This is a genomic window from Flavobacterium sp. (assembly GCF_044341185.1).
Classification (GTDB): domain Bacteria; phylum Bacteroidota; class Bacteroidia; order Flavobacteriales; family Flavobacteriaceae; genus Flavobacterium.
Window position 1 is genome coordinate 1 of the sequence record NZ_JBIISE010000019.1, and the last position, 43,403, is coordinate 43,403.

Below are 43,403 nucleotides of genomic sequence, written 5' to 3' on the forward strand. Positions count from 1 at the left end.
ATAAAGGTACGAGCTATAATTTTAGTAGTATACCAAACACTTATAAATTAATAGATGAAAACAATAATATTAATCAACAATATTTAAATAAGAAATTCAAAATTAAGTGGAAAGCTATAGCTGGTACAGACGAAGAGTTTGGGTACCCTTATAATGAAATTATTAGTATTGAATTAATAAATTAGCTATATTGTGGGACCACAACAAAACCCTTGTAAGTATTTGTATTTACAAGGGTTTTTTTTAATAAAAGATTACCCTCTTAATTCATACATCCTAGCAATATACTTACCCACCACATCAAATTCTAAATTTACTTTTGTGCCAATTTCAAAAGTATGAAAAATAGTATGTTCATACGTATATGGAATAATTGCTACGCTAAAACTATTTTTAGCTGAATTTACAACTGTTAAACTGGTTCCATTTACTGTTATAGAGCCTTTTTCAATAGTAATATTGTTTAAAGCCGTGTCGTATTCAAAAGTAAATTCCCAACTACCACTTTTTTCTTGAATAGATGTACAAACTGCGGTTTGGTCTACATGGCCTTGTACAATATGTCCGTCCAGTCTATCGCCTAATTTCATAGCTCTTTCGATATTTACTTTGTCGCCAATTTGCCACAAACCTAAAGTGGTTTTATTAATTGTTTCTTGAATAGCTGTAACCACATGTTTGTTGTCAAAAATTTCTACAACGGTTAAACAAACACCATTATGTGCCACACTTTGGTCAATTTTTAACTCATTCGTAATATTTGTTTGAATTGTTAGGTGTACATTTCCCTGATCTTTTTTGATATCTGAAATTATTCCGATAGTTTCTATGATTCCTGTAAACATATGACGGTTTATTTTTATAAATTTGCATCAAAATTAAGAAATAAAAATGGTAAAACATTCGGAAAATATAATTGTTGGTGTTTCTATTGGAGACATGAACGGCATTGGACCAGAAGTAATTTTGAAAACATTCGAAGACACAAGAATGTTAGACATCTGTACACCTGTTATTTTTGCCAATGCTAAAATTGTTTCGTTTTTAAAAAGAAACTACAATTTAACAGCATTCATACAAGGAATTGACAAACTGGATCAGATTGTTTTAGGAAAAATAAATGTTTTAAATGTTTGGCGCGAAGGTGTTAATTTAGAAAATGGCAAATTAGATGAAGAAATTGGTAAATACGCCATAAAATCATTTCAAGCAGCTACTACAGCGTTAAAAAATAATCAAATTGATGTATTGGTAACAGCACCTATAAACAAATACAACATTCAAGCAGAGGATTATAAATTTGCAGGACATACAGATTATTTAAACGAACAATTAGAAGGTGAAGCCCTAATGTTTATGATTCATGAAGATGTAAAAGTAGGCTTAATTACAGACCATGTGCCTATTGCAGACTTATCAAAACATATCAATTCAAAATTAATTGAGAAAAAAATCAACACCATACATCAAAGTTTAATTGCCGATTTCAAAATAAACAAACCAAAAATTGCTGTGTTAGGACTAAACCCACATAGCGGCGATAATGGCGTAATTGGCAAAGAAGATGATGAAATTGTGAAACCAAGTTTAGAGAAAATTTTTAAAAGTGGTATTCAAGTCTTCGGCCCGTTTTCGGCAGATAGTTTTTTTGGTTCCAACCAATATAAAAATTACGATGCGGTAGTTGCGATGTATCACGACCAAGGCTTAATTCCTTTCAAAACCCTATCCTTTGGAGAAGGTGTAAATTTTACAGCAGGATTAAACAAAGTAAGAACCTCGCCAGATCACGGAACGGGTTTTGATATTGCAGGAAAAAATATAGCCAACGAAAGCTCTTTTAGAGAAGCCGTTTACAGTGCTATAGATATATATAAAAACCGAATGGAATATGTTGAATTAACCAACAACCCGTTGAAAAAAGGAACAGGAAAAGTTTAATTTAAAAAAAAGCAAAGAAAATTATTGTAATTCCAATATTTTTGTATCTTTGCACACCCTTATAAAAAGGGAAAAACTGATGTTATGGATATATTAAAAGAATTTTTAATCCCATTTTCAGGATTAAAACTGGGTAAACACCAGTTTGAATTTCAAGTAAACAATACGTTCTTTACTCATTTTGGCTATGACGAATTTAACGATTCTAACATCAAAATGAATGTAGTATTAGAGAAAAAAAGCAACATGCTTGAACTCAATTTTTCGCACAAAGGAATTATAAATGTTCCTTGCGATTTAACAAATGAGGATTTTGATTTACCTATTAAAGGAAAAATGAAACTTATAGTTAGATTTGGTGATGAATTTAATGATGACAATGATGAATTTATCATTTTGCCTCATGATGAATTTCAAGTAAACGTAGCACAATATTGTTATGAAATGATGGTTTTATCGGTTCCAACCAAAAGAATACACACCGGAATAAAAGATGGAACTTTACAATCAGAAGCATTACAAAATTTAGAAAAATTTTCTCCAAAAGAAACAAAAGCACAAGAGATTAAAGAAATAGACCCAAGATGGGAAGGTTTAAAAAAACTATTAACGGATAAAAAATAGAATAAAATGGCACATCCTAAACGTAGACAGTCATCGACTAGAAGAGACAAAAGAAGAACACACTACAAAGCATCTGCACAACAAATTGCAACTTGCGTAGTAACTGGTGAAGCTCACTTATATCACAGAGCTTACTGGCATGAAGGTAAAATGTATTACAGAGGTCAAGTTGTTATCGACAAGACTGAAGCAATGATATAATTTCACTAAAATTATTGAGAAACTCTCACCTGCGTGAGAGTTTTTTTATTTTAATGAAAATTATCTAATTGTATTTTTAGAAAATTCCGAAATAATTCGTAATTTTCGCCTCTTTACGCACACAAAGTTGCTAAGAAAATTATTTATTTATGAAATCGCTATAAATACTGCGTGATTCGAAAGAAAAACCAAAAAAATAGCGATACATATGTTACCAAAAAAAATAACATTAAAACATATGAATAAAATTACTGCCGCAATTACTGCAATTGGCTCGTATGTACCAGAATATGTATTATCAAATCAGGTTCTAGAAACTTTGGTTGATACCAATGATGAATGGATTACATCAAGAACCGGAATAAAAGAGAGAAGGCTTTTAAAAGAAGATGGCGAAGGAACTTCTTACCTTGCTATAAAAGCGGCTCAAAATCTTATAGAAAAATCAAAAATAGACCCAAAAGAAATTGACTTGGTAATTATGGCAACTACCACGCCAGATATGCCTGTAGCAGCAACTGGAGTATATGTAGCCTCGCAAATCGGTGCCACAAATGCTTTTGCTTACGACTTGCAAGCCGCTTGTTCAAGTTTTCTTTTTGGTATGTCAACCGCTTCTGCTTACATTCAATCTGGAAAATATAAAAAAGTATTACTTATTGGTGCCGATAAAATGTCGTCTATAATTGATTATACTGACCGTGCCACATGTATTATTTTTGGTGATGGTGCCGGTGCTGCCTTGTTTGAGCCTAATTATGAAGGTTTAGGATTACAAGACGAGATACTTAAATCTGATGGAATTGGAAGAGAGTTTTTAAAAATTGAAGCCGGCGGTTCTATTTTGCCTCCATCTGAAGATACTATTAAAAACAAACAACATTTTGTATTCCAAGATGGAAAAACCGTTTTCAAACATGCCGTTTCAGGAATGGCTGATGTAAGTGAAAAAATTATGGAACGCAATAACTTATCGCACGATGATGTGAATTGGTTAATTGCGCATCAAGCAAATAAAAGAATTATTGACGCCACTGCAAGCAGAATGAATGTGGATGAGTCTAAAGTGTTAGTCAATATTCACCGATACGGAAATACTACTTCTGCTACATTGCCTTTGCTTTTAGCAGATTTTGAAGATAAATTTAAAAAAGGAGATAATTTAATTTTTGCAGCATTTGGAGGGGGATTCACATGGGGATCTATCTATTTAAAATGGGCATATTAATAAAAACAAACTATAACTAAAACAACTTAATTATGGATTTAAAAGAAATTCAAAACCTAATCAAATTTGTATCTAATTCTGGAGTAGCAGAAGTAAAATTAGAAACGGGCGATGTAAAAATTACTATTAGAACTACTTTAGAAGGAAATTCTCAAGATATTACTTATGTGCAACAAGCACCGATGCAACAAGCAATTCAGCAAGCAGCGCCAGTTGCTCCTGCAGCAATCGCTCCTGCAGCTGCGGCACCTGTTGAGACTGCTGTAGAAGATAATTCTAAATACATTACAATTAAATCACCAATGATTGGTACATTGTACAGAAAACCAGCTCCAGACAAACCAATGTTTGTTGAAGTAGGAAGTACTATTAGCAAAGGTGATGTAGTATGTGTAGTTGAAGCCATGAAATTATTCAACGAAATTGAATCTGAAATTTCAGGTAAAATTGTAAAAGTATTAGTTGATGATTCTTCACCAGTTGAATTTGACCAACCTTTATTTTTAGTTGATCCATCATAGTTATTTTAAATTTTGAATTTTGAATAATGAATTTTTTTCATCATTCAATTAATCATTTAAAATTTATAATTTATAATTTAAAATAATAAAAAGATGTTTAAAAAAATATTAATTGCCAATAGAGGTGAAATTGCTCTACGCGTTATTCGTACTTGTAGAGAAATGGGAATTAAAACAGTAGCCGTTTATTCTACTGCTGATGCCGAAAGTTTGCACGTTAAATTTGCAGATGAGGCGGTTTGTATAGGACCTGCACCAAGTAATTTGTCTTACTTAAAAATGTCAAACATTATTGCAGCTGCAGAAATTACAAATGCAGATGCTATTCATCCTGGTTATGGTTTCCTTTCTGAAAATGCAAAATTTTCAAAAATCTGTCAAGAACACAACATCAAATTTATTGGTGCTTCACCTGAAATGATCGACAGAATGGGAGATAAAGCTTCGGCTAAAGCTACCATGATTGAAGCTGGCGTACCATGTGTTCCGGGTTCAGTAGGGATTTTAGACTCTTACGAACAAGCAGAGAAATTAGCCGCTGAATTTGGCTATCCAGTTATGTTAAAAGCAACTGCTGGTGGTGGTGGAAAAGGAATGCGTGCTGTATGGAAACAAGAAGATTTATTAAAAGCTTGGGAAGGGGCTCGTCAAGAATCTGCTGCCGCTTTTGGAAATGACGGTATGTATCTTGAAAAACTTATTGAAGAACCAAGACATATTGAAATTCAGGTTGTGGGTGACTCATACGGTAAAGCATGTCACTTATCTGAAAGAGATTGTTCTGTACAACGTCGTCATCAAAAATTAACCGAAGAAACTCCTTCTCCGTTTATGACAGATGAATTACGTGAAGCTATGGGAACAGCAGCTGTAAAAGCAGCTGAATATATAAAATACGAAGGTGCTGGAACAGTAGAGTTCTTAGTAGACAAGCATAGAAACTTCTACTTTATGGAAATGAATACCCGTATTCAAGTTGAACACCCAATTACAGAACAAGTTGTAGACTATGATTTAATTCGTGAACAAATTATGGTAGCTGCTGGAATTCCAATTTCTGGTAAAAACTATTTTCCACAATTACATGCGATTGAATGTAGAATTAATGCTGAAGATCCGTATAACGACTTCCGCCCTTCACCAGGAAAAATTACGGTATTACATTCGCCAGGCGGACACGGTGTTCGTTTAGACACACATGTTTATGCTGGTTATACGATTCCACCAAATTATGACTCGATGATTGCAAAGTTAATTACAACGGCGCAAACCAGACAAGAAGCAATAAACAAAATGAAACGCGCTTTAGACGAATTTCATATTGAAGGCATAAAAACCACCATTCCATTCCACAGACAATTAATGGATCACCCAGATTATGTGGCTGGAAATTACACCACGGCCTTTATGGACACCTGGGTAATGGATGCTAAAAAAGAAGAATAAAAAATAGGCTAGTCGTTGACTAGCCTATTTTTTTTAAATCTTTTATTACACTAAATGCTAAATCAATTTGATTTTCATTTACTACTATAGTAAATTCATTTGATGTAGAAATTACTTCATCAATAATAATACCTTCCCAAGCTAACGATTGAAAAATATAATAATATACACCTGGAACAGAAACATTTTCATGAGGTAATTTTACAGTTATAGAAGATAAATTTTCGTTTTTACTAATTAATCTTTCAGATTTTAAGCAAGATTCTACAATGGCGTTAATTTCTGAGCTTACCACAATATTTGTTTCATTAACACCTCGAGATGACGTATAGAATAAATTTTTATTCGTTTTTAACTCAAACATTAATTTGGTTTGATTTTCTAACAAAGTATCAGAAATTTCATAAGTATAATCTGTTAGTGAAGAACGAACCGTAATTTCTCCAATATTTTGTAACACTTTAGTTACCTTATGATTAATTTTAAAATCAAGTTCTTCAGAAATTCTTTTTAGAGCCATAACTACGGCACCTTGTTTAATATCTTTGCCTAAATACAATTCAATTTCAGGCATAATAATTCGGGCTAAAGATGTTAAATTGATAATTCCTTCAGATAAAGAACTCAATAAAAAAGGTTTAGTTTTTAAGTGTTTTTCAACAACTGAGGCTACTGTTTTCATAAAATTTGGGATTTATTTACATACAAATATATAAATCCAAATTTTAATATTATAACTAATTGTTGAAATAATAGAAAGCCGCCTCTAAATGTTCTATGTCAAATGATGTACCAGTTGCATGAATTGCAATAATATCAAAACGGACTTCAACGTCTAAATCATTAGCAATCACGTATTCATTAATGGCTTTTACTAAAAGTTGAATTTTTTTGGGCTTTACAAAATCTTGCGGTAAACCATAATCTAATGAAGAACGTGTTTTCACTTCTATTACTGCCAAAATAGCATCTTTCTTAGCAATAATATCTACTTCTGCTTTTTGAAACGTCCAGTTGGTTTCTAAGATTTCATAGCCGTTTTTCTCTAAAAAATCAACTGCGATTTCTTCTCCAAGTTTTCCTAAATCATTATGATCTGCCATTTTTTAATGTGTCAATTTCAATGTTTCGAATTGCTATTTTTAAATAAATTGAAGTTTTATTTCTTTTTCATTTACTTCAAAATGTACTTGTTTTCCTAAAATCAAAGTGCGATTGTCTTTTTGATGTCCTGCTGGAAATTGAAAAGCTATTGGAATACAATTTTCTTTTGCAATTTCTGTAATAATTTGCACTTCATTTTGCCCAAACGGAATTTCGTTATCGTGCATATCCGTCATACTTCCTACTATAATTCCTTTTACATTTTCGAAATAACCATTACGCTTTAAATTGTACATCATTCGGTCAATATGATACAAATATTCATCCAAATCTTCAATAAAAAGAATTTTATCTTTCGTATCAATTGCTGATTTTGATCCTAATAAACTGTACAAAATAGAAATATTTCCGCCTACCAATTCGCCCGAAGCAGTTCCATTTACATCATAACTTTTCGAAGGAATTAAATATGAAATCGTTTCTCCAAAAAGTGCTTGTCGCAAGGTTTCTTTCACTTCTTCAGGTGCAGTTGGAACTGTAAAAGGCATTATGGAATGTAAAGACGCTACGCGTTCCACATTTAATTGACTATGTAAAACGGTTACATCAGAAAATCCCATTATCCATTTAGGATGTTGTTTGAAATTTGTAAAATCTAATGAATCTATAATTCTAACCGTACCATATCCCCCTCGAGCACACCAAATGGCTTTTACGTTTTCATCATCTAATTGTGCCTGAAAATCAGCAGCTCTTTCGGAATCAGTACCTCCTAATTGAAAATTATCTAAGCCTATTGTAGTTCCTAATTTAACGTTTAGTCCCCAAGATTCTAATAAATCAATAGCTGGTTTGGCGTCTTCGGGGAAAAATTTACGTGCTGTACAAACAAGAGCAACGGTATCTCCGGCCTTTAAAAATGGTGGTATAATCATATAAAATTCAATAAGAATTCAAAAATAAGGAATTTGAACAGAAAAATTCGTCTATTCCTCTTAAATGAATTATTTTTGTATCAAATTTAATGACATTATGTTAAAAAATCCGAAAAGATATACCATTACAGCGGCACTTCCTTACACCAATGGCCCCATTCATATTGGGCATTTAGCAGGAGTTTATGTGCCTTCTGATATATATTCAAGATATTTACGATTACAAGGAAAAGACGTGGCTTTCATTTGCGGAAGCGACGAGCACGGTGTAGCAATTTCAATGAAAGCTAAGAAAGAAGGCATCACACCTCAACAAGTAATTGATAAATATGACGGAATTATTCGTCAATCGTTCATAGATTTTGGAATTTCTTTTGATAATTATTCCAGAACTTCATCGGAAATACATCATAAAACAGCTTCCGAATTTTTTAAAAAATTATACGATAACGGTGATTTCATCGAAGAAACAACCGACCAATTATACGATGCAAAAGCAGACCAATTCTTAGCAGACCGTTTTGTAACTGGAACTTGTCCAAAATGTGACAATCCAGAAGCGTATGGCGACCAATGTGAAAAATGTGGTTCGACTTTAAATGCAACCGATTTAATCAATCCGAAATCAACTATTACAGGCGAAACTCCTATCTTAAAATCGACAAAACACTGGTTTTTACCTTTAAATCGTTACGAATCGTTCTTAAGAGAATGGATTTTAGAAGGTCATAAAAACGACTGGAAACCCAATGTATACGGACAAGTAAAATCGTGGGTTGATGGTGGTTTAGAACCAAGAGCCGTAACACGTGATTTAGATTGGGGTATCGATGTGCCTGTTCCAGGTGCCGAAGGAAAAAAATTATACGTTTGGTTTGATGCGCCTATTGGTTACATTTCTGCAACCAAAGAATGGGCAGCTCGCGAAGGAAAAGATTGGGAACCGTATTGGAAAGATGCCGATACAAAATTGGTTCATTTCATAGGGAAAGACAATATCGTATTCCATTGTATCATTTTCCCAGCGATGTTAAAAGCGGAAGGAAGTTATATATTACCTGATAATGTTCCGGCAAATGAATTCTTGAATTTAGAAGGAAATAAATTATCGACTTCAAAAAACTGGGCGGTTTGGTTACACGAATATTTGCAAGATTTCCCAGATAAACAAGATTCGTTGCGTTATGCGTTAACAGCTAATGCTCCAGAAACAAAAGACAACGATTTCACTTGGAAAGATTTTCAAGCCAGAAATAATAATGAATTAGCTGCGATTTTTGGTAATTTCATCAATCGTGTTGTGGTGTTGACTAATAAGTATTACGACGGAATTGTTCCAACGCCAAATGAATTTTCTGAAGTTGACAAACAAACTTTAGCAGAGTTAAAAGCATATCCAGCCGTAATTTCAAGTTCGATCGAACGTTACCGTTTCAGAGAAGCATTAGGCGAATTAATGAACGTAGCCCGTTTAGGAAACAAATATTTAGCCGACGAGGAACCTTGGAAAATGGTGAAAGAAAATCCGGCAAGAGTACAAACTCAAATGTATGTAGCGTTGCAAATTGCTTCTGCATTAGCGATACTTTCTGAACCGTTTTTACCGTTTACTTCTGCTAAATTGTGCAACATTTTAAACATTAAAATCAATAATTGGAATTTGGAATTTGAAAATTGGAATTTGACAAAACCTGGACATCAAATTGGTCAAGCTGAAATTTTGTTTGCTCAAATAGAAGATGCCGAAATCCAAAAACAACTAGATAAATTAGAAGCAACTAAAACCGCCAATCAAGTGGAAAACGCAAAAGCAGAACCGCAAAAAGAAATCATCACATTTGAAGATTTTGCCAAAGTAGATTTACGAATTGGAACCATTATCGAAGCAGAAAAAATGCCAAAAGCTAACAAATTGTTAGTTTTAAAAGTAGATACCGGAATTGATGTAAGAACCATCGTATCTGGAATTGCAGAGCATTTTACGCCAGAAGAAGTCATTGGAAAACGTGTAACGGTTTTGGTCAACTTAGCGCCAAGAGCTTTACGTGGTGTGGAAAGCGAAGGCATGTTATTATTAACCAATACTGCTGAAGGAAAATTGATTTTCGTAAATCCAGAATCAGAAGGTGTGATTAATGGTGCGATGATATCTTAATATGAACCCAAAAATAATCGCATTTGATGCAGACGACACCCTTTGGCACAACGAACCTTATTTTGATGAGGCGCAAGAACGCTTTTGTATGTTGTTTCAAGATTATGCGTCACATCAAGAAATTTTAAGATTGATTTTGAACCATCAAGTCAACAACTTGCCGTTGTATGGTTTCGGAATTAAAGCATTTACATTATCAATGATTGAAACCGCTTTGGAATTGACTAATCATCAAATTGCAGGCAAAGGCATTGAGCAAATTTTAGCTATTGGTAAAGATTTACTGCAAAAACCAGTAGAATTACTCCCAAATATCACTGCTGTTTTAGAACAATTGCAAGGAAAATACAAATTAGTTGTCGCTACAAAAGGCGATTTAAAAGACCAACATCGTAAACTTCACGATTCTGGAATAGGTACTTATTTTCATCATATTGAAGTGATGAGCGACAAAACCGAATTGGATTACGAAAAAATGTTAGGTCGTTTAGATTGCAAAGCAGAAGATTTTTTAATGATTGGCAATTCATTAAAATCCGATGTTTTGCCCGTTTTGAATTTAGGCGGACACGCCATTCATATTCCATATCATACAACTTGGGAATACGAAAAAATAGATTTTGAAATTCAGCATAACAACTTTAAATCGGTTACCCAAATAATAGATATTTTAACCTTAGTGTAATGAAGCAAAAGATTGACATCACAACTTGGAACCGAAAAGAGCACTTTGAATTTTTTAGCAAATTTGAAGAACCATTTTTTGGGACTACTATTCAATTTGATTGCACAAATGCCTATCATAAAGCTAAAGAATTAGGCGTAAGTTTTTTTGTATATTATTTACATAAAACCATAGTTGCCGTAAATAAAATTGAAAATTTTAGGTTTCGAATAGAAAATGAAAATGTGTATCTTTTTAATAAAATTAATGCGTCAGCTACTATTTTACGTGACGATAAAACATTTGGTTTTTCAGAAATAGAATACGATGAAAACCTTGATGTTTTTATTAAAAACTATTCTAATGAAGCAATTAGAGTCCAAAACACAACCGGACTTTTTACTAAAGAATATAATGAAAATATTATTCATTTTTCGGCTTTACCTTGGGTAAATTTTACTTCAATTTCTCATTCTAGAAGTTTTTCAATGCCTGATAGTTGTCCGAAATTTTCATTTGGTAAAATGACAGACGAAAACGGGGTGAAAAAAATTCCAATGGCAGTTTATGTGCATCACGGATTAATAGACGGATATCATTTAGGTTTGTTTTTTGAAGAATTTGAACGTTTAATGAATGAATAAGAAGAACACTAATAAGCACTCTTCTTATCCTTCAAAATTTAAACGGCATTTAAAATCGCTAAAATATCTTCACCAAATTTATCTGCTTTTTGTTTTCCAAAACCCTTAATCTGTTGTAATTCGTCTAAATTACTTGGCTTATATAATGCCAAGTCAATTAATTCTGAATTATGGCAAATCATAAATTTCTTCTGGTTTAGTTGTTCTGATTTTTCAGTTCTCCATTGATTTAAGTATCCGTAAACTTGTTTGTCATTCGGAAGTAAATCTTCGTAAGACTTTCGTTCTAATCGTTCGGATTTTTTCTGCTCTTCTTTTTCATAATGAACAATAACAGACCAATACGCTGATTCACTTTCCAAAAATTGTGTGCTAGATTTTTAAATGCAACCGTTTCTAAAAAAGCATTTAATTTTTGTTGGTCTAGCTCTAAAAATGCGGGATCTATTCGGATAGAAAATACACTAACTTGCATAACAAATTTATTTACCGATTAACAAAATTTCATTTGCAATTACTTCTGTAATGTAGCGTTTGTTTCCATCTTTGTCATCGTAACTTCTGTGGGTTAGTTTGCCTTCAATGGCAATGTCTTTACCTTTAGTTACATATCTTTCAATAATTTCTGCTGTTTTACCCCAAGCCGTTACACGGTGCCATTGCGTTTGTTCTACTTTATCGCCATTTTCACGAAAATATACTTCATTTGTAGCGATGTTTATATTTGCTAATTTTCTTCCTCCTTCAAGGTTTTTGATTTCTGGTTCTTGACCCACATTTCCGATTAATTGTACTGAGTTTTTCATAAGGCTTATAATTTAATTGTTTATTTATTTCGCGTTTCGTAAAGTTGTAGCTTAAGAAATAAGCTTATTTCATGGCGTATAAAAATATATTGTTTTTGTTATTTAATTTTTTGAAACACAGATTTAAGAAATTTACATAATTTAATAAATCTTATTATTGAAATGCAATTGCTATTTGCTCAATAAAACCAACTCGTTCGCCACGACTTCTTTGATAAATCGTTTGTTGCCGTCTTTGTCATCGTAGCTTCTATGTGTTAATTTCCCTTCTATTGCTACGTAACACCCTTTAGTAATTAATTTTTCAACAATTTCTGCAGTTTTTCCCCAAGCAGAAATTCGATGCCATTCGGTTTGTTCTACTTTTTCACCTTTTGCGTTGGTGTAATTTTCATTCGTAGCGATAGTAAAATTGGCTACTTTTCCAGATTCTAAGTTTTTAACTTCTGGTTCTTGACCTACATGTCCGATTAATTGTACTCTGTTTTTCATGGCGTTTAAAATTTAAATGTTTATATTAATTAAAATTTGTTTATCGACTGAACTCGTTCTTTCAATTCGACAGTGCAAAGATGTGACAAGAAAAAAAGGTTATTCGGTTGTTATTCAATTAATATCGATTGTAATTGTTTGTTGTCGTTTGTAAATGGAAAATAAAAAATCTAAAAGCATCCAATATTTCTATTTTTTTATTACTTTTATAGGACCTCAAATAATAATATTATGAATAAAACTTGTTTAGAATGTCAAGATAAAATTGTCGGAAGAGAAGATAAAAAGTTTTGCAGCGATGGTTGTCGTAATGTCTATAACAATAAAATGAATAAAGATCAAACCAATTTGATGCGAAACATAAACAATAAATTACGCAAAAATTATCGTATTTTAACCGAATTAAACCCCGAAGAAAAAACCAAAACCACTAAAAACAAATTAATAAGTAAAGGTTTTGATTTTGATTTAATTACTTCTTTATACACCACAAAAACTGGAAATATTTATTATTTTGTTTACGACCAAGGTTATTTAGCGGTGGAAAATGAAAATTATGTACTTGTAAAAAAATAAAATGAAAGTATCGATACTTGGTTGCGGCTGGATAGGTTTTCCTTTAGCTAAAAAATTAATTGAAATTGGTTTTGAAGTAAAAGGATCTACCACTTCTGAAAATAAATTAGACCTTTTAAAATCTAATAACATTGAACCTTATTTATTGGAACTTTCTGAAACTAAAGTTAGTGAATGTATTTCTGATTTTTTGTATAATTCTGACATTTTAATTATTGATATTCCGCCAGGGCTGAGAAAAATTACAGAAGTTACTTCTGAAAAAACGTTTGTAAATAAAATAAAAACTTTACTTCCATTTATAGAAAATTCTTCTATTAATAAAGTAATTTTTATTAGTTCCACTTCCGTGTATACTGACACTGATTCAATTCCAACCGTTACAGAAAATACTGTTTTACATCCGGATACAGAAAGCGGAAGACAATTAATTGAGGCTGAAAATTTATTATTAAATAACTCCCATTTTACTTCAACAATAATTCGTTTTGGAGGATTGGTTGGCGAAGACCGGAATCCTATACGTATGTTAGCTGGAAAAACGAATATTCCCAACCCAAATGCGCCAATAAATTTAATACATCAACAAGATTGTATTGAAATTATTTGTGAGATACTGAAACAAAATCAGCATGACAAGGCTGGGAATGAAGTGTTTAATGCTGTGGCGCCAATTCATCCCACACGAAAAAATTATTATACAGAAAAAGCTAAGCAGTTACATTTAATTACTCCATTATTTAATGAAAATGAAACTAGTATTGGAAAAATTGTCTCAAGCAAAAAATTAGAGACAATTTTAGGATATAGGTTTATAAAATTAAACTTATAACAAACTAATTTTTCATTAAAATAATCCATTTCCAGTCGGCAGGATTACCTATACCAACACTTGGTGTATAAAGATATAAATGTACCACTCCTGTTGGATTTGAAATTAAATATTGTCTAACTTTTACCAAATTTTGCACAGCCATCCAAACCTGATTGTAGTTATTTGATAGATTTGGTTCTGGTAAAATATGATGAAAATTTGTAGTTGGAAAAACAACATCGTTTGTTAATAAGGCTTCAAATTGATTGGCTGCAAGCATACTTTGTGGATAATGAATTTGTCCTAAACCCATCCAAATAATATCACCATCAAAAAGAATTTGATTGATCTCATTATATTTCAACTTAATATTTCCAAAATCAACGGCTGGAACAGATTGATGAGAAATAGTAAATGAATTTGAATTTTCGGTATACGTAGTTTCTTTTCCGCCCTGAAAAGTATTCGTTAAATAATCTACTTTTAGTAATAACACTTTATTAGGTTGGGTTGTGTTTTCAGCAGGAGTACTATTTTCTTCTGTACAAGATGAAAATAATGAAACGAAAATAAATAAAATAAAAAGTATCTTTTTCATACAAAACTATTTTTTGATATATATGCTTATTAATGAATTACTTATGTAAAAATAATGATTTTTTATTAAATAAATTAATTAAACTAAAATCATTTCCTCATACGTCAAAATAGTGTCATAACCTTTTGAATGAAAATAAGGCGTTGGATTTTCTTCTGATAGCACCATAACGAAATCGCCTCCCCAAGCGCCTAAACTTTTAATAGCTCCATTAAAATCAGAAAACAATCGTTCTTTTACGGTTTCTAATTCTAAAATATCGCTTAAAATAATTTCATGATGTTCTAATAAATCAATGGTATCTTCTATATTTGTCGAAAGCAGTATTCTATTGGTAATCTCAGAAATGGTTGCTGTCTTTTTGGTTAAAAACTGTTGCTTATTCATATAATTTTGAATGGCGTGACGACTATTTTGCTTTTTATTCAAATACACAAAATAGATATTTCCCTTATATTTTGGATAAAAATCAACTACCTCAACAATGGGTTTTTCATTTTTAACTAATTGATATGTAATTGGAAAGTTGTTATTGGCACAAGCAATATCGTATCCGCTTCCTCCAAAACTTTTCCTTAATAATTCAAACGCATCAATATGTAACCATTGTGCAATATTATTTATTAAAGTAGAAGACGTACCTAAGCCCCAATTTCTTGGAAAAGTCAATTCGGTTTCAATTTTATACCCTACTTGTGAAGCTAAAAAATTAGGGTTTTGTAAATATGCTTGATGTAAAATTTCAACTAAAGTATGTTTTATGGGATGTTCTTCTTGAAAATTTTTAGCCTCTCGAATTTCCTCAAAAGTGAATTCAGTTTCAAACCAAACACTTTTGTCAGCATCCAAACTAGTCCAAAATATTTTTTTTTCTACACACGAAGAAACGCGTAAATGCTGACCAAATTTTGTAGGCAAGGCTAATGCTTTGGCACCATTTAAGACCAAATATTCTCCAGTAATTAGGAGTTTTCCGTTAGAATAATACGTTTCATTCATGATTTTAAACGCAAAGTTCGCGAAGATTTTCGCAAGGCTCGCAAGGGTTTTACTTAGTTCTTAAACGCTCTAAAAAATCTACTACTAAATTATGCGCAACTGTTTGGTTTTCAAAATGTGCTAAAACTAATAGTTTCTCTTCTTTTGTAGCTTGGTGTTGATTTAAAATATTATTCAAATGCATTTTCATATGTCCTTGTTGAATTCCTGAAGTAGTTAACGAACGTAAGGCTGCAAAATTTTGAGCCAATCCAGCAACAGCGACAATTTCCATTAATTCCGTTGCAGAAGGAGTACCTAACATTTCTAAAGAAAATTTGACTAAAGGATGTAAATTAGTTAAACCTCCAACGGTTCCTAATGCTAAAGGCACTTCCAGCCAAAACGTAAATATTCCGTTTTCTATTTTAGCGTGAGACAAACTTGTGTAGCTTCCGTTTCTACTTGCAAATGCGTGAATACCAGCTTCTACAGCACGAAAATCGTTACCTGTTGCTAAAACCACCGCATCAATTCCGTTCATAATGCCTTTATTATGTGTTACAGCTCTATATGGCTCTACTTCTGCTATTTTTACAGCGGTTAGAAACTTTTCTGCAAATTCACTTGACGTGATGTTGGCATCTTCATTAAGATCTGAAACTGGACAAGAAACTTCGGCACGAACTACACAATTTGGTACAAAATTGCTCAAAATACTCATCACAATTTGAATCGATTGGATTCCAAATTCTTCAGATTTGTTTTTAAATGTTTTGGCAAATTGTTCCAAACAAGAATTGATAAAATTAGCGCCCATACTATCCTTTGTCTGAAAAGTAGCGTGCAATTGGTAATAATTTTCTAACGCCTCCGTTTTATCAATTAATTGGATATCTGAAATTCCGCCACCACGCTTTTGCATATTTTTAGTTATGCCTTCTGCTTCAGTAAATAAAAACGGCTTAACAAAATTGAAATATTCAATAAGATTTTGTTTATCGCCTTCATACAAAAAATGAACTTGACCAATTTTTTCTGTACCTAAAATAGTCGTTTTAAAACCTCCACGAACACCCCAGAATTTTGCTGCTTTACTGGCAGCTGCAACCACAGAACTTTCCTCAATAGCCATAGGAACGGTATAGTTTTTACCGTTAATGGTGAAATTTGGAGCTACACCTAACGGCAAATAAAAATTCGTTAAGGTGTTTTCTATAAATTCGTCGTGTAGTTTTTGAAGGGAAGCATCAGAATTCTGATAGCTTTGTAATACGGCAATTGCTTCTTTTGGATTGGAAAAATGCTTTTCGGCGATCCAATTTATCTTTTCTTCTTTTGTTAGTTTTGAAAAACCTGTTTTATTTAGTGCCATTAATTTCGAATTGAATGACAAAGGTAATAAAAGTAATTTTTAAAAAAATAAAACTTAGAAAGTAAAAAATTCATTATTTTTTATGAATATGTCGTAAATTTTCACTAAAATTGGAGGTTTTTAGAATTTAAAAATATGAGAAATTTTACAAGTATTCTATTATTAATACTAACCACTTCAGTATCAGTTGTTGCACAACAAAAATTAACTTTAGAAGAAATTTGGGGCGGCGCTTTTAGAACAAAAGGTATGGACGAATTAAATGCCATGAAAAACACCAATCAATATACGGTACTAAATTTCGATAGAAATTCTAAAACTATGCAAATTGATTTGTTTGATTATGCGACTTTAAATAAAGTTGCAACCCTTATTGACACCAAAGATTTTCCAGCATTAACTTCAATTGATAGTTACACATTTGATCAGGCTGAGAAAAAGATATTAATTGCAACAAATAGCGAATCAATATTTAGACGTTCATTTACTGCAAATTATTTTGTGTACGATATTGCATCAAAAAAATTATCAAAATTTACCGATAAAGCCATTCAAGAACCAACTTTTTCATCCGATGGAACTAAAGTTGCATATGCTTTCGAAAATAACTTGTATATTTTTGATTTACTTTTAAATAAAGAAACGCAAATTACTTCGGATGGTAAGAAAAATAGCATCATTAATGGAATTACAGATTGGGTATACGAAGAAGAATTTGCTTTTGTACGCGCTTTTGATTGGAATGCTGACGGAACTAAAATAGCCTTTATTCGTTTTGATGAAACGGATGTTCCCGAATTTTCAATGGATATGTATAACCAAGGTTTGTATCCCACTCAAGCAGTTTTTAAATACCCAAAAGCAGGAGAAAAAAACGCAGACGTTTCGTTACATATTTATGATGTAGCTTCGACAAAAACTCAAAAAATTGATTTAAGTAATTACTCAGATTTTTATATTGCACGATTAAAATGGACGAACGATTCAAATGTTTTAAGTGCGCAAGTAATCAATCGCCATCAAGATAATTTAGATGTAGTATTTGTTGATGGAAATTCAGGTAGTAAAAAAGTAATTTTAAACGAAAAAGATAAAGCTTACGTGGATGTTACAGATAACTTAACCTTTTTAAAAGATAATAGTTTTATTTGGACTTCGGAAAAAGACAGTTTCAATCATATTTATTATTATGACAAAACCGGAAAGTTAAAAAACCAGGTTACAAAAGGGAATTGGGATGTAACCGCTTATTATGGATTTGATGAAAAAAACAAAATTGTATACTATCAATCTGTAGAAAACGGTTCCATAAATAGAGATGTGTACTCCATTTCAATTGACGGAAAAGCTAAAAAAAGACTGACATTGAAAACAGGAACAAATAGTGCTACTTTTAGTCCAAATTTTCAGTATTTTATAAATACCTATTCAAGTGCTACTTCAGCGCCTTACTATTCTTTAAACGATTCAAAAACCACCCAAGAGATTAAGAAAATCCAATCTAATGAATCTGTAGAAGAAAAATTAGCAAAATATAACGTGGCTTCGAAAGAATTTTCAACCATCACTACAGAAAAAGGGCATATTTTAAACACTTGGATGATTAAACCAAAAGATTTTGATCCGAATAAAAAATATCCTGTTTTTATGTTTCAATATTCGGGACCAGGTTCACAGCAAGTAGACAATGCTTGGAACGGAACAGACGATTATTGGTTTATGATGTTGGCTCAAAAAGGCTATATTATAGCTTGTGTTGATGGTAGAGGAACAGGTTTTAAAGGGGCAGAATTTAAAAAATGTACGCAAAAAGAATTAGGAAAATACGAAGTTGAAGACCAAATTGATGCGGCCAAAGTTTTTGGAAAATATACTTTTGTAGACAAATCTAGAATTGGAATTTTCGGATGGTCGTTTGGTGGTTTTATGGCAGCTAATTGTGTTTTTCAAGGCGCAGATGTCTTCAAATCTGCTATTGCAGTTGCTCCCGTAACGTCTTGGAGATATTACGACAGCATTTACACCGAAAGATACATGCAAACCCCACAAGAAAACGCAAGTGGTTATGATAACAATTCGCCAATTTCACATGTAAATAAATTAAAAGGAAACTTTTTATTAATTCATGGTACGGCTGATGATAATGTGCATGTTCAAAATACCATGAAAATGGTAGAAGCTTTAGTACAAGCCAACAAACAATTTGACTGGGCCATTTACCCAGATAAAAATCACGGAATTTATGGTGGAAAAACACGTTTACAATTGTACACCAAAATGACCAACTTTATTTTAGAAAAACTATAAATTAACCAATATAACTAAATTAATTAATTATGAGCGAAACAGTTAAACAAGGACATCCAAAGGGACTTTGGGTATTATTTGGAACCGAAATGTGGGAACGATTCAATTTCTATGGAATGCGAGCCATATTAACCTTATTTATGGTAAATTCATTATTAATGAAAGAAGCAGACGCCTCTTTAATTTACGGTGGGTTTTTAGGCTTATGTTATTTAACGCCTATGTTAGGTGGATTTGTAGCTGACAGATTCTTAGGAAATAGAAATTGCATTATGCTTGGAGGATTAATGATGGCGGCAGGACAATTTTTATTGTTTATTAGTGCAACTGTTTTTACTTCCAATATTGAATTAGCCAAAATTTTACTTTGGGTTGCTTTAGGAATTATCATTTTTGGTAATGGTTTCTTTAAACCAAATATTTCTTCTATGGTAGGAAGTTTATATCCTAAACAAGAAAAAAATAAATTAGACACAGCATTTACCATTTTTTATATGGGAATTAACTTAGGTGCTTTCTTAGGTCAATTAATTTGCCCAATTGTCGGAGATGTTAAAGACGCTGGAGGGATAAGAGATATTTATGCTTTCAAATGGGGATTCTTAGCCGCTGCTATAGCAATGGTTTTAGGAACTATGGTTTTCTTTTATTTAAAAAATAAATACGTGATTACTCCGGAAGGAAGACCAATTGGTGGTTTACCATCAAAAAATGATGCTTCAGATTTTGAAGAAGGAGAATCTCAAAAAGCCGTGTTTTCAAAGAATGCTTTAATTGGAGCAGCTGTTGCTTTCGTAGGATTAGGATTCTTATTTCATTATGCATTTGGGCAGAATATTATTTATGCAATAATTTATGCAAGTGGATTGTCTTTGGCTGGATTAATTATCTCAGACACCTCATTAACTAAAATAGAAAGAGATAGAATTTTAGTAATTTACATTGTTGCCTTTTTCGTTATCTTTTTCTGGGCAGCCTTTGAACAAGCAGGTTCTTCATTAACGTTTATTGCAGATAATCAAACAGATAGAAATTTCTTTGGTTGGAATATGCCGCCATCAATGGTACAAATTTTCAATGGATTATTCGTAGTAATGTTTGCTGTACCTTTCAGTATGTTATGGGATAAATTAAGAGCCAATAACAGGGAACCGATTTCTCCTTTTAAACAAGCTATTGGTTTACTATTAATTGCAGTTTCCTATTTTATTATTGCTCACAACGTAAAAGATTTAGGGAATAATGGTTTATTAGCCATTAAATGGTTAATCTTATTGTACTTAATACAAACGTGTGCAGAATTATGTTTATCTCCAATTGGTTTATCATTGGTTGGTAAATTATCTCCAAAACGTTTTTCTTCTTTATTGTACGGAGTTTTCTTCTTATCAAACGCAGCAGGATATGCATTAGCAGGAACATTAGGTTCTATTATGCCCGCAACTGGAGATAAATTCAATAAAGCAAAAGAATTAGGAATAGATTTACAAGCTGTTTTAGATAAGAAAATAGTACCAACTAAAGAACAACTTGCTCTTTTAGATACAAATCAAATTAGTCCATCTAATCCAGTTTTTGCTGGTTTTGAAATTCATAATTTGTTTGAATTCTTTATGGTATTCGTAATATTATGTGGTATTGCAGCTGCAATCTTATTCGCATTAACACCTAGATTGAAAAAAATGATGCACGGTATTAACTAGTTATTTTATAAAATATTTTTTATATCTTTCAAGCTCCGATAATATCGGAGCTTTTTTTTAACTTAAAAAAACAAAAATAGTATGTGGAAATCACACCCAAAGGCATTGCCTTACTTATTTTTATCTGAAATGTGGGAACGTTTTGGCTATTATTTAATGATTGGAATTTTTACACTTTATCTTAAAGATGTCGAATCTGGTTTTGCTTTAACAGAAAAAGAAGCCTCAGATTTATATGGAACTTTCATTGCTTTAGTTTTTTTAACTCCATTTATTGGAGGGCTTGTAGCTGATAGATATTGGGGATATAAAAAATCGATAATTATTGGAGGATTGATGATGGGTGTTGGGTATTTATTAATGGGAATACACAATATTACTATGCTTTATGTAGCCATGACGCTTGTAATCATTGGAAATGGATTCTTCAAACCAAATATTTCTACTCTTTTAGGTAATTTCTATTCTGAAGATCAGTACAAAGACAAAAAAGATGAAGGCTATAATATTTTCTATATGGGAATTAATGTTGGCGCTTTTATTTGTAACTTTTTTGGAGCAGCACTACAAATTCTATTAGGCTGGCAATATGCGTTTATGGCAGCTGGCGTTGGAATGTTTATTGGTGTTATTGTTTTCTTATTAGGTACAAAGCATTACGGAAACAAAACCGATAAAAAAGGAACACAAGAAGGCGATATGCCATTTTATAAAATTGTTTTATTTATTTTATTACCTTCTGCTGTTTTTGGAATTATTGGTTGGTTACTAAAAGGTGTAGCTTCTGATACTAACTTAAATAGTTCTGTTTTTGGTTCAGATAGTACGGATGCCTTTATTTTTGCTTGTATTCCAGTTATATTTTTTTACGGAAGTTTATATTTTAAAGCAAAAGCAGAAGACAAAAGACCAATTGGTGCTTTGTTAACCATATTTTCAGTGGTGATTTTATTTTGGGCGGTTTTCAAACTAAATGGTTCGGCGCTTAATACTTGGGCAGATAGATATACAGATAGAGAAATCACTGGGACAACTAAATCTGTTTTCAATAATCTTAAATTAGCAAAAGAAATAGAGTATAAAAAAGATTCTACTGAATTATACGATGCCGCTTTTCGAATTCAAAAAGAAAATGGCGAAGTTCAAAAAACAGTGGATTACCCAATATACTTTAGAAATGTAGCCAAAGAAAAACTACCTGAAGAAAGTTCAAAAATTTCTATTTGGGCAACTAATTTAAGTCAGTCTATCAATCCAGGTTGGGTCATTATTTTAACACCATTAGTGGTTGCTTTCTTTACCTTTTTACGAGGAAGAAAAAAAGAGCCATCAACTCCAACAAAAATTGCATTCGGTTTATTAATCTCAGCGTTATCCGTTTTAGTAATGATTGCAGCTGTAAATATGGGTGCAAATGGTTCTGAAAAAGTTAGTGTTTGGTGGCTTGTGGCCAATTACGGAATTATCACAATTGGAGAATTATTTCTAAGTCCAATGGGATTATCGGTTGTATCCAAATTGAGTCCGACAAATATAACATCATTAATGATGGGTGGTTGGTTTTTATCTACTTCAATCGGAAATAAATTAAGCGGTGTTTTGGCAAGTTTATGGGACACGTACGATAACAAACAAGATTTCTTTTGGATTAATTTCGGATTATTGATGTTTGCTACATTATTAATGTTCGTGTTGTTAAAACAATTAAATGCAGTAATGAAAGAAAAAGGAATTAACTAATGCAAACTATAGAAGAAATACAAAATTTTAAAGGGAAATATCCAAAACAACTGTGGTATTTGTTTTTCTCAGAAATGTGGGAACGCTTCTGTTTTTATGGAATGCGCGGGATGCTTTATTTCTATATGGTTCATTATTTATTGATGGATAAAGAAGCTGCTAATTTACAGTATGGTGCCACACAAGCTTGGGTGTATGCGTTTACTTTTATAGGTGGTTTATTTGCAGACAAAATTTTTGGGTTTAGAAAATCCCTTTTCTGGGGCGGCTTATTAATGATTGTTGGAAGTTTAATTTTGGCTATCGATCCAAAATCATTCTTCTTTGTAGGTGTTAGTTTTAGTATTGTTGGAACAGGTTTTTTTAAACCAAATATTTCTTCAATGGTTGGAAAACTATATAAAGATGGAGATTCAAGAACTGATGCAGGTTTTTCATTATTCTATGCAGGTGTAAATCTTGGGGCATTAATTGGCGGATATGTTTGTATTGCTATAGGAAAAGGTCAAATGTTATCTAATCTAATTCCAGATGAATTAAAATGGAATGTAGCATTTGGTTTAGCAGCAGTTGTAATGGTTATTAGTCTTTTGACTTTTACACAAACTCAAAAAAGTTTAGGAGAAATTGGACTTTCGCCATTATTACATCTTGACAAATCAAAAAGAAAATTTTACGAATGGAGCACATATGTAGGTTCAATTTTAATTGTTCCAATAATTATTATAATGGTTTCTAACACTGTTTACACGGATTATTTCATGTATGCAATTGGTCCAATTTCTATTTTGTATTTAGCTTACGAAATGAAAGGATTTTCAATTATTGAAAACAAAAAGTTAGTTGCTGCAGTAATTTTTATGTTATTTTCAATTGTTTTTTGGGCATTTTTCGAACAAAGTGGGGGTTCACTAAGTGATTTTGCAGCTGAAAATTTAAACAATACTGTTTTAGGATTGCCGTTAGATCCAAATGGAGTGAATAATTCTGCAAATTCCTTCTTTGTGATTGCTTTTGCTGCTTTAGTAGGATTAGTTTGGTTGTGGTTATCTAAAAGAAAAATAGAGCCCAATACTATTATAAAATTTGGTTTGGCTTTTTTGTTTTTAGCAGGTGGTTTCTGGATTTTCTATTATACTAAGTTTTTTGCAGATGCTTCAGGATGAACTTCTTTAGATCTATTTACCTTCGGATGGTTCATAATTACTTTTGGTGAGTTATGCTTATCGCCCATCGGAATGAGTGCCATGACAAAATTATCACCACAAAAAACACAAGCAGTAATTATGGGAATGTGGTTTTTAGCTAGTGCATATGGGCAATATTTTGCGGGAATTTTAGGTGCAAATATTGCAAAAGCCTCCAAAAACGCAAGTAATATAGAAAAACTTAATACCTATGCAGACGGGTATTATCAATTAGCTATTTATGCGTTAATCGCAGGATTGGTTTTAATATTAATTTCGCCATTTGTAAAAAAATTAATGCAAGATGTAAAGTAACTTGCTTTTTTAGGCATACAATTTGTATATATTTGTAAAATAATAATAAGACAGTAGTTATGAAAAAAATAATTTTAATATTCGCATTTTTATTTAGTGGATTTATTGCTCAAAGTCAAGAATTAAAGTGGTACACTGACATGTCTGTTGCTACCGATTTATCGATTAAAGAAAACAAACCAATGTTCTTGTTTTTTACAGGATCTGATTGGTGTGGTTGGTGTATTCGATTACAAAATGAAGTTTTTAAAACCCCAGAATTTGTAAAATGGGCTTCCAATAATGTTATCTTAGTAGAATTAGATTTTCCTAGAAAAAATGAACAAACAGATGCTATAAAAATGCAAAATGCACAATTACAACAACAATTACAAGTTAGAGGTTATCCTACAGTTTGGTTTGTTAACGCTTCCAAAACAGCCGATGCAAAAGTAAATTTAAATGCACTTGGAAGTACTGGCTATGTTGCTGGCGGACCACAAGTATGGTTGGAAGGTGCAAATAAAATTATCAAAAAATAATAATTTATTTCAATATATAAAATCCCTTTTCAGCTGTGGCGTGAAAAGGGATTTTTTCTTGCTCACAAGTGGTCTTCCAAAGTTTTATATAACTTTTATAATTTGACCCATCGGCAATTATTTGTTCTGGCTTAATGGTTGAAATTAATCGTTTCAAATTAATTTTTGGCGATTGAATGAGTACTATAATTTCTGGTTTTTGTTTGGTAGTATACACTCCTAAACTGTCAATACAAAGAATTTTTTTCTTAAAACTAAATACATTTTTAATAGGTTCTATTCGATACTTTTTTACAAATTTTCCTCTTGTATACGCTTCTATTGATGATTTAGAATTAGCAAAATCATCCGTATAAAATACAGATTCATTATTTATGGTTTCAACAAACAGCGTGTTTTTCATACTATTAAAAACGCCAAATTCATTATTATTTTTTTCGTTAGAATTCAGTAAAAAATAGCCCAACTGAAATATAATTATAGAAACTAATATAGCCTTAAAATTTTTACTTTTCGGGAAGTATACAAAATATACTATCGTACCAATAAGCAAATATAACAGCAAAACTAACACTTCGTGAAAAGCTATATTTTTTATAATAAAAACATCGAATTTTACGATCCAAGCCGTAAAAGCATTCATTAATTCAATTAAAAAATTGACTAAAACACTCAAATAAACCGCTACTTTCGGCAACAAAAAATTGAAAGGAATCAATGCTAATCCTAAAATTAAAATAAGGCTTGAAAGCGGAATCGCAATTAAATTAGCCAATAAAAACAATAAAGGAAATTGTCCAAAATAATACAATATTAAGGGCAAAACACCAATTTGAGCCACCAAAGAAATAAGTAATAATTCTTTAATTTTAAAGACAATTAAATGCTTGGAATAACTGTATTTTCTAACTAAGGGCTGAAAAATTACAATACTTAATACGGCGGCGAAACTCAATTGAAATCCAACATCAAAAAGATAATTTGGATTATATAAAAGTAAAAGCAATGCGGAAACAGCTAAAGAATTATAAATATTAGACTGTCGGTTAACAATTTTTCCCAATGCAACTACAGAAAACATAACCGCTGCGCGTACAATTGAAGCAGAAAATCCAGCTAAAATGGCATAAAACCATAAAATACATAACGAAAGAAGAAAGATATACAATTTCCCTTTTTTGAATCGAAGTAATGGTTTAGTAAGCCAAAGTACAATTCCGTAAATTAAGGCAATATGTAATCCTGAAATGGCTAAAATATGAATAATTCCTGCTTGTGTGTAATTTGTACTAATTTCTTTTGATAACTCTGTTTTTTCACCAAAAAGCAATGCCATTAATAGATTGTAATTGTCTTTTTTAAAGCTATTTACATCATAACTTTTTAATAATTTCGATTTAATTAAATTGATATAATAATAAAAATTTGTGTCTGTTGAAACACTAATTGTATTTGTCTCATTAATTTTAATTTCATGAAAAACATTCTGATTTTTTAAATATTTAGAATAATCAAATTGATATGGATTTAAAGCGTTTTGAAGGATATTTGGGGTTTCAAACAACTTTATTTTGTTTCCAACCTCTATTTCTTTTTTCTTTATTTTTGGTACATAAAGCAGTATTTTACCTATACAATTTTGCCCGTTAATTCGTTCCGCTTTTAAAATAAATTTATCAAAATATGTAGTTGATTTTAATTTTTCAGAAACTACACCTTGAACAATATTTTTTTCTGAAATAAAATTAGAAATATGGATTTTCGAATGTATTTGAACATTAAAATAACTTGAAAGTGTACCTAAATTTAAACACAAAAGCACTACAAAACTTTCAAAAATCAAGGAATTTAATCTCTTTTTAATATTCAGAAAATATCCAATAGAAAAACAAAGTACATTTAAAATCAGTCCAATTAAAATATAAAATAACGGAATGGAAAAGTAATATTGAATTACAATTCCAATACTAAAGCCCCCAAGTATGGGAACAATTGGGAATTTAATAAATTTCATGAGTTAGTAGGTTTGTTTACAATAAAAAAATAATTTGGGATTATTTTTCAGTAAAAAATGCAGAAATGGTTTGCTAAATTTATTCCAAAATTCTATTTACACATACAAAAGTTCTTGCATAATAATTTTCAGAAGTAGACGAATATACTACTCCGCTACTAGTTGATGAATGAATGAATTTAATTATCCCATCTGTATTTTCTGTTACTATTCCTACATGACTAATGTAGCTGCCATTGGTTTTAAAAAAAATTAAATCGCCTGGTTTGGCGTCTTTTTTTAATATGCGTTTTCCAATTTGTGCCATTTCTGCCGAATTTCTTGGCAATGTAATATCAAATTGATTAAGCGTATAGGTAACAAAACCAGAACAATCAAAACCAGCTGGAGTTGAACCTCCTCCTCTATAAGGTGAACCTAAACTTTCTGCCGCTACATTGAGAATTTGTTGCTTTATGTAATCTGACACCTCAAAAGTGGGAGTAAAATCTTGTGGCGTTTCTTCTTCCACCACTACTTTAATTTTGGATTGTTCAATACTATCTTGTACAGCTTTTTGTTTCGCTTTTTCAATAGCTTTTAATTCTTTTTTTGTAGGTTTTGCAGGTTTTTCTAATCCTGTTTTTTCAGTAAATGTATAACTTCCTGTTTTTTGAGCCACTTGTTTTGAAGTAACAATTACAGGCTTCTGCAGGGATTTACAACTAAATAATAAAATAGTTAGTAAGAAAATATAAATAGATTTTTTCATTTTTTTGGGGTTTTATGAAGTTTAAATTTAGAAATTATATTTTAATTGAAGAAATTATACCATTCGCAGTTTTTTCACTCGCCCCTTTTCCACCCAATTTTTGTTCCAAAATTTCATACTCGTTTTGAATGGTTTCTCTGGATTTTCCTGATAAAATTTTGTGCAATTCAATTTCTAAATTATGAGTATTTAACTCATTTTGAATTAGTTCTTTCACCACTTCTTTATCCATGATTAAATTGACTAAAGAAATAAACTTTAGTGTAATAATTCGTTTTGCAATTTCATAAGAAATTTTATTGGCTTTGTAACACACAATTTGTGGCACTTTAAACAATGCTGTTTCTAAAGTAGCTGTTCCAGAAGTTACTAACGCAGCATGAGAAACACTTAATAAATCGTACGTTTTATTACTTACAAATTTTACATTTTCGGTAGTTAAAAATGTTTTATAAAATTGAAATTCTTGACTTGGCGCTCCAGCTATTACAAATTGATAATTAGGAAATTTAGCGACAACAGATAGCATAATGGAAAGCATTTTTTCAATTTCTTGTTTTCTACTTCCTGGTAACAAAGCAATAATAGGTTGATTTGTTAAATTATTTTCTTTAGTAAATTGTTCAAAATTGATTTGCTTTCTATCGGAAATGGCATCTATTAAAGGATGCCCTACAAATTCAACAGGAAAATTATGTTTTTTCTCGTAAAAATCTTTTTCAAAAGGCAAAATCACGTACATTTTATCAATATCGCGTTTGATGTCTTTGATACGATTTTCTTTCCAAGCCCATATTTGAGGGGAAATAAAATATTGATTTTGAATACCTAATTTCTTAGCCCATTTTGCAATTCGCATATTAAAACCTGGGTAATCAATGTAAATTAAAGTATCTGGTTGAAAATCAAGAATGTCTTTCTTACAAAAAGAAATATTACCTAAAATGGTTCGTAAATTCATAATCACTTCGGCAAAACCCATAAAAGCTAATTCACGATAATGTTTTACTAAGGTGCCACCCACATTTTGCATTAAGTCACCACCCCAAAAACGAATTTCTGCAGTTGGATCTTTGGCTAAAATAGCTTTCATTAAGTTGGAACCGTGTAAATCACCTGACGCTTCGCCCGCTATTATGTAATATTTCATTTTGATCAATTAATTGGCTAAGATAAAATATTTCTATTCCTTAGTAAAATTAAATTTCATGCCCCCTTGTTTTAATACGAAAGAAGTCGCAGAGATAAACTCAATTTCTATTCCAGCTTGAACAAATACAAAAACATCATCTTTAGAAAAAGTTAATGGAAAACTCGGTTGTCCAGTAGCTTGTGCTAATAAATTTCCTTCTTTTTCAAAAACGTTAATTTTTAATGGAATCTCTTTAGAAGCAAAGGTTCCAGAATATTTTTGAATTAATTCTGCATCTAACTTTTTAAAATTCGGGAACGGATAAGGCAACTTATAATAAATACTTAAAATTCCAATCATAATGTCGTTTTGACTATAATTTTCACCGTTTACAATTAAAGAAATTGTCAAATCATCTTTTTCATAATAACCCATTGAAGATCCAAATCCTTCAATTTTTCCGTTATGACCATAAAATTTTCTTTCTCCAAATGGGAAACGAATTAATGCCATTCCGTAAGTGTCTTTAAGTGTTTTCATTAGTTCTAATGAAGCTGGAGTAACTAAATTTCCTTTAAAAAGGGCACGAATAAATTTTGTTAAGTCTTCCGGTGTTGAAATAATTCCTCCAGAAGAAAAAGCAATGTCGTTATTCCATTCATCAATTTTATCCCAATATTCGCCATTAAATGTGTAGGAATAACTTTCTCTTTTAGAAATGTCTGTTTTATCGTTTGTGTAATACGTGTTTTTTAACTCTAATTTATCTGAAATTCTTGTTTTTAAATTTTCTGCAAATGATTTTTTTGTAATTTTCTCTATAATTAAACCTAAAATAAAGTAATTAGAATTACTGTATTCGTGTTTGGTATCAGCTTCAAATATAGAAGAATAATTTTCTATTTTTTTTAGTATCAACTCTTTCGTATTTGGTTTTCCCAACACATCTGTTAATGTAGCATCAGCATTTGCATAGTCTTTTATTCCCGTGCGTTGATACAATAAATGTTCTATCGTAATTTTATCAGATTGGTCAATTTTTGGGAAAAATCGATTCAACTTAGTCGATAACAAAATCTGTTTTTCTTCCACCAATTGCATTATCATTGTAGCGGTAAACGTTTTAGATATAGATCCAATTTTATATTTCGTGGCACCATTGGCACGCACTCCTTTAGTTGCTTCAGAAAACCCATAGGCTTGTTTAAAAACTACTTCATCGCCTAAACGAATGCATAAAGAACCCATAAATTTGTCGTTTTCATATAAGTAGTTTAACAAACTATCAATTCGTGCAAAACGAATTTCTTGAGCAAATGTGCTTAATGAAAGAAATAAAAATAAAATAGAAAGGCTTTTTTTCATTGTTATGTAGGTTTTAAGTGGCTAGTTATTTGTTGTAAAAACTTATACAAAATTAAGTAAATAGAATGGTATACAAAAATTGAAATTTTCTCGTTTATACAAATATCAGTACTTTTACCATATGTATAAACAAATTAGTTGTCTTTTATTGTTTTGTTTTGTTTCTGTTGGCTTTGGTCAAGAGAAAAACAACGCATTCAAAACTAAAAAATTTATATATACAAATAAAGAAATTCTTATTGATACTTCTGCATTGAATCCAAATTCATTTAAAATTTTCAATGTAAATCAACAAGAAATTGATACCTCTTTTTATTCATTCAATTACCAAACTAAAAAATTAATTTTCAAAAAAATATTTCAAGATTCAGTACGAGTTCAATATTATCAATTGCCAAATTTTCTAACGAAAACCTACACTATTTACGACGAAAAAAAAATTGTGCCAAATGAAAACGGACGATTACTTACGTTCTCGGAAAACACAAAAAAACAAATTCCAATTTTTAATGACTTGAAAACCAATGGAAGTATTTCTCGAGGATTCACAGTGGGAAACAATCAAAATACGGTTTTAAATTCCAATTTAGATTTACAAATTTCTGGGAAATTATCTGACGATATTACATTAAAAGCATCTATTCAAGATAGTAATATACCCTTGCAAGAAGGCGGATATTCGCAAAAAATTGATGAATTTGATCAAATATTTATTGAACTTTCATCGAAAAATTGGAACATAAGAGCAGGTGATTTATTTTTAGAAAATAGAAAAACCAGCTTTTTAAATTTTAACAAAAAAGTGCAAGGTCTTTCCTCACATTTTAATTGGGGAAATACCAAAAAAAACGATTTGTTTTTTGCTGCTTCATTAGTTCGAGGACAATATACAAAAAGTAATTTCACAGGACAAGAAGGTAATCAGGGTCCCTACAAATTACGAGGCAATAGTGGTGAATTATATGTGTTAATTATTTCGGGTTCAGAACGTGTTTATGTAAACGGAATATTAAAAGAGCGAGGCGAAAACAAAGATTATATAATAGATTATAACGCAGGAGAAATTATTTTTAATGCCACTTTTCCAATAACTTCCGAAATGCGAATTGTAATGGAATATCAATATTCGGATAGAAATTATACCCGTTTTTTAAGCTACGGCGGATTTCAGCACGAAAGTGATAAATTTAGTATTGGTGCTTATCTGTACAATGAAAATGATGTAAAAAATCAACCGTTACAACAAAGTTTATCTGAAAATCAAGTGCAAACTTTACAGCTCGCTGGAGACAATCCTGACTTAATGAATGCATCTTCAGCTTATATAGATTCCTATTCGGAAAATAAAATACTCTATAAAAAATCGATACTAGGTAGCACTGAAATATTTGAATTTTCTACAGACCCTACACAAACTTTATACCAAGTAAAATTTACTTTCTTAGGAAATAATTTAGGAAATTATATTTTAGCAAGTAGCAATACGATTGGGAAAATTTACGAATATTTAGCGCCGATTTCGGGTGTTCCGCAAGGAAGTTACGAACCAATAGTTAAGCTAATTGCACCAACTAAAATTCAAATCGCTACCATTGTAAGTTCGTTTTCGCCAACTAAAAAAACAGAAATTGAAACCGAAATTGCCATTTCTAATCACGATAAAAATTTATTTTCAAATTTAGATGATGCCAATAACCAAGGAATTGCAACAAAATTAAATCTGAAACAGCAATTGTTTTCTAAAGGAATTCAAGTGCAATCTTTTGCTACTATTAATTACATTCAAGAAAATTTTAAACCTATTGAGCGATTGTATAATATTGAGTTTAATCGAGATTGGAACCTTACCAATCCATTAGGAAATCAGATGTTATTATTGGGTGGAGTCCAATTTAATTCGGTTCAAAAAGATACGGTTAAATGGAAAACATTTGGAAAATACCAATTTGAAAAATTAGTTTATTCTACCAATTTTTCTGGAAATAAACACACGTTTCAATCCTTTACAAAAAATAAAAATTTAGCACTTCAAACACAAGTTAGTTTGATGGATAGTAAAAATAATTCAAGTAAATCAAATTTTTTAAGAAGTCAAAATGTTGCGAAATATCATTTTAAGAAAAACTATTTAGGTGCTAATTTTAGATTTGAAAACAATAAAGAGATAGCAAATGAAACAAAAATTTTAAGCAATTTTAGTCAACGATTTTCAGAATTTGGAAACTTTATTGGTCGAGGAGATTCTACAAAAGTATTTGCCGAAATTGGGTATTTAACCCGACAAAATGATAGTATTAAAAACAATCTATTACAACGAGTAAATACATCATTTTCAACTTATTTGAAATCGCAAATTATCAAAAACGATAGAAGAAATTTAGGTATATTCATCAATTATAGAACCTTAAAATTTGCAGATAATCGCGCCACAGAACCTTCTATAAATTCGAGAGTAAATTATTCTGATTCCTTTTTTAATCAACTAATTCAAACTACTACTTTTTATGAAAATAATTCGGGAAGTATCGCCCAACAAGAATTTACGTTTTTAGAAGTTGATGCTGGTCGAGGTATATATATGTGGAACGATTATAATAATAACAACATTCAGGAGCTACAAGAATTTGAAATTGCAACTTTTTCTGATTTAGCAAAATATATAAAAATATTTCTTCCCAATCAGATATTTATTAGAACGTATCAAAACAAATTGAGTCAAACAGTTACATTTAACGGAAATGCTTGGCAAAATAAAACTGGAATAATGAAGTTTTTATCTAAATTTTACAATCAAACTTCCTTGATAATAGATAAAAAAACAACTCGAAATTCCAATGTTTTTGAATGGAATCCTTTTGCAAAAAATGATTCGAATTTAATAGGATTAAATAATAATTTTAGAAATAGTTTGTTTTTTAATAAAGGAAAACAAAAAAATTCGGTAACCTATACTTACAATTCTAGTGCGTTAAAAAACGTTTTGAATTTTGGAATTCAAGAAAATTATCTTAAAAATCATCAGTTGCAATATGTGCATTTAGTAAAAAAATTCTGGTTATTTCAATTACAAACAAGTACTTCAAATTTAAAAAGCATTTCGGATAATTATGCAAGTAGAAATTTTAATATTAGTGGCTTAGAAATTGCTCCTAAAGTGTCATATATTTTTAATAAAAATGCAAGTTGGGATGTTTTTTATGAAAATAATAGTAAAGAAAATACAATCGGAAATTTAGAAAAATTAAAACAGCAACAACTAGGCACGTCATTTAATTGGAATACAGAGAAAGGATTTTCATTAAATGGAATATTTACTTATATCAATAATAATTTTACCGGAAGCGTTTCTTCTCCAGTTGGTTTTCAATTGCTGGAAGGATTACAAAACGGAAAAAATTCTACTTGGCAACTTCTATTTCAGAAAAATATTACGCAATTTTTAGATGTTTCAGTAAATTATAACGGACGAAAATCAGAAACAAGTAAAACGGTACATACTGGTACCATTCAGTTGCGTGCGTTTTTCTAAAAAAAAATCCCAATTAAAATTAACTGGGATTTTTTATATTAAAATGAGGTTGTAATTTGCAATCCTAAACCGGTACTTGGAGGAACAAATCGGCACACACCACCAGCACAAACCAAACCGCCACGTTGACGGCCATAATTTAATGCCACACGTGTACTTCCTTTTTTATAAGCAGTTCCAAAATTATAGAAATGGATATCAAACAAATCTGTTTCACTAATGGTAAGCGTTTTATGGTCAAAACCATAATTATACATATCCATAGCAAATATTGACCAGTTTTCATTATGATTGTACTCTACTGTTCCAGCTGCCCAATTTTTTCTATCATTATCTGCCCACATATGTTCAAAACCAAAAGTAATCGATTTTGTGTCAGATAATTGATAGGTTGATTCTGAAAATAGAGTATGAGAATTAATAATGTAATTATTAAATATACCTTGAATTTGTTTATTGTTATAATACTGATTGATATACGTGAATGCTGTTTTGAAATTTTTGGAAACCTTTTTCGTGATTTCAATATTATAATCTGAAAAATACTTCTCGTTAGCATTAAATAATTCTGCTTGATAATTTTGGATGTTCTCACCAGCATTATTTGTATATCTGTATTTTGCTTTCAAATTAAACCAAGAAGATACATTTAAATTAATTTTCGTTCCATATTTTCCTCCCAAAGCAGTGCCTTTTTTAAAATCGTAGAAAAAATCAAATTGTCCGCCAATTTCTCCAAATTTGTTTATCTGTGTAGATTCATCCATCACCACTTGAAACTGGGCTTGGTACACATAAATATTTGCCAAATTAGAATGATGTTGTTTGGTTAAACTTGGAATGAAATTCAATATTTTGTCGTTATAATTTAAACTTGTACTTGAAAGTGTTGGATAGTTATCTAAATTTCTTTGTGCTAATAATTGCATATTTTCAACACGTCTTAAATTGGCGTCAAAACCAATTCCTTTTTTTGAATATCCAAAATTTACTAATAAAGCACTACCCTCTTTAGCAAAATCTGTGTCCAAAATATTTTGTACAATAATTGCATCACGGGTTTTAAAAACATATTCGGTATTTACATAATAATTTTTATAACCCAATTCAAATCGGTTTGAAAACACATTAGTAAAAGCACTAAAATTTTTAACAGAAACTGGCAATTTTTCGTATCTACTGACACCACTAAAACCATATTTAAAATCGAAGGTTTCCATGTTTAAAAGTTGACTAACATTAACATCTGTGTTAAATCCGAAAACATCGCCGTTTGCTACATCAAAACCAGTTCTAGCTTTTCCGTATAAAGCAGTAAAAGAAATTTCATCAATTGGCGAATACACCACTTTTGCACCACGTAGTGCATTATTAATACCTAAAGACCGGTCTTCCCATGTTCTTAGTGCTAAGCCACTTCCAAATTGTACGTAATAATGACCTAAAGTCACGTCTAATTTTTTGGATTTATAATTCACATAATAAGTGGCAAAATTTGTACCCTTATATTTTGGATTAAAATTTAATAATGCCTCATTCATATAGGATTCCACTTGCGTTCCAAATGTGAATTTTTTGTAATTGAAATTTACATTGAAATAATTGTTGGCACGTAATGGTACAGTATCGTGGTTGATTCCTCTATTTTTATCATTAGTGTACCATTGTCCATTTCTTTCAAAACTACCATACACTTTTAATTTCGTTTTGGTAGAATCGGCATTTTGTGCGAATGAAAAAAGAGTCGAAATTAAAAACGTGAAAGTGATTGTTTTTTTCATTATTTCAAGGCTTTAATTTGTTCCAATAACTGATTTTCGCTTCCAGGTGTGTGGCCGTTTTGAGTAAAAACAATTTCTCCATTTTTTACCACTGCAGTGAAAGGTGGATTTGAAATGCCTAAACTTCTTTTAAAATCTTGATTGGTATCCATCAGTATTGTATATTCCCAACCTTTACCATTTACAAGTGGTTTTACTCTTTTATTGGTTCTGGCATCATCAATTGAAACCGCAATAACTTCTACATTGGCTTGTGATTTCCAATCTTCGTATACTTCATTAATTGCATCTAATTCTTGAATACAAGGTGCACACCAAGTTGCCCAAAAACAATACACATATACTTTGTCTTTTTCTATAAAATTTTGAGTTGTAGAAACCGTTGTTCCCTCTAAATTTTTAAGTGTTACACCTGGTAATTTTTTTTGCGAAAACCCTAATGCACATAAAAATAGGATTACATTTAAAACTAGTTTTTTCATTATTCGAAAGATATTTAATAGCAAATAAAAGATATTTCCAGCATTATAAAAAATTTTTTTAAATTTGCATAAGAAGTTTCACGCCAAACTACTGAAAAACATAAAATTATATGAGAAAAATTCTGTTCGCTGCAATTACTTTTTTAGGGTTAATAAATGTGTCATGCATATCAAATGATTGGGAAGATAATTCAGTAAGTTCTGAGGTTATTGAACAGCCAATTTCTGGAAAATTTTTAAAAAATGTCTTAATTGAAGATTATACTGGAACCTGGTGCCAATATTGCCCAAGAGTTTTACATGGTATAGAACAAGTTGAAGCAGAAGGGTTAAACGCATATCCCGTTTCAATTCATAGAACTTCTGGTTCTTTTACTGATCCTTATAACTTTAATGCTTTAGCTCTTGAACAAATGTTAGATATTTCTGGCTATCCAGCAGCAAAATTAAACAGAAATATTCAATGGAGTAATTCTAATTCTCCAACAGAAGTGAAAAACCAAATTAAACCGAATGCTGATTTAGGTATTGCATTAAACTCTTCGGTTTCTGGTGGGAACATTAATTTAGATGTAAATATTAAATTTGTTGCAAATTTTTCTGATTTAAAACTTGTAGTGTATGTTTTAGAAGATGGTTTAATTTACAATCAGGTAAACGCCACATCATACTTTGGTGGACAAAATCCAATTGTTAATTTTGAACACAATCATGTTTTAAGAGCTTGCCTAACAAATTTAGTTATTGGAGATGCATTAACTGGAACAAATGCAGGTTCAATAGTTACAAGAAACTTTACAATACCTATACCAGCAAATGTAGCAAATGTAGCTAATATTCGTTTCGTTGCATTTGTATTAGACGCATCAGGAAGAGCAATAAATGTTAGAGGAGTTGCACCAAATAGTAACCAAACATTTCAAATAAACCCTTAATTTTTATCATAAAAAGTTTAAAATGGGTGCCAAAAGGTGCCTTTTTCTTTTATTATAATCAGAATTAAATAAAAATAGAATAAATTTGTTATTCATATTCCACCAAATGAAAAAAATATATATTTTACTTACTATTTTTGGTTTTTTTACTACTAATGCCCAATTAAGTAACAAACATTGGTTACCGCCATTACACTCTAGAGACAACACTGCAATTGAAAATCATTATTTATATATTTCAACTCCAGAAACAGTTCCTTTTGAAGTAACGGTTACAACTGGAAATGGCATACCTATTACCGGTTCGCCATTTACAATTTCTCAGTCTACACCTATAGTGGTATCTGTGGGATCTGGACAACCTACTGATATGTTTTTGGATGTTGCTGATGTTAATATTGTTAAAAATGACAAAGGTCTTATTTTACAAGGGGCTAAGGATTTTTATGTAAGCTTTAGAATGCGAGCAGCAAATCATGCAGAAACATTAATTTCCAAAGGTAGACCAGGCATTGGAACATCCTTTAGATTAGGAAGCACACCACAAGGCGGTGAAGTTTCAATTCGAAATTTTGTTTCCAGTGTTATGGCTACAGAAAACAATACCGTGATAAATTTATCGGATTATAATTCTAGTGTGGTATTTGTTTCTGGTACAGGAAATATCACTTCTGATACTCAAACATTTACATTAAATGAAGGAGAATCCATTGTTTTTTCAGGTTATACAGATGTAAGCGCAAATTGGACTGGTTTTATAGGCGCTTTATTAACTGCTACTAAACCAGTAGCAGTCAACACAGGTAATGCAACTGGAGGTGTATCAAATAATGGTTCCGATTTTACATTAGATCAAATAGTGTCTTCTTCTCAAATTGGAACAGAATATATTTTTATCGAAGGAAACGGCTTGCCTCAAATGGAATTACCATTAATAATTGCAAATGAAGACAATACTCAAATTTTCGTAAATGGGAATACGGTAGCCGCAACAACCTTAAATGCTGGTGATTATTATTTAGTACCTAATTCACAATATCAAGGAAGTGCTACTAATAAAAACATATATGTAAAATCATCAAAACCTGTTTTTGCCTATCAATTAATTGGTGGGGATAACTCTTATCCAACCTCTGGATTAAATTTTATCCCACCACTTAGTTGCTTTTTTCAAAATTCTGTTTATTTACCAGCAATCAACGAAATTGGTAGTTCTAATTACAATGCCGACTTAATGATTTTAACTTATTCAAATGCCACAATTACAATAAACGGAAATACAATTAATACCTCACAATCACAAGCAGTTCTTGGAAATGCAGATTGGGTTACTTATAGAATTTCAGGATATTCTGGAAATGTAAATGTAATATCCACAGGGCCACTAGCAGTAGGTGTTTTTGGAGCAAGTGGCGCCGCAGGTTACGCAGGTTACTATTCAGGTTTTGGTAGTGCCCCACAAGATACTCCAGTTACGGTGTGTTCATCCACTACTACTAATTTATTTGATGCTATTAATGGAAATCCAGGAACTGGAGGAACATGGACAGTACCAGCTGGTGGCGCGCCATTAGCAGGCGATATTTTCGATCCAGCTATTAATTTACCAGGTGAATATATTTATTCTTTTACAAAAACATGTAATACAGCGCTAACTTTTATTAGTGTAAAAGTGAATGTTACCATAGAACAAGCCAACTATGTAGGTACAAATACAACAAAGGATACTTGTAAAAGCGCAACATCTTTTGATTTATTTCCTATATTAGGTACAGGAGTAACAACTGGCGGAATATGGTCTTTAAATGGAATAAATAGACCAAACAGCACTTTTAATCCAACAGTTGATTTAAGCGGAACCTACACCTATACTATTCCTGCAAGCGGCGTTTGTCCAGCTTTATCTTCAAATGTAGTGGTTACTAATTATGATGTGCCTACTTTAGTTTCTATTTCAGATTTAAAAGCCTGTGATGATGCTTTAGATGGAAATGACACAAATGGTCAAACTACCTTTAATTTAACTCAAAAAACGGCTGAAATATTAAATAATCAAGCAAACGTTACTGTTACGTATCACTTACTACTAAACGATGCGGTTTCTGGTACAAATGCCATTACATCCTATACTGGGCCAAATGCTATTATTTATGTTAGATTATTCAATACCGTAACAAATTGCTTCAATACTACTAGTTTTAATGTTGTTGTAACTCCATTACCTGTTCTAAAACCAGTTATTGAACCACTAAAACAATGCGATAGTGATACCGATTCCATTACAGATTTTAATTTAACAGAAGCGAATGTACTTTTATCCAATCAAAGTAATTTGACTTTCAAATATTTCTTAACACTAACAGATGCTTTAAACAATATCAGTCAAATAACAAATGATACTGCATTTAATTCACCTAATAACGGAATTGTATGGGCAAGAATAGAAAATGCAGATGGATGTTTTAGAACCGCGCAAGTAAATTTAATTGTTTCAGCAACACAAATCCCTGCTACTTTTCAAAAAATTGTATTGGAAGAATGTGATGATTATATCGACCTAAATGATCCTGATACTGATGGTATTGATTATTTCAATTTTACAGGTTCAACTAATAGTTTTGCATATGCTACAATTACTATTTTATCTCCATTTTTAAATAGCTCCAACTTAACAGTAACTTATTATACCTCCGAAGCACAAGCCCTAGCAGAAGCAAACCCAATAGACACCACTAACCCTGATGGATTTAGAAATACAGTTCCAAATCTTCAGCATATTTGGGTTAGAATAGACAGTAATATAAACAATGATTGTGTAGGTTTAGGTCAATATTTAGATTTAAAAGTAAACCCGCTACCTAATTTTGATATTATCGATTATAAACTATTATGCGTACAACCAGGATCAGGTGCTGGAAGTTTTGCTATTAATGCCACGCCAACCGTACCTGGCAATTATACCTATACTTGGACACCTACTAATCCAAACACAACAGGAGGTCAAGAAAACGCTATTTTTAATGCGGGTACATCCGGAATTTATAAAGTAGTTGTAACTAATACAGCTACGCAATGTTCAAAAGAAGATCAAACGGAATTGTTTATTTCTTCGGCACCTAATTCTGTAAAATTAGAATTGGTTTCAGAGATTTTCTCAAGCGGATTAGCCACCATTCAAGCAGAAGTAATTGGCGGTTTTGGTTCGTATGAATTTAGTTTAAATCAAGTAGATTGGCAAACCAGCCCGATTTTTACAAACTTGCCAAATGGTGTTTATACCGTTTATGCTAAAGATGTAAATGGATGTTTACCCATAAAACAATCCAACTCGGTAACTACCATTTCGTATCCAAATTATTTTACGCCAAATGGCGATACGTATAATGATACCTGGAACATTTCTGGCTTAACACCAGATTTCAAAGCCAAAATTTTTATTTTTGACCGATACGGAAAATTAATAAAAGAAATAAATCCGTATGCTGGAGGCTGGGATGGAAAACTAAATGGCGAAGAAGTGCCTTCAACAGATTATTGGTTTAAAATTGAATATACAGAAGATGGCGTTCAGAAAGAGTTTAAATCACACTTTAGTTTAAAAAGATAATATGACAGCTTTCGTAAAACAAGAAGTAAAAAATAATATTGGTTACATCACCTTTTTTCATCCAGCAGGAAATTCGTTTCCAAGCGCGCAATTGAAAGAATTAGTGAAAACAATTCAGGATTTAGATGCGAATGAAAACGCTACCATTATTGTTTTACAAAGCGAAGGATCTACCTTTTGTGCCGGTGCTTCTTTTGATGAATTATTGCAAATTGATAATTTAACAGACGGAAAACAATTTTTCTCTGGTTTTGCCAATGTGATAAACGCCATGCGAAACTGTTCGAAATTAATTGTTGGAAAAGTACAAGGAAAAACCGTTGGTGGTGGCGTAGGAATTATTGCTGCTTGCGATTATGCTATTGCTACAACAAAAGCTGATGTAAAACTTTCAGAATTAACTATAGGAATTGGCCCTTTTGTAATTGAACCTGCCGTGAGCCGAAAAATTGGACACACCGCTATGAGCGAATTAACTTTAGCCGGAAACGAATGGAAACCTGCAACTTGGGCTTTTGAAAAAGGGTTGTTTGCCAAATTAGTGCAACCTGAAGATTTGGATTCAGAATTAGAAAAATTCGCTTCACAATTAGCTAGCTACAATCCAGAAGCGTTAGCTGAAATGAAACAAGTATTGTGGCAAAATACCGCACATTGGAGCACGTTGTTATACGAACGCGCTGAAATTTCTGGAAAATTGGTACTGAGTGCTTTTACGAAGAAGGCTTTGGAAGGGTTTAAGAAGTAATTTTTACTAAATTATTAACTCGTTTTCAACCAACCCGTAATACTAAATCTTTTTCTATGAACGGGTTTGACTTCGTGTTCTAAAATTTGACTTTCAAAAATGACCACTCGGCCTTTTAATGGGTAAATTTTAATTTCTTCTTCTGGTTTGTAAATGACCAATTCGCCACCAAATTCGGATTGCCAATTTTCATCGTTTAAATAACAAACTATAGATAATTTTCGTCGCGTATCGTTTTTAAACACATCTAAATGACGTTTGTAAAAAGTGCCTTCTGGATACAATGCATAATGAAATTCTTTAGTGGTAATACCTAAATAACAAGTCGCATTGATGTAAGTTACAAAATCGTTGATGGTATTGAAAAACGTTTCCGAAGCTTTGTTTTTATCTTCTTCATTCAGCCAAAAAATATAATCGCCACGAATTTCTTCTTTCACCACTTCATCCGATTTATTTCCAATTGCCGATTTTTTAAACTCAGATGTTTCCAATTTTTGTTCTAATTCCGCACGCATAATTTGCACCGCTTCATCTGAAAAAAAAGCATCGCAAACGGCATATTGGTTTTCCAATAAATTGGTAATTATGGTTTCGTAAAGGGGATTCAATTCCATTAGTTGCACATTTGAAGCAAAGATATGTGAATAATTTCGTAATTTTGCTGTTCAATTATCACATCATGAGTAAAATTAGAATTACCAAACAATTTAATTTCGAAACGGGTCATGCCCTTTATGGCTATGATGGAAAATGTAAAAACGTACACGGACATAGTTATAAACTATCGGTTACGGTTATTGGTGAACCGATTACAGATTCAAATAATGTAAAATTTGGAATGGTAATTGATTTTTCAGATTTAAAAAAAATTGTCCGAGAAGACATTGTGGATGTCTTTGATCACGCTACTGTTTTTAACCAAAATACCCCACATGTAGAATTGGCGAAAGAATTACAAAATCGCGGACATCATGTAATTTTGGTGGATTATCAACCTACAAGTGAAAACATGGTAGTAGATTTTGCAAATAAAATTAGGGCGCGTTTGCCTAAAGACATTCAGTTACATTCGCTACGTTTACAAGAAACTGAATCGTCTTTTGCAGAATGGTTTGCTTCAGATAATGTTTAGATGAGCATTACTTTATTATCTTCTCCTTTACAAGGATTTACGGATTTCAGATTTCGAAATGCGTTTCACAAACACTTTGGTGGTATTGATACGTTCTATTCGCCTTACATCAGATTAAACGGAAAATTAGAAATTAAAGCGTCATACGAACGTGATATTCTTCCAGAAAACAATTCGACTTTAGAAGTCATTCCGCAAATTATAACTAATGATGCGGAAGAGTTTTTATTTGTAGCAAAATATGTGCAATCACTTGGTTATAAAGAACTAAATTGGAATTTAGGCTGTCCGTATCCCATGGTGGCAAAATGTGGAATGGGCTCTGGTTTAATTAGCAATACCGAACGAATTCATTCTATTTTAGATAAAGTGCATAGTGAAACGAATATTGTGGTTTCGATGAAAATGCGAATGGGTTATGAAAACGCCTCAGAAATTTTAGAGGTGTTCCCAATTTTAGAAAAATATCCTATAAAAAATATCGCCATTCATGCCAGAATTGGTAAACAAGTTTATAAAGGCGATGTAGATTTAGATTCGTTTCAACGTTGTTTAGATGTTTCAAAACACAAACTGTATTATAATGGTGATATTACTTCAGTTGAAAAATTTAAAGACATGCAAGCTCGCTTTCCGAGTATTGATCATTTTATGATTGGAAGAGGCTTACTTGCAGATCCGTTTTTACCCAATATGATTAAAAATAATACTACCGAATATCCTGAAGATAGGTTTAAGATTTTTAATGTGTTTCACGATGAAATTTATCAGGAATATGATGCTTTTTTACAAGGCCCAACGCCAATACGAATGAAGATGTTAGGCTTTTGGGAATACTTTTCACAATCCTTTCCGGATACCCAAAAAACATTTAAGAAAATTAAAAAAGCCCAAAGTAAAAGAAATTACGAACTTGCTGTTAAAGAAATATTTTCTTCTAAATTAAGTACATAAAAAAATCGCCTCAATATTGAGGCGATTTTGTTTTATTACTATGTGGTGTTCTTACTTACTTTTTGATAATTAAGAACTCACTTCTTCTGTTTTGT

39 protein-coding genes and 1 pseudogene are annotated in these 43,403 nt (G+C 31.4%); 23 read left to right on the forward strand and 17 right to left on the reverse strand.

Features of this window, described 5'->3' with window-relative positions; genetic code table 11:
• Positions 1–185, forward strand: a 185-nt coding sequence (locus ACIQZ1_RS05615; RefSeq protein ID WP_396159830.1) for a hypothetical protein, incomplete at its 5' end; no start/stop codon positions are given.
• A 69-nt stretch (positions 186–254) separates the two neighbouring features.
• On the opposite strand, the gene ACIQZ1_RS05620 is transcribed toward ACIQZ1_RS05615, so the two are convergent.
• The gene (locus ACIQZ1_RS05620; RefSeq protein ID WP_396159832.1) at positions 255–845 is read right to left on the reverse strand and encodes a riboflavin synthase; all 591 of its coding nucleotides are present in this window, start codon (positions 843–845) and stop codon (positions 255–257) included.
• Positions 846–891: 46 nt separating this feature from the next.
• On the opposite strand from ACIQZ1_RS05620, the gene pdxA reads away from it, so the two are divergent.
• The 6 genes from pdxA to accC all read left to right on the forward strand — a co-directional run bounded on the left by pdxA (position 892) and on the right by accC (position 5,961).
• On the forward strand, positions 892–1,941 hold the full coding sequence (gene pdxA / locus ACIQZ1_RS05625; protein WP_396159834.1) for a 4-hydroxythreonine-4-phosphate dehydrogenase PdxA: 1,050 nt from the start codon (positions 892–894) through the stop codon (positions 1,939–1,941).
• Positions 1,942–2,025: 84 nt separating this feature from the next.
• Entirely contained in the window at positions 2,026–2,565 is a 540-nt protein-coding gene (locus ACIQZ1_RS05630; RefSeq protein ID WP_353168120.1) for a DUF177 domain-containing protein, read from the forward strand.
• Between the two features lie 6 nt (positions 2,566–2,571).
• Positions 2,572–2,766 (forward strand): 50S ribosomal protein L32, encoded by a 195-nt coding sequence (rpmF, locus tag ACIQZ1_RS05635; protein WP_166130208.1) that lies wholly within the window; start codon positions 2,572–2,574, stop codon positions 2,764–2,766.
• A 238-nt stretch (positions 2,767–3,004) separates the two neighbouring features.
• A complete protein-coding gene (locus ACIQZ1_RS05640) occupies positions 3,005–3,994 on the forward strand; it encodes a beta-ketoacyl-ACP synthase III (protein WP_396159837.1) in 990 nt (329 codons plus the stop codon).
• Between the two features lie 32 nt (positions 3,995–4,026).
• Positions 4,027–4,515 (forward strand): acetyl-CoA carboxylase biotin carboxyl carrier protein, encoded by a 489-nt coding sequence (accB, locus tag ACIQZ1_RS05645; protein ID WP_353147516.1) that lies wholly within the window; start codon positions 4,027–4,029, stop codon positions 4,513–4,515.
• A gap of 93 nt (positions 4,516–4,608) precedes the next feature.
• Positions 4,609–5,961: an acetyl-CoA carboxylase biotin carboxylase subunit gene (accC, locus tag ACIQZ1_RS05650; protein WP_396159839.1), complete on the forward strand. Its 1,353-nt coding sequence runs from the start codon at positions 4,609–4,611 to the stop codon at positions 5,959–5,961.
• A gap of 19 nt (positions 5,962–5,980) precedes the next feature.
• Here accC and ACIQZ1_RS05655 read toward each other — a convergent pair whose 3' ends face one another.
• The 3 genes from ACIQZ1_RS05655 to ACIQZ1_RS05665 are packed head-to-tail and all read right to left on the reverse strand — an operon-like array spanning position 5,981 to position 8,000.
• Positions 5,981–6,643, reverse strand: coding sequence for an aspartate kinase (locus tag ACIQZ1_RS05655; RefSeq protein ID WP_396159841.1), 663 nt, complete (start codon positions 6,641–6,643; stop codon positions 5,981–5,983).
• 55 nt (positions 6,644–6,698) lie between these two features.
• Positions 6,699–7,064, reverse strand: coding sequence for a YraN family protein (locus ACIQZ1_RS05660; protein WP_396159843.1), 366 nt, complete (start codon positions 7,062–7,064; stop codon positions 6,699–6,701).
• A gap of 39 nt (positions 7,065–7,103) precedes the next feature.
• Positions 7,104–8,000, reverse strand: coding sequence for an LD-carboxypeptidase (locus tag ACIQZ1_RS05665; protein ID WP_396159845.1), 897 nt, complete (start codon positions 7,998–8,000; stop codon positions 7,104–7,106).
• 97 nt (positions 8,001–8,097) lie between these two features.
• Between ACIQZ1_RS05665 and metG the strand changes: the two genes are divergently transcribed.
• The 3 genes from metG to ACIQZ1_RS05680 are packed head-to-tail and all read left to right on the forward strand — an operon-like array spanning position 8,098 to position 11,463.
• On the forward strand, positions 8,098–10,155 hold the full coding sequence (gene metG, locus ACIQZ1_RS05670; protein ID WP_396159847.1) for a methionine--tRNA ligase: 2,058 nt from the start codon (positions 8,098–8,100) through the stop codon (positions 10,153–10,155).
• 1 nt (position 10,156) lies between these two features.
• Entirely contained in the window at positions 10,157–10,840 is a 684-nt protein-coding gene (locus ACIQZ1_RS05675; protein WP_396159849.1) for an HAD family hydrolase, read from the forward strand.
• The gene (locus tag ACIQZ1_RS05680) at positions 10,840–11,463 is read left to right on the forward strand and encodes a CatA-like O-acetyltransferase (protein WP_396159851.1); all 624 of its coding nucleotides are present in this window, start codon (positions 10,840–10,842) and stop codon (positions 11,461–11,463) included. The genes ACIQZ1_RS05675 and ACIQZ1_RS05680 overlap by 1 nt, the downstream gene beginning before the upstream one ends.
• A gap of 38 nt (positions 11,464–11,501) precedes the next feature.
• On the opposite strand, the gene ACIQZ1_RS05685 is transcribed toward ACIQZ1_RS05680, so the two are convergent.
• The 3 genes from ACIQZ1_RS05685 to ACIQZ1_RS05695 form a co-directional block, all read right to left on the reverse strand.
• On the reverse strand, positions 11,502–11,825 hold the full coding sequence (locus ACIQZ1_RS05685; RefSeq protein ID WP_396159853.1) for an HRDC domain-containing protein: 324 nt from the start codon (positions 11,823–11,825) through the stop codon (positions 11,502–11,504).
• 120 nt (positions 11,826–11,945) lie between these two features.
• Positions 11,946–12,269 carry a single-stranded DNA-binding protein gene (locus ACIQZ1_RS05690; RefSeq protein ID WP_396159855.1) on the reverse strand — a complete coding sequence of 108 codons (324 nt, stop codon included), beginning with the start codon at positions 12,267–12,269 and terminating at the stop codon, positions 11,946–11,948.
• A gap of 171 nt (positions 12,270–12,440) precedes the next feature.
• Positions 12,441–12,761, reverse strand: coding sequence for a single-stranded DNA-binding protein (locus tag ACIQZ1_RS05695; RefSeq protein ID WP_396159857.1), 321 nt, complete (start codon positions 12,759–12,761; stop codon positions 12,441–12,443).
• A 231-nt stretch (positions 12,762–12,992) separates the two neighbouring features.
• Here ACIQZ1_RS05695 and ACIQZ1_RS05700 point away from each other — a divergent pair, with 231 nt between their 5' ends.
• A complete protein-coding gene (locus ACIQZ1_RS05700) occupies positions 12,993–13,337 on the forward strand; it encodes a hypothetical protein (protein WP_396159859.1) in 345 nt (114 codons plus the stop codon).
• A 1-nt stretch (position 13,338) separates the two neighbouring features.
• Positions 13,339–14,169 (forward strand): NAD(P)H-binding protein, encoded by an 831-nt coding sequence (locus ACIQZ1_RS05705; RefSeq protein WP_396159861.1) that lies wholly within the window; start codon positions 13,339–13,341, stop codon positions 14,167–14,169.
• Positions 14,170–14,173: 4 nt separating this feature from the next.
• Here ACIQZ1_RS05705 and ACIQZ1_RS05710 read toward each other — a convergent pair whose 3' ends face one another.
• From ACIQZ1_RS05710 to ACIQZ1_RS05720, 3 genes are all read right to left on the reverse strand, one after another.
• Entirely contained in the window at positions 14,174–14,749 is a 576-nt protein-coding gene (locus tag ACIQZ1_RS05710; protein WP_396159863.1) for a hypothetical protein, read from the reverse strand.
• A 78-nt stretch (positions 14,750–14,827) separates the two neighbouring features.
• The gene (locus ACIQZ1_RS05715) at positions 14,828–15,748 is read right to left on the reverse strand and encodes a GYDIA family GHMP kinase (RefSeq protein ID WP_396159865.1); all 921 of its coding nucleotides are present in this window, start codon (positions 15,746–15,748) and stop codon (positions 14,828–14,830) included.
• A 49-nt stretch (positions 15,749–15,797) separates the two neighbouring features.
• Positions 15,798–17,102, reverse strand: a complete 1,305-nt coding sequence (locus ACIQZ1_RS05720; protein WP_396159867.1) for a hydroxymethylglutaryl-CoA reductase, degradative — start codon at positions 17,100–17,102, stop codon at positions 15,798–15,800.
• A gap of 135 nt (positions 17,103–17,237) precedes the next feature.
• Here ACIQZ1_RS05720 and ACIQZ1_RS05725 point away from each other — a divergent pair, with 135 nt between their 5' ends.
• The 5 genes and pseudogenes from ACIQZ1_RS05725 (at position 17,238) to ACIQZ1_RS05745 (ending at position 24,875) form a co-directional block, all read left to right on the forward strand.
• On the forward strand, positions 17,238–19,409 hold the full coding sequence (locus ACIQZ1_RS05725) for a S9 family peptidase (protein ID WP_396159868.1): 2,172 nt from the start codon (positions 17,238–17,240) through the stop codon (positions 19,407–19,409).
• A gap of 29 nt (positions 19,410–19,438) precedes the next feature.
• A complete protein-coding gene (locus ACIQZ1_RS05730; RefSeq protein ID WP_396159870.1) occupies positions 19,439–21,112 on the forward strand; it encodes a peptide MFS transporter in 1,674 nt (557 codons plus the stop codon).
• Positions 21,113–21,193: 81 nt separating this feature from the next.
• Complete coding sequence (locus ACIQZ1_RS05735) at positions 21,194–22,852, forward strand: peptide MFS transporter (RefSeq protein WP_396159871.1); 1,659 nt, start codon at positions 21,194–21,196, stop codon at positions 22,850–22,852.
• A pseudogene (locus tag ACIQZ1_RS05740) lies at positions 22,852–24,354 on the forward strand (peptide MFS transporter). The gene ACIQZ1_RS05735 and the pseudogene ACIQZ1_RS05740 overlap by 1 nt, the downstream one beginning before the upstream one ends.
• Before the next feature lie 59 nt (positions 24,355–24,413).
• A complete protein-coding gene (locus ACIQZ1_RS05745) occupies positions 24,414–24,875 on the forward strand; it encodes a thioredoxin family protein (RefSeq protein WP_396159873.1) in 462 nt (153 codons plus the stop codon).
• Positions 24,876–24,879: 4 nt separating this feature from the next.
• On the opposite strand, the gene ACIQZ1_RS05750 is transcribed toward ACIQZ1_RS05745, so the two are convergent.
• From ACIQZ1_RS05750 to ACIQZ1_RS05765, 4 genes are all read right to left on the reverse strand, one after another.
• Positions 24,880–26,889 carry a ComEC/Rec2 family competence protein gene (locus tag ACIQZ1_RS05750; protein WP_396159875.1) on the reverse strand — a complete coding sequence of 670 codons (2,010 nt, stop codon included), beginning with the start codon at positions 26,887–26,889 and terminating at the stop codon, positions 24,880–24,882.
• Between the two features lie 79 nt (positions 26,890–26,968).
• On the reverse strand, positions 26,969–27,640 hold the full coding sequence (locus tag ACIQZ1_RS05755) for a C40 family peptidase (protein ID WP_396159877.1): 672 nt from the start codon (positions 27,638–27,640) through the stop codon (positions 26,969–26,971).
• 34 nt (positions 27,641–27,674) lie between these two features.
• Positions 27,675–28,790: a lipid-A-disaccharide synthase gene (lpxB, locus tag ACIQZ1_RS05760; RefSeq protein ID WP_396159879.1), complete on the reverse strand. Its 1,116-nt coding sequence runs from the start codon at positions 28,788–28,790 to the stop codon at positions 27,675–27,677.
• Positions 28,791–28,823: 33 nt separating this feature from the next.
• The gene (locus ACIQZ1_RS05765; protein WP_396159880.1) at positions 28,824–30,137 is read right to left on the reverse strand and encodes a serine hydrolase domain-containing protein; all 1,314 of its coding nucleotides are present in this window, start codon (positions 30,135–30,137) and stop codon (positions 28,824–28,826) included.
• A gap of 121 nt (positions 30,138–30,258) precedes the next feature.
• On the opposite strand from ACIQZ1_RS05765, the gene ACIQZ1_RS05770 reads away from it, so the two are divergent.
• Complete coding sequence (locus ACIQZ1_RS05770; protein ID WP_396159882.1) at positions 30,259–33,666, forward strand: hypothetical protein; 3,408 nt, start codon at positions 30,259–30,261, stop codon at positions 33,664–33,666.
• A gap of 38 nt (positions 33,667–33,704) precedes the next feature.
• Here the strand turns inward: ACIQZ1_RS05770 and ACIQZ1_RS05775 are convergent, their stop codons facing one another.
• Together ACIQZ1_RS05775 and ACIQZ1_RS05780 are read right to left on the reverse strand one after the other, a co-directional pair.
• Complete coding sequence (locus ACIQZ1_RS05775; protein ID WP_396159884.1) at positions 33,705–35,447, reverse strand: DUF6029 family protein; 1,743 nt, start codon at positions 35,445–35,447, stop codon at positions 33,705–33,707.
• Complete coding sequence (locus tag ACIQZ1_RS05780; RefSeq protein WP_396159886.1) at positions 35,447–35,929, reverse strand: TlpA family protein disulfide reductase; 483 nt, start codon at positions 35,927–35,929, stop codon at positions 35,447–35,449. The genes ACIQZ1_RS05775 and ACIQZ1_RS05780 overlap by 1 nt, the downstream gene beginning before the upstream one ends.
• Before the next feature lie 110 nt (positions 35,930–36,039).
• Here ACIQZ1_RS05780 and ACIQZ1_RS05785 point away from each other — a divergent pair, with 110 nt between their 5' ends.
• The 3 genes from ACIQZ1_RS05785 (at position 36,040) to ACIQZ1_RS05795 (ending at position 41,219) form a co-directional block, all read left to right on the forward strand.
• Positions 36,040–36,864 carry an Omp28-related outer membrane protein gene (locus ACIQZ1_RS05785; protein ID WP_396159888.1) on the forward strand — a complete coding sequence of 275 codons (825 nt, stop codon included), beginning with the start codon at positions 36,040–36,042 and terminating at the stop codon, positions 36,862–36,864.
• A gap of 106 nt (positions 36,865–36,970) precedes the next feature.
• Positions 36,971–40,471 carry a T9SS type B sorting domain-containing protein gene (locus ACIQZ1_RS05790; protein ID WP_396159890.1) on the forward strand — a complete coding sequence of 1,167 codons (3,501 nt, stop codon included), beginning with the start codon at positions 36,971–36,973 and terminating at the stop codon, positions 40,469–40,471.
• Position 40,472: 1 nt separating this feature from the next.
• Positions 40,473–41,219, forward strand: coding sequence for an enoyl-CoA hydratase/isomerase family protein (locus tag ACIQZ1_RS05795; protein WP_396159892.1), 747 nt, complete (start codon positions 40,473–40,475; stop codon positions 41,217–41,219).
• A 14-nt stretch (positions 41,220–41,233) separates the two neighbouring features.
• Here ACIQZ1_RS05795 and ACIQZ1_RS05800 read toward each other — a convergent pair whose 3' ends face one another.
• Positions 41,234–41,836, reverse strand: a complete 603-nt coding sequence (locus ACIQZ1_RS05800; protein ID WP_396159894.1) for a 2OG-Fe(II) oxygenase — start codon at positions 41,834–41,836, stop codon at positions 41,234–41,236.
• A 65-nt stretch (positions 41,837–41,901) separates the two neighbouring features.
• Here ACIQZ1_RS05800 and ACIQZ1_RS05805 point away from each other — a divergent pair, with 65 nt between their 5' ends.
• A complete protein-coding gene (locus tag ACIQZ1_RS05805) occupies positions 41,902–42,354 on the forward strand; it encodes a 6-pyruvoyl trahydropterin synthase family protein (RefSeq protein ID WP_396148312.1) in 453 nt (150 codons plus the stop codon).
• Positions 42,355–43,308, forward strand: a complete 954-nt coding sequence (locus ACIQZ1_RS05810; RefSeq protein ID WP_396159896.1) for a tRNA dihydrouridine synthase — start codon at positions 42,355–42,357, stop codon at positions 43,306–43,308.
• The last annotated feature ends 95 nt before the right edge of the window (positions 43,309–43,403 follow it).

Coding starts and splice junctions, on each gene's coding strand:
- ACIQZ1_RS05620 (WP_396159832.1), bottom strand. CDS start 845: ATGTTTACAGGAATCATAGAAACTATCGGAATAATTTCAGATATCAAA.
- pdxA (WP_396159834.1), top strand. CDS start 892: ATGGTAAAACATTCGGAAAATATAATTGTTGGTGTTTCTATTGGAGAC.
- ACIQZ1_RS05630 (WP_353168120.1), top strand. CDS start 2,026: ATGGATATATTAAAAGAATTTTTAATCCCATTTTCAGGATTAAAACTG.
- rpmF (WP_166130208.1), top strand. CDS start 2,572: ATGGCACATCCTAAACGTAGACAGTCATCGACTAGAAGAGACAAAAGA.
- ACIQZ1_RS05640 (WP_396159837.1), top strand. CDS start 3,005: ATGAATAAAATTACTGCCGCAATTACTGCAATTGGCTCGTATGTACCA.
- accB (WP_353147516.1), top strand. CDS start 4,027: ATGGATTTAAAAGAAATTCAAAACCTAATCAAATTTGTATCTAATTCT.
- accC (WP_396159839.1), top strand. CDS start 4,609: ATGTTTAAAAAAATATTAATTGCCAATAGAGGTGAAATTGCTCTACGC.
- ACIQZ1_RS05655 (WP_396159841.1), bottom strand. CDS start 6,643: ATGAAAACAGTAGCCTCAGTTGTTGAAAAACACTTAAAAACTAAACCT.
- ACIQZ1_RS05660 (WP_396159843.1), bottom strand. CDS start 7,064: ATGGCAGATCATAATGATTTAGGAAAACTTGGAGAAGAAATCGCAGTT.
- ACIQZ1_RS05665 (WP_396159845.1), bottom strand. CDS start 8,000: ATGATTATACCACCATTTTTAAAGGCCGGAGATACCGTTGCTCTTGTT.
- metG (WP_396159847.1), top strand. CDS start 8,098: ATGTTAAAAAATCCGAAAAGATATACCATTACAGCGGCACTTCCTTAC.
- ACIQZ1_RS05675 (WP_396159849.1), top strand. CDS start 10,157: ATGAACCCAAAAATAATCGCATTTGATGCAGACGACACCCTTTGGCAC.
- ACIQZ1_RS05680 (WP_396159851.1), top strand. CDS start 10,840: ATGAAGCAAAAGATTGACATCACAACTTGGAACCGAAAAGAGCACTTT.
- ACIQZ1_RS05690 (WP_396159855.1), bottom strand. CDS start 12,269: ATGAAAAACTCAGTACAATTAATCGGAAATGTGGGTCAAGAACCAGAA.
- ACIQZ1_RS05695 (WP_396159857.1), bottom strand. CDS start 12,761: ATGAAAAACAGAGTACAATTAATCGGACATGTAGGTCAAGAACCAGAA.
- ACIQZ1_RS05700 (WP_396159859.1), top strand. CDS start 12,993: ATGAATAAAACTTGTTTAGAATGTCAAGATAAAATTGTCGGAAGAGAA.
- ACIQZ1_RS05705 (WP_396159861.1), top strand. CDS start 13,339: ATGAAAGTATCGATACTTGGTTGCGGCTGGATAGGTTTTCCTTTAGCT.
- ACIQZ1_RS05710 (WP_396159863.1), bottom strand. CDS start 14,749: ATGAAAAAGATACTTTTTATTTTATTTATTTTCGTTTCATTATTTTCA.
- ACIQZ1_RS05715 (WP_396159865.1), bottom strand. CDS start 15,748: ATGAATGAAACGTATTATTCTAACGGAAAACTCCTAATTACTGGAGAA.
- ACIQZ1_RS05720 (WP_396159867.1), bottom strand. CDS start 17,102: ATGGCACTAAATAAAACAGGTTTTTCAAAACTAACAAAAGAAGAAAAG.
- ACIQZ1_RS05725 (WP_396159868.1), top strand. CDS start 17,238: ATGAGAAATTTTACAAGTATTCTATTATTAATACTAACCACTTCAGTA.
- ACIQZ1_RS05730 (WP_396159870.1), top strand. CDS start 19,439: ATGAGCGAAACAGTTAAACAAGGACATCCAAAGGGACTTTGGGTATTA.
- ACIQZ1_RS05735 (WP_396159871.1), top strand. CDS start 21,194: ATGTGGAAATCACACCCAAAGGCATTGCCTTACTTATTTTTATCTGAA.
- ACIQZ1_RS05745 (WP_396159873.1), top strand. CDS start 24,414: ATGAAAAAAATAATTTTAATATTCGCATTTTTATTTAGTGGATTTATT.
- ACIQZ1_RS05750 (WP_396159875.1), bottom strand. CDS start 26,889: ATGAAATTTATTAAATTCCCAATTGTTCCCATACTTGGGGGCTTTAGT.
- ACIQZ1_RS05755 (WP_396159877.1), bottom strand. CDS start 27,640: ATGAAAAAATCTATTTATATTTTCTTACTAACTATTTTATTATTTAGT.
- lpxB (WP_396159879.1), bottom strand. CDS start 28,790: ATGAAATATTACATAATAGCGGGCGAAGCGTCAGGTGATTTACACGGT.
- ACIQZ1_RS05765 (WP_396159880.1), bottom strand. CDS start 30,137: ATGAAAAAAAGCCTTTCTATTTTATTTTTATTTCTTTCATTAAGCACA.
- ACIQZ1_RS05770 (WP_396159882.1), top strand. CDS start 30,259: ATGTATAAACAAATTAGTTGTCTTTTATTGTTTTGTTTTGTTTCTGTT.
- ACIQZ1_RS05775 (WP_396159884.1), bottom strand. CDS start 35,447: ATGAAAAAAACAATCACTTTCACGTTTTTAATTTCGACTCTTTTTTCA.
- ACIQZ1_RS05780 (WP_396159886.1), bottom strand. CDS start 35,929: ATGAAAAAACTAGTTTTAAATGTAATCCTATTTTTATGTGCATTAGGG.
- ACIQZ1_RS05785 (WP_396159888.1), top strand. CDS start 36,040: ATGAGAAAAATTCTGTTCGCTGCAATTACTTTTTTAGGGTTAATAAAT.
- ACIQZ1_RS05790 (WP_396159890.1), top strand. CDS start 36,971: ATGAAAAAAATATATATTTTACTTACTATTTTTGGTTTTTTTACTACT.
- ACIQZ1_RS05795 (WP_396159892.1), top strand. CDS start 40,473: ATGACAGCTTTCGTAAAACAAGAAGTAAAAAATAATATTGGTTACATC.
- ACIQZ1_RS05800 (WP_396159894.1), bottom strand. CDS start 41,836: ATGGAATTGAATCCCCTTTACGAAACCATAATTACCAATTTATTGGAA.
- ACIQZ1_RS05805 (WP_396148312.1), top strand. CDS start 41,902: ATGAGTAAAATTAGAATTACCAAACAATTTAATTTCGAAACGGGTCAT.
- ACIQZ1_RS05810 (WP_396159896.1), top strand. CDS start 42,355: ATGAGCATTACTTTATTATCTTCTCCTTTACAAGGATTTACGGATTTC.